Source organism: Deltaproteobacteria bacterium, from assembly GCA_017302835.1.
Classification (GTDB): Bacteria; Bdellovibrionota; Bdellovibrionia; order Bdellovibrionales; family Bdellovibrionaceae; genus UBA2316.
Genome location: JAFLCC010000002.1, coordinates 1 through 57032, shown reverse-complemented (window position 1 = coordinate 57032; position 57032 = coordinate 1). Strand labels below are relative to the sequence as shown.

66 protein-coding genes, 1 tRNA gene and 2 pseudogenes (1 of these 69 running past the window's edge) are annotated in these 57032 nt (G+C 38.3%); 27 read left to right on the top strand and 42 right to left on the bottom strand.

Annotated elements, in window-relative coordinates; all coding sequences use genetic code 11:
* From J0M15_02220 to J0M15_02155, 14 genes are all read right to left on the bottom strand, one after another.
* On the bottom strand, window positions 1-711 hold the 5' portion of the coding sequence (locus J0M15_02220; GenBank protein MBN8535841.1) for a cell division protein FtsW. 387 nt of this gene lie to the left of the window's left edge; 711 of the gene's 1098 nt are visible here — the first part of the coding sequence; the start codon lies at window positions 709-711; its stop codon lies off the left edge, out of view.
* A gap of 4 nt (window positions 712-715) precedes the next feature.
* On the bottom strand, window positions 716-1108 hold the full coding sequence (locus tag J0M15_02215; GenBank protein ID MBN8535840.1) for a hypothetical protein: 393 nt from the start codon (window positions 1106-1108) through the stop codon (window positions 716-718).
* 175 nt (window positions 1109-1283) lie between these two features.
* Window positions 1284-2672 carry a UDP-N-acetylmuramoyl-L-alanine--D-glutamate ligase gene (gene murD / locus J0M15_02210; protein MBN8535839.1) on the bottom strand — a complete coding sequence of 463 codons (1389 nt, stop codon included), beginning with the start codon at window positions 2670-2672 and terminating at the stop codon, window positions 1284-1286.
* Window positions 2673-2802: 130 nt separating this feature from the next.
* Complete coding sequence (locus J0M15_02205; protein ID MBN8535838.1) at window positions 2803-3879, bottom strand: phospho-N-acetylmuramoyl-pentapeptide-transferase; 1077 nt, start codon at window positions 3877-3879, stop codon at window positions 2803-2805.
* Window positions 3880-3996: 117 nt separating this feature from the next.
* The gene (locus tag J0M15_02200; protein MBN8535837.1) at window positions 3997-4443 is read right to left on the bottom strand and encodes a YeeE/YedE family protein; all 447 of its coding nucleotides are present in this window, start codon (window positions 4441-4443) and stop codon (window positions 3997-3999) included.
* A complete protein-coding gene (locus tag J0M15_02195; protein ID MBN8535836.1) occupies window positions 4433-4867 on the bottom strand; it encodes a YeeE/YedE family protein in 435 nt (144 codons plus the stop codon). The genes J0M15_02200 and J0M15_02195 overlap by 11 nt, the downstream gene beginning before the upstream one ends.
* A gap of 17 nt (window positions 4868-4884) precedes the next feature.
* Window positions 4885-5190, bottom strand: a complete 306-nt coding sequence (locus J0M15_02190; protein MBN8535835.1) for a rhodanese-like domain-containing protein — start codon at window positions 5188-5190, stop codon at window positions 4885-4887.
* A gap of 164 nt (window positions 5191-5354) precedes the next feature.
* Complete coding sequence (locus J0M15_02185) at window positions 5355-5987, bottom strand: GNAT family N-acetyltransferase (protein MBN8535834.1); 633 nt, start codon at window positions 5985-5987, stop codon at window positions 5355-5357.
* Between the two features lie 114 nt (window positions 5988-6101).
* Window positions 6102-6461 (bottom strand): linear amide C-N hydrolase, encoded by a 360-nt coding sequence (locus tag J0M15_02180; protein ID MBN8535833.1) that lies wholly within the window; start codon window positions 6459-6461, stop codon window positions 6102-6104.
* Window positions 6462-6594: 133 nt separating this feature from the next.
* On the bottom strand, window positions 6595-7023 hold the full coding sequence (locus tag J0M15_02175; GenBank protein MBN8535832.1) for a hypothetical protein: 429 nt from the start codon (window positions 7021-7023) through the stop codon (window positions 6595-6597).
* Between the two features lie 205 nt (window positions 7024-7228).
* Window positions 7229-7681, bottom strand: a complete 453-nt coding sequence (locus tag J0M15_02170; protein MBN8535831.1) for a hypothetical protein — start codon at window positions 7679-7681, stop codon at window positions 7229-7231.
* Between the two features lie 188 nt (window positions 7682-7869).
* Complete coding sequence (locus J0M15_02165) at window positions 7870-8163, bottom strand: hypothetical protein (protein ID MBN8535830.1); 294 nt, start codon at window positions 8161-8163, stop codon at window positions 7870-7872.
* A gap of 110 nt (window positions 8164-8273) precedes the next feature.
* Window positions 8274-8555, bottom strand: a complete 282-nt coding sequence (locus J0M15_02160; protein ID MBN8535829.1) for a hypothetical protein — start codon at window positions 8553-8555, stop codon at window positions 8274-8276.
* Window positions 8556-8722: 167 nt separating this feature from the next.
* Window positions 8723-9901 (bottom strand): ATP-binding protein, encoded by a 1179-nt coding sequence (locus J0M15_02155; protein MBN8535828.1) that lies wholly within the window; start codon window positions 9899-9901, stop codon window positions 8723-8725.
* 131 nt (window positions 9902-10032) lie between these two features.
* Here J0M15_02155 and J0M15_02150 point away from each other — a divergent pair, with 131 nt between their 5' ends.
* The gene (locus tag J0M15_02150) at window positions 10033-10512 is read left to right on the top strand and encodes a hypothetical protein (protein ID MBN8535827.1); all 480 of its coding nucleotides are present in this window, start codon (window positions 10033-10035) and stop codon (window positions 10510-10512) included.
* Window positions 10513-10898: 386 nt separating this feature from the next.
* On the opposite strand, the gene J0M15_02145 is transcribed toward J0M15_02150, so the two are convergent.
* The 3 genes from J0M15_02145 to J0M15_02135 all read right to left on the bottom strand — a co-directional run bounded on the left by J0M15_02145 (window position 10899) and on the right by J0M15_02135 (window position 13477).
* Entirely contained in the window at window positions 10899-11903 is a 1005-nt protein-coding gene (locus J0M15_02145) for an alginate lyase family protein (GenBank protein ID MBN8535826.1), read from the bottom strand.
* Between the two features lie 162 nt (window positions 11904-12065).
* Window positions 12066-13004 carry a hypothetical protein gene (locus J0M15_02140; GenBank protein ID MBN8535825.1) on the bottom strand — a complete coding sequence of 313 codons (939 nt, stop codon included), beginning with the start codon at window positions 13002-13004 and terminating at the stop codon, window positions 12066-12068.
* A 278-nt stretch (window positions 13005-13282) separates the two neighbouring features.
* A complete protein-coding gene (locus J0M15_02135) occupies window positions 13283-13477 on the bottom strand; it encodes a hypothetical protein (GenBank protein ID MBN8535824.1) in 195 nt (64 codons plus the stop codon).
* On the opposite strand from J0M15_02135, the gene lepB reads away from it, so the two are divergent.
* Window positions 13439-14044: a signal peptidase I gene (gene lepB, locus J0M15_02130; protein MBN8535823.1), complete on the top strand. Its 606-nt coding sequence runs from the start codon at window positions 13439-13441 to the stop codon at window positions 14042-14044. The two genes, J0M15_02135 and lepB, sit on opposite strands and share 39 nt — an antisense overlap.
* Before the next feature lie 66 nt (window positions 14045-14110).
* Here the strand turns inward: lepB and J0M15_02125 are convergent, their stop codons facing one another.
* Window positions 14111-14506 carry an acyltransferase gene (locus J0M15_02125; protein ID MBN8535822.1) on the bottom strand — a complete coding sequence of 132 codons (396 nt, stop codon included), beginning with the start codon at window positions 14504-14506 and terminating at the stop codon, window positions 14111-14113.
* Between the two features lie 100 nt (window positions 14507-14606).
* Between J0M15_02125 and J0M15_02120 the strand changes: the two genes are divergently transcribed.
* Window positions 14607-14975: a nucleotidyltransferase domain-containing protein gene (locus J0M15_02120; protein ID MBN8535821.1), complete on the top strand. Its 369-nt coding sequence runs from the start codon at window positions 14607-14609 to the stop codon at window positions 14973-14975.
* A 372-nt stretch (window positions 14976-15347) separates the two neighbouring features.
* On the opposite strand, the gene J0M15_02115 is transcribed toward J0M15_02120, so the two are convergent.
* The 3 genes from J0M15_02115 to J0M15_02105 all read right to left on the bottom strand — a co-directional run bounded on the left by J0M15_02115 (window position 15348) and on the right by J0M15_02105 (window position 19042).
* A complete protein-coding gene (locus tag J0M15_02115) occupies window positions 15348-16541 on the bottom strand; it encodes an MBOAT family protein (GenBank protein ID MBN8535820.1) in 1194 nt (397 codons plus the stop codon).
* Between the two features lie 146 nt (window positions 16542-16687).
* Window positions 16688-17797 carry a hypothetical protein gene (locus tag J0M15_02110; protein ID MBN8535819.1) on the bottom strand — a complete coding sequence of 370 codons (1110 nt, stop codon included), beginning with the start codon at window positions 17795-17797 and terminating at the stop codon, window positions 16688-16690.
* A gap of 6 nt (window positions 17798-17803) precedes the next feature.
* Entirely contained in the window at window positions 17804-19042 is a 1239-nt protein-coding gene (locus J0M15_02105; GenBank protein ID MBN8535818.1) for a hypothetical protein, read from the bottom strand.
* 30 nt (window positions 19043-19072) lie between these two features.
* Between J0M15_02105 and J0M15_02100 the strand changes: the two genes are divergently transcribed.
* The 6 genes from J0M15_02100 to J0M15_02075 are packed head-to-tail and all read left to right on the top strand — an operon-like array spanning window position 19073 to window position 25604.
* Entirely contained in the window at window positions 19073-19978 is a 906-nt protein-coding gene (locus tag J0M15_02100) for a M23 family metallopeptidase (GenBank protein MBN8535817.1), read from the top strand.
* Complete coding sequence (locus tag J0M15_02095; protein ID MBN8535816.1) at window positions 19972-21768, top strand: hypothetical protein; 1797 nt, start codon at window positions 19972-19974, stop codon at window positions 21766-21768. Before J0M15_02100 ends, J0M15_02095 begins: the two co-directional genes overlap by 7 nt.
* Entirely contained in the window at window positions 21689-23008 is a 1320-nt protein-coding gene (locus J0M15_02090) for a DUF4116 domain-containing protein (protein MBN8535815.1), read from the top strand. The genes J0M15_02095 and J0M15_02090 overlap by 80 nt, the downstream gene beginning before the upstream one ends.
* Window positions 23009-23010: 2 nt before the next feature.
* On the top strand, window positions 23011-23871 hold the full coding sequence (locus J0M15_02085; GenBank protein ID MBN8535814.1) for a leucine-rich repeat domain-containing protein: 861 nt from the start codon (window positions 23011-23013) through the stop codon (window positions 23869-23871).
* Window positions 23872-23880: 9 nt separating this feature from the next.
* Window positions 23881-24609: a VanW family protein gene (locus J0M15_02080; GenBank protein MBN8535813.1), complete on the top strand. Its 729-nt coding sequence runs from the start codon at window positions 23881-23883 to the stop codon at window positions 24607-24609.
* Window positions 24606-25604: a CapA family protein gene (locus J0M15_02075; GenBank protein MBN8535812.1), complete on the top strand. Its 999-nt coding sequence runs from the start codon at window positions 24606-24608 to the stop codon at window positions 25602-25604. The genes J0M15_02080 and J0M15_02075 overlap by 4 nt, the downstream gene beginning before the upstream one ends.
* Window positions 25605-25647: 43 nt before the next feature.
* Here J0M15_02075 and J0M15_02070 read toward each other — a convergent pair whose 3' ends face one another.
* Complete coding sequence (locus J0M15_02070; GenBank protein MBN8535811.1) at window positions 25648-26514, bottom strand: LysR family transcriptional regulator; 867 nt, start codon at window positions 26512-26514, stop codon at window positions 25648-25650.
* A 90-nt stretch (window positions 26515-26604) separates the two neighbouring features.
* Here J0M15_02070 and J0M15_02065 point away from each other — a divergent pair, with 90 nt between their 5' ends.
* From J0M15_02065 to J0M15_02055, 3 genes are all read left to right on the top strand, one after another.
* Window positions 26605-27093, top strand: a complete 489-nt coding sequence (locus J0M15_02065) for a hypothetical protein (protein ID MBN8535810.1) — start codon at window positions 26605-26607, stop codon at window positions 27091-27093.
* Window positions 27094-27180: 87 nt separating this feature from the next.
* Window positions 27181-27462, top strand: a complete 282-nt coding sequence (locus J0M15_02060; protein ID MBN8535809.1) for a tautomerase family protein — start codon at window positions 27181-27183, stop codon at window positions 27460-27462.
* Between the two features lie 370 nt (window positions 27463-27832).
* A tRNA-Asn gene (locus tag J0M15_02055) sits at window positions 27833-27908 on the top strand.
* Between the two features lie 733 nt (window positions 27909-28641).
* On the opposite strand, the pseudogene J0M15_02050 reads toward J0M15_02055, so the two are convergent.
* Window positions 28642-29049 (bottom strand): annotated as a pseudogene (locus J0M15_02050) (recombinase family protein).
* 15 nt (window positions 29050-29064) lie between these two features.
* A pseudogene (locus J0M15_02045) lies at window positions 29065-29637 on the bottom strand (recombinase family protein).
* A gap of 585 nt (window positions 29638-30222) precedes the next feature.
* Between J0M15_02045 and J0M15_02040 the strand changes: the two are divergent.
* From J0M15_02040 to J0M15_02030, 3 genes are all read left to right on the top strand, one after another.
* Window positions 30223-30828, top strand: coding sequence for a hypothetical protein (locus tag J0M15_02040; protein ID MBN8535808.1), 606 nt, complete (start codon window positions 30223-30225; stop codon window positions 30826-30828).
* A gap of 24 nt (window positions 30829-30852) precedes the next feature.
* Window positions 30853-32229, top strand: coding sequence for a hypothetical protein (locus J0M15_02035; protein MBN8535807.1), 1377 nt, complete (start codon window positions 30853-30855; stop codon window positions 32227-32229).
* Window positions 32230-32446: 217 nt separating this feature from the next.
* Window positions 32447-32665, top strand: a complete 219-nt coding sequence (locus J0M15_02030) for a hypothetical protein (GenBank protein ID MBN8535806.1) — start codon at window positions 32447-32449, stop codon at window positions 32663-32665.
* Between the two features lie 212 nt (window positions 32666-32877).
* On the opposite strand, the gene J0M15_02025 is transcribed toward J0M15_02030, so the two are convergent.
* The 4 genes from J0M15_02025 to J0M15_02010 all read right to left on the bottom strand — a co-directional run bounded on the left by J0M15_02025 (window position 32878) and on the right by J0M15_02010 (window position 34952).
* A complete protein-coding gene (locus tag J0M15_02025; GenBank protein ID MBN8535805.1) occupies window positions 32878-33129 on the bottom strand; it encodes a hypothetical protein in 252 nt (83 codons plus the stop codon).
* Between the two features lie 42 nt (window positions 33130-33171).
* On the bottom strand, window positions 33172-33768 hold the full coding sequence (locus J0M15_02020; protein ID MBN8535804.1) for a recombinase family protein: 597 nt from the start codon (window positions 33766-33768) through the stop codon (window positions 33172-33174).
* A 137-nt stretch (window positions 33769-33905) separates the two neighbouring features.
* Entirely contained in the window at window positions 33906-34688 is a 783-nt protein-coding gene (locus tag J0M15_02015) for an AAA family ATPase (GenBank protein MBN8535803.1), read from the bottom strand.
* A gap of 48 nt (window positions 34689-34736) precedes the next feature.
* Window positions 34737-34952 carry a hypothetical protein gene (locus J0M15_02010; protein MBN8535802.1) on the bottom strand — a complete coding sequence of 72 codons (216 nt, stop codon included), beginning with the start codon at window positions 34950-34952 and terminating at the stop codon, window positions 34737-34739.
* Window positions 34953-35229: 277 nt separating this feature from the next.
* Here J0M15_02010 and J0M15_02005 point away from each other — a divergent pair, with 277 nt between their 5' ends.
* From J0M15_02005 to J0M15_01980, 6 genes are all read left to right on the top strand, one after another.
* The gene (locus J0M15_02005) at window positions 35230-35547 is read left to right on the top strand and encodes a helix-turn-helix transcriptional regulator (GenBank protein ID MBN8535801.1); all 318 of its coding nucleotides are present in this window, start codon (window positions 35230-35232) and stop codon (window positions 35545-35547) included.
* Entirely contained in the window at window positions 35544-36179 is a 636-nt protein-coding gene (locus tag J0M15_02000; GenBank protein MBN8535800.1) for a hypothetical protein, read from the top strand. The genes J0M15_02005 and J0M15_02000 overlap by 4 nt, the downstream gene beginning before the upstream one ends.
* 14 nt (window positions 36180-36193) lie before the next feature.
* A complete protein-coding gene (locus J0M15_01995; GenBank protein ID MBN8535799.1) occupies window positions 36194-36874 on the top strand; it encodes a hypothetical protein in 681 nt (226 codons plus the stop codon).
* 16 nt (window positions 36875-36890) lie between these two features.
* The gene (locus J0M15_01990) at window positions 36891-37205 is read left to right on the top strand and encodes a hypothetical protein (GenBank protein MBN8535798.1); all 315 of its coding nucleotides are present in this window, start codon (window positions 36891-36893) and stop codon (window positions 37203-37205) included.
* A 279-nt stretch (window positions 37206-37484) separates the two neighbouring features.
* Window positions 37485-38624 carry a hypothetical protein gene (locus J0M15_01985; protein MBN8535797.1) on the top strand — a complete coding sequence of 380 codons (1140 nt, stop codon included), beginning with the start codon at window positions 37485-37487 and terminating at the stop codon, window positions 38622-38624.
* 72 nt (window positions 38625-38696) lie between these two features.
* Window positions 38697-38924 carry a hypothetical protein gene (locus tag J0M15_01980; protein MBN8535796.1) on the top strand — a complete coding sequence of 76 codons (228 nt, stop codon included), beginning with the start codon at window positions 38697-38699 and terminating at the stop codon, window positions 38922-38924.
* On the opposite strand, the gene J0M15_01975 is transcribed toward J0M15_01980, so the two are convergent.
* Window positions 38921-40849, bottom strand: coding sequence for a hypothetical protein (locus J0M15_01975; protein MBN8535795.1), 1929 nt, complete (start codon window positions 40847-40849; stop codon window positions 38921-38923). The two genes, J0M15_01980 and J0M15_01975, sit on opposite strands and share 4 nt — an antisense overlap.
* Window positions 40839-41393, bottom strand: a complete 555-nt coding sequence (locus J0M15_01970) for a DUF4065 domain-containing protein (protein ID MBN8535794.1) — start codon at window positions 41391-41393, stop codon at window positions 40839-40841. Before J0M15_01970 ends, J0M15_01975 begins: the two co-directional genes overlap by 11 nt.
* A 75-nt stretch (window positions 41394-41468) precedes the next feature.
* On the opposite strand from J0M15_01970, the gene J0M15_01965 reads away from it, so the two are divergent.
* Window positions 41469-41891, top strand: coding sequence for a helix-turn-helix domain-containing protein (locus tag J0M15_01965; protein ID MBN8535793.1), 423 nt, complete (start codon window positions 41469-41471; stop codon window positions 41889-41891).
* An 11-nt stretch (window positions 41892-41902) separates the two neighbouring features.
* On the opposite strand, the gene J0M15_01960 is transcribed toward J0M15_01965, so the two are convergent.
* From J0M15_01960 to J0M15_01930, 7 genes are all read right to left on the bottom strand, one after another.
* Window positions 41903-42244, bottom strand: a complete 342-nt coding sequence (locus tag J0M15_01960; protein MBN8535792.1) for a recombinase family protein — start codon at window positions 42242-42244, stop codon at window positions 41903-41905.
* An 897-nt stretch (window positions 42245-43141) separates the two neighbouring features.
* Window positions 43142-44047: a hypothetical protein gene (locus tag J0M15_01955; protein MBN8535791.1), complete on the bottom strand. Its 906-nt coding sequence runs from the start codon at window positions 44045-44047 to the stop codon at window positions 43142-43144.
* A gap of 59 nt (window positions 44048-44106) precedes the next feature.
* Complete coding sequence (locus tag J0M15_01950) at window positions 44107-45312, bottom strand: S41 family peptidase (protein MBN8535790.1); 1206 nt, start codon at window positions 45310-45312, stop codon at window positions 44107-44109.
* A 15-nt stretch (window positions 45313-45327) separates the two neighbouring features.
* On the bottom strand, window positions 45328-45711 hold the full coding sequence (locus tag J0M15_01945) for a hypothetical protein (protein ID MBN8535789.1): 384 nt from the start codon (window positions 45709-45711) through the stop codon (window positions 45328-45330).
* Window positions 45708-46235: a sigma-70 family RNA polymerase sigma factor gene (locus J0M15_01940; protein MBN8535788.1), complete on the bottom strand. Its 528-nt coding sequence runs from the start codon at window positions 46233-46235 to the stop codon at window positions 45708-45710. Before J0M15_01940 ends, J0M15_01945 begins: the two co-directional genes overlap by 4 nt.
* A gap of 78 nt (window positions 46236-46313) precedes the next feature.
* Complete coding sequence (locus J0M15_01935) at window positions 46314-46721, bottom strand: hypothetical protein (protein MBN8535787.1); 408 nt, start codon at window positions 46719-46721, stop codon at window positions 46314-46316.
* 139 nt (window positions 46722-46860) lie between these two features.
* The gene (locus tag J0M15_01930) at window positions 46861-47661 is read right to left on the bottom strand and encodes a hypothetical protein (GenBank protein ID MBN8535786.1); all 801 of its coding nucleotides are present in this window, start codon (window positions 47659-47661) and stop codon (window positions 46861-46863) included.
* Between the two features lie 105 nt (window positions 47662-47766).
* Between J0M15_01930 and J0M15_01925 the strand changes: the two genes are divergently transcribed.
* Complete coding sequence (locus J0M15_01925; GenBank protein MBN8535785.1) at window positions 47767-48534, top strand: helix-turn-helix transcriptional regulator; 768 nt, start codon at window positions 47767-47769, stop codon at window positions 48532-48534.
* Window positions 48535-48825: 291 nt separating this feature from the next.
* On the opposite strand, the gene J0M15_01920 is transcribed toward J0M15_01925, so the two are convergent.
* From J0M15_01920 to J0M15_01910, 3 genes are all read right to left on the bottom strand, one after another.
* The gene (locus J0M15_01920) at window positions 48826-49194 is read right to left on the bottom strand and encodes a DUF4267 domain-containing protein (GenBank protein MBN8535784.1); all 369 of its coding nucleotides are present in this window, start codon (window positions 49192-49194) and stop codon (window positions 48826-48828) included.
* A gap of 148 nt (window positions 49195-49342) precedes the next feature.
* Window positions 49343-49522, bottom strand: coding sequence for a hypothetical protein (locus J0M15_01915; GenBank protein ID MBN8535783.1), 180 nt, complete (start codon window positions 49520-49522; stop codon window positions 49343-49345).
* A gap of 33 nt (window positions 49523-49555) precedes the next feature.
* Window positions 49556-50311, bottom strand: coding sequence for a cytochrome b/b6 domain-containing protein (locus tag J0M15_01910; protein MBN8535782.1), 756 nt, complete (start codon window positions 50309-50311; stop codon window positions 49556-49558).
* Window positions 50312-50864: 553 nt separating this feature from the next.
* Here J0M15_01910 and J0M15_01905 point away from each other — a divergent pair.
* From J0M15_01905 to J0M15_01895, 3 genes are read left to right on the top strand one after another with little or no spacing between them, the layout of a single operon-like run.
* On the top strand, window positions 50865-51335 hold the full coding sequence (locus J0M15_01905) for a hypothetical protein (protein ID MBN8535781.1): 471 nt from the start codon (window positions 50865-50867) through the stop codon (window positions 51333-51335).
* Window positions 51336-51359: 24 nt separating this feature from the next.
* The gene (locus J0M15_01900) at window positions 51360-53051 is read left to right on the top strand and encodes a S8 family serine peptidase (protein ID MBN8535780.1); all 1692 of its coding nucleotides are present in this window, start codon (window positions 51360-51362) and stop codon (window positions 53049-53051) included.
* 28 nt (window positions 53052-53079) lie between these two features.
* A complete protein-coding gene (locus tag J0M15_01895; GenBank protein MBN8535779.1) occupies window positions 53080-53997 on the top strand; it encodes an alpha/beta hydrolase in 918 nt (305 codons plus the stop codon).
* Between the two features lie 41 nt (window positions 53998-54038).
* On the opposite strand, the gene J0M15_01890 is transcribed toward J0M15_01895, so the two are convergent.
* Together J0M15_01890 and J0M15_01885 are read right to left on the bottom strand one after the other, a co-directional pair.
* Window positions 54039-55124 (bottom strand): hypothetical protein, encoded by a 1086-nt coding sequence (locus tag J0M15_01890; GenBank protein MBN8535778.1) that lies wholly within the window; start codon window positions 55122-55124, stop codon window positions 54039-54041.
* Complete coding sequence (locus J0M15_01885) at window positions 55112-56035, bottom strand: hypothetical protein (GenBank protein ID MBN8535777.1); 924 nt, start codon at window positions 56033-56035, stop codon at window positions 55112-55114. Before J0M15_01885 ends, J0M15_01890 begins: the two co-directional genes overlap by 13 nt.
* Window positions 56036-56350: 315 nt before the next feature.
* Between J0M15_01885 and J0M15_01880 the strand changes: the two genes are divergently transcribed.
* Window positions 56351-57032, top strand: a 682-nt coding sequence (locus tag J0M15_01880; protein ID MBN8535776.1) for a hypothetical protein, incomplete at its 3' end; no start/stop codon positions are given.

The window sequence follows — 57032 nt, the reverse complement described above, 5'->3', positions numbered from 1 at the left end:
ACCACCGGAATGAAAACTGAGCATTGATTGAATCACTTGAAATCCTTTATGCTCTGGATCTGCCCAGGGATTTAAAAAGGTCATCACTCTCGCTCTACGATAATCCACTTGCATCACTAAAAAATAAAATAAAGGAATAATCGCTACGAAACCACCTAAAATATATTTCCAAGAAAGTCCAAAGGCAAAAAGCAAACTGATTGCCGTAAGACAAATAATAGCAAAGCTGCCAAAATCAGGTTGTCTTAATAGTAAAAAAAGAGGAATTAATAAAACGGCTACTAGAAAGATCATGGGTATTTTATTAAAAAGCGTTTTTCGAAAATAAAGCAGGGATGAAAAGTAAAAAATAAAAGCAATTTTTAATAATTCTCCAGGTTCAAATCGCAAACCAAAAGGCAATTGAAGCCACCGGTAGGCACCACCGACTTTGACTCCCACCCCAGGTATCAAAGTCAGGCCAACACCTAAAAAACCAACAATCCACAACAACCAACTAAATTTTTGTATCCAGGCTAGAGGAATTGAAAAAGCAATAAAAAAAACGATAAGACTGGCGAACCCAAAAAGTAATTGTTTCTTAAAAAAGAAAAGCCCATCGCCATAAGTTTCAAAAGCAAAAATGTAACTCGAGGTGTACACTTGAACAATCCCCATCCCCAACAAAGCTAAAAGCGCTAAAAATAAATTGGAAGATAGGGGTTTTGTCATGAAATTAATTTAAATCATCGCCACCTTGAGCGGAAGGAGATGCTGCTCCTGGTGCAGATCCGGGACCTTTAGACGTTGAGGCTGGGGATGCCGTTGAACTCGAAGTAGAAGAGTTCGAGCTTTTCTGATAGTGGCAACAAAATATAACGCCAAATAAATCAGATGCATTTTTATAATTAGTTAAAGTGAACTGTTTATTGACGTCACATTTTTTGGACATGCGAAGATTCACTTCCACATCAACATCATTATTGGCATCACCATTTACAAACTCACAATACAAACCAGAGCTCTGTGCTACTTTATTTCTTTCCTCTTGTCTTTTTTGCATGGAGGTACACCCTGACAAGAAAAAAAATCCAACAAGGACAGAGGCTACAATCTTTATACCGGACATATGAATCTCCTTCTCATATTTAAGATCTCACGAATATTCTATTTAATTAATTCCGCAATTCAAGTTTTATTCTTCAATTGAGACTTCGATTTGTAGACCTTAGGGCCAGTGAAAAAGAGTGATCACTTATCTATTGACTGGCCCTAAGTTTTAATTATGTTCTTTTCTATAAAAATTATTGAAACTTTCGAATGATCTCTTTGAAATAGTCACCACGTTCGGCATAACTATCAAACATATCATGACTAGAACACCCCGGAGACAACAGGACAATATCACCAATTCTTGTTTTATGAAATGAAATCAAGACTGCCTCTTCAAAGGTGCCAATCAAAAATGTTTCCGCAAAATCACCCAACTCTCTATTGATTCGCTCCTTGGCCTCACCAACTAATATCAAGGTTTTTACTTTTCGCTTGATCATGTTTCTTAAAGGCTCGTAATTTAAATTAGTATCCTTACCACCCATGATCAATATGACATTCTCATCAAACGTGTCCAAAGACCTTAGAACAGCGTGAACATTTGTTGCTTTGGAATCATTGTAAAAAATGGCTCCACGAACTTTTCTAACGTACTCAATGCGATGAGGTAATCCACTAAAGGTCTCGATGACTTTCTGAATCGCTTCTTTCTTAGCTCCATATTCTCTCGCTGTAAGAATGGCCGCCATTAAATTTTCAATATTATGTTTGCCTCTAATTTTAACATTTTTAAGACTATAATACTCGACCTCTGGGCCTGTACGTACACGGATTTCATCGCCAATATTCACAGCCCCGCCGATATTCATTATTTGTGGCTCCAGAGCTTGTTTTCTTGAAAAATAAAATATTTTTCCTCTTTGAACTGCTGGATCTCTGGCAAGTTCCACCACTGCATTATCATCGGCATTTAAAATAGACGTGGTCATTTGATTTGTGTTTCTAAACACTCTTCTTTTTGCATTTATGTATTCTTCCATAGAACGATATCGATCTAAATGGTTTTCGGCCAAATTTGTAAATACAATATTATTTGGATTAAAGTTTTCAGCGTGTTCTAACATAAAACTTGAGACTTCGATAATGACTACCTGGGCCTTTTCATTATAGCGCAAATAATCCGTCAAGGGTTTTTCATTCGAACCACCTACCCAGCAAGAAATGCCACTTTCTTTGAGCATGGATTCCATCATTCTTGCAACCGCTGTTTTACCATTAGTTCCCGTAATACCTACGATGGGTTCTTTAATAAATCCTTGAGCAAATTCAAACTCGCCCGTAATTTTAATTCCCTGATTGCGGGCATATTCAAAAATCTTTAGTATTGGAGAAACTCCAGGACTTAAAACAACAAGATCTTGCTGTAGAAAGGTTTTTGGAGAATGTGAACCTAATTCAAATTTAATTGGCAAACCATCTAAAAGTTCCAATTGTGTTGATAACTCAGGTTTTGACTTATGATCCGTCACCGTCACCTGAGCCCCGTGCTGACTCAGAAAATGACAGAGCGAAACGCCTGTCTTTCCTAAACCTACAACTAGTATTCGTTTATCCTTTAACTCAGAGACTTCTTTGAACATAATTTACCCCATTTTTAATGATTTCTAACCTAATAAATTCTTAACTAATGATTTCTAATGCCAATATTTTCTAACCTAAAATTTCTAAAGCTATTTCCTTCAAATAATACCTTTTAAATTTAATCCTTATTTATCTTAATTTTAAAGTTGCAAGACTCAGGATTGCCAAAAGGAGGGACACGATCCAAAAACGCACAATAATTTTATTTTCAGTCATTCCACCCAATTCAAAATGATGGTGAATAGGGGCCATTTTAAAAATTCTTTTTCCCGTGAGCTTAAAGGAAATCACTTGCGAAATCACACTCAATGCCTCGACAACGAATACGCCCCCTAAAAGCATCATCAAAATCTCATTTTTTGTTAAGACCGCCATGGTTCCTAAAAAGCCACCAAGGCTGAGGCTTCCTACATCCCCCATAAAAACTTGTGCTGGGTAAGCGTTAAACCAAAGGAAACCCAATCCTGATGCCACAATCGTGGCGGCGACAGGGGTTAATTCACTCGCTCCTAAAACATGGGGAATTTGTAAATAACCAGCAATCCCAGCATGACCCGCAAAATAAGCAAACAGCCCCAAAGTGCAAGCACTGATAATTACCGGAACAATCGCTAAACCATCTAATCCATCAGTCAGATTAACTGCATTTGCAGTCCCAACGATTACGAGAGAAGAAAATAAAATATAAAAGTATCCTAAATCAAAATGGAACATTTTTAAAAAGGGAATGGTGACCAAGGTTGATAAATGAAAGTACTGCACCATCACAAATAAGGTCACACCAGAAATTAAAAACTCGCAAAACAATCTTAGCTTTCCAGAAAGTCCTTTGGTGTTTTTCTTGCTTACTTTTAAATAATCATCAATATAGCCTATGACTCCAAAGCCCCAGGTTATGATTAAAACTGACCAAACATAAGGGCTATGGATGTCCACCCATAACAAACAAGGAATCAATGTAGACAATAATATTAATCCACCACCCATAGTTGGAGTGCCCGTTTTCTTCTTGTGAGTTTGTGGCCCATCGTCTCTGATGGCTTGTCCATAATGACTTTTAATAAGTCTACGAATAAAAACAGGACCCCAGATAAGACAAAGAAAAAAAGCGGTAAAAAAAGCGATAAAGGTTCGAACAGTGATATAACGAAAAATATTAAAAGCGGAAATTTCATTAGCAAATGAGTAAAGCCATTGGTATAACATTCCACATCCCAGACTGTATGAAGATTATTTTTTGATTGAATCGAGTGAATTATCTTTAACACAATTGAAATCAAAAAGGCAAGATAAAACTCTTATGTTACTGAAAACAAACGAGTTTTATCTTTTAAAATGAAACTTCTTATTCAGCCTACCAAATAGCCACATGCCAAAGGTCATCGAAATCAGAAATAGAATAACATTTAAAGCTCCTGATCCCAGAGACGCCATTGCTGGCCCCGGGCAATAACCGCCAAGACCCCAACCTATTCCAAAAAGCAGACTTCCAAAAATCAAAGGCTTGGTGATTTCTTTATTAGTCGGATAATGCCATTTCACATCCAACAAAGGAGATGGTTTATTCACAATCAATTTAAAAGTTAGAAAATGAACTGGGATAGCCGCCAACATCACAAACATCAAAGAGGGATCCCAATTTCCTAAGATATCTAAAAATGAAATCACTTTTTGAGGTTGAGTCATCCCTGAAAAAATTAACCCGAGCCCAAAAAGAAACCCGACAATCAAGGCCGATAAAATTTGAAATCCATATTTTTTATAATCCATAATAACCCATCAGCGAGGCTGCAAAAAAACCTGCCATCATAAAAGTCAATGTGGCTAAAAAGGACCTTACAGATCCTCTGGAAATTCCACAAATTCCATGACCACTCGTGCAGCCACTTCCCAAGATGGTTCCAAATCCAACGAGCAATCCAGAAATAATAATCACGGGTGTTGAACGTTTGGATTCATTCACAAACAATTCGGGAGCTATTTGAAAAAAAAGGACTCCCGCAAAGACTAACCCGGCTACAAATGCGACCCTCCATGCTGTGTCCTTTTTAGTTAATCCTAAGATGCCATTGTAAATTCCTGCGATTCCAGCAACCCTGCCATTCAATATTAACATCAGTGCAGATGCCACTCCGATTAAAACCCCACCAATAATAGCATTGGTTATCGATAATATGAATCCCGACGAATACATAAAACTCCTATGACAATCTAGCTTTGTCTATCTTCTGCAGGGAATCCCAACTCGGTCCAACGGATCATTCCACCTGCGAGATTAACGACGCTTTTAAATCCCAAGTTTTGCGCATATCCCGTAGCACTACCCGAACGGCCACCGCTTCGGCAGATAAATACCATTTCAGTACTTTTATCTTCCTGCTTTAAATAATTCTCGAGCTCAAAACCCAAAGGCATTAATTTAGATCCCTTGATATGACCGTATTCACCATTGTATTCCTCTGGCCGTCGAACATCGATTAATTTTATTTTTGTTAAAATTCCATAATCATGAGTCAAAGATCTATTTAATTCTTCGCATGATACTTCAGGGATACCGTCATTCACTTCAATCCCGTCGAACACCAAACACCTCCATGGACAACCTCATTGTGATGCTGTTAATTTTGAAATGCAAATAATGATTATTTAGTTACAAACGGTGTTAAAGTTGAACCACGCCCTTACTTCCTGAATACTTTTGAAAAAACATATTCATCACTTGTGATACCCTTAAAAAAATCCGCACTTTTAATCAGTTCCACCTGGACCATGCCTAGCTTTTTTGCAACCTTGTGTGACGCTTTATTGCGAGTGTCTGACCATGCTCTAATTTCCTTAACCTGAAGAACTTTATCCAAATATAAAAAGACGGCCTCGAGGCATTCCGTAGCCACTCCCTTTTTCTGAAATTTTTGTCCAACAATATATCCAATGGAGGCAATCCTATCCCTCGTCAGCCCTCCTTGAATATGAGCGACAATCTCTCTATTCTGATTATCTCGAGCCGCCCAATTTAGCCATAATTCCTCACCATCAGGAGATCGACGAGTAATCCACCGAGAACAACGTTTTTCTAGTTGTTCTAAAGTAGGAGGATCCAAGGGGACAAAGTGATAAAGTTCTAAATCATTAAAAAATTGATATAATTCTACTTTATGAGACTCCGTAATGGGTTCTAGAATAAATCGAGAAGAAAAAAGCTCAGGCTGTTCAAAGTTTTCAAATAATTCATCTAGTAAAAGATTTTGCAAATCATTTGGCTTTACAAACCTTTCATTACTGTATCTGATTTTTGGTTCTTTATTTTCAAACATAATCTTCCCTTACGCTGCTTGAATTAAATCATTTACAGTAAATTTCTTCAAGATGATTGTCCTATTTGAATTAATTGTAATAATTTTGCTCTGCGAGAACAGATTCGGGCCCATCTAGAGATTATTTGTTACAGCTTGTGGAGATAATTTAATCTGAGTTCGATTAATAACTAGATTTTTGTTTAAATACTCGAAGCTAGCACACTCTGCCTGATCACAAACAAAATAATGAACTTTCTTATATAAAGGGAGAATATCAATTTTTGAAGATTGAGAAATAGCCTCTTTAACAGAAGCAGACGTATCCAGGATATACTGAACCCACTGCAACTCATTCAAGAGAGCTGGACCATCAGGGTTTAAATCAACATGCATCGAAGCGTTCAGACATAAAGTCTCTACAACTAAACTTTTTTCGTTAACCCACTGACTGGAAATTCCTTTCCAAACTGCGAATAAGTTAAACTTCCATATTTAGATATCCAAGAAAACTCCTAAATAAAAATAAAGATTATTAACACAACATATTCTTTTTTGAATTTTTGCTCTTTATTCTTAAATAATTTTCCCTCAATTTTTTACCCAGAAAACTACCAATATCAGCCTTTCAAAAGCTGAAATTGGTTGTTTTGCAACCGAAGAACAGCAAATCTTGAAAATCTTCTGTAACACCAGGGCCAGAGCAAGAAAAAGTTAACTGCTCAGCACTGAGAACTGCTTCTCCTTCGACTCCATTATTACAATTGAAGACGTAACCGACGTCGCTCTGATAATATCTAACTTCGCCTTGGCAATTGTTCGTGAAGTTGAGATTGACCCCACAAACATTATCACTATCTATATATTTACTTTCAGTAGGGTTTTGAGGATCAATTGCCATTTTAGATCTGAAGAGTGGGGCGCTTGAATCAAATAATGCAGTGACTTGAAAACCTTCGAACGTTTCGTTGCACGAAATTTTTAGTGGCATTGCTGCTTGAGCAACTAAACTTAAAAAAATAAACGAACAAAACAATGAAAAGATAAATTTCTTCACAAGGTACCCCCATTTCGAATGAATCCAGTACAGCATTAAGAATACAATCTGTCCACAAAACTCAAATACATTGACTGCTGGCATGAGCAGCAGAGTCAGAACCTTTTGAGTACTAATTAATTTTTGTAAAAATAAAGGCTCCGTTTTTTTGCATGAGCCTTGCTGAAAAGTGATGTGAATTTAACGACGGAGTTTTGAAAACAGATTAATTTTTCTGATAGTAATTGACGAACTGATCAACAATGCGTCCGTTTGTATCATGGGCTATAAATCGCACTATTAATAGAGCCCCGGAAGATTCTAATGTTATTTCGCTTCGAGTGAAAATCTTAAAGTGTCCCGTCTTTTTATCAAAAGAACTCGAATTAAAAGTGAGCTTCTGATCGACAAATTGAATTTGTTGAGCGTAAACCATATCCGGATAATTGGAATCGACTATCTCTCTTGGAATCCCATCGGTTATCCATTCAGTTTGGTACTTCGGAGTGGATGATTGATCATCATATCTGATGAGTTTAATGGATTTACAGGCAGTTTGAACAAATTCATATCTGCTATGGTTTGTAGTGTTTAGGTCATAGTATTTCCCACTTACATCAACGCAAGCAAGAGCATTAATTCCAACGAGCATACCAATAGCAAAAATCAGCCTTTCCATAATTTACCTCCATGAAATCTGAGTTTAATTACTGAGACTATTGTAAGTCCAGAACCAAATGATTTTCAACTGATCGCAATATTTTTGTTCTGAGGTTTTTGAAACCGCTTTTACAAATTTATTGATAGAAGCGGTCTTTGAAAAAAAGGTTAATAATTCAAAGCGCGCTCTTCATAGATTGCCTGGCGCTACTTTTCATTCAGTAAGTAAGTGGACATTTCTTCCAGTTGTTTAATGTAGTTCCATTGTTTTTCTTCAAAACAAATACTTAAGAACAAACCTTCGTAATTAAATAGAGCCTTGTCTTTTTTGCAAACTTGCGGATTCTTGATAATACTCCTTTTTATACTATTGAGTTGTTTTTTTATTTCAATAAAATCAGTAGTCAAAATACTAATCGTTTTTTTAGGAAAATTTTGGAGCTTAACTTCAAGTGAAATTAAATTCTTATTTTGACTGCAGTAAGAAATCGAATTTGACATTGTCGTGTTTCCTCTCCTCCCTCTGACTAAAAAAATAGTTCTACATGCGCTGTTTTTTTCTGCGTATGCATTTACCAAAATAAAACTTAAGATAAAAAATAGTTTTAAATTCACTGGCACCTTAAAACATATCCTTTTTCTGTTTTGTAATTAGACTTACATCCAGATAGTTTTTCTATCAAAGGATGGGAAAAAAACATTTTTAAACGATTTTGTCCACTGGGATGGTCATCGAAGTCTCTTCTATCCAAGTAGGGCTTGGATCGACGAATCAGAATATCTTCGCACATTAGTAAGGTCGCCTCAGTCAATGAGTCTAAGGATGGTTTGGTTCCTGCCAAAGCAAAATATGCCTCCCGAGCAAAATTATCTGCAAATGCTTCAAACATCATAGAGTTTTTGCAGGGACGCTCATCTTGATCTTGATAATTTCCTACATATGGCAAGTAAATTGAGTTTTCAATCGTCTTTAATGGACTACCTTTAACAACTGCACATGAACACTAGATGCTGGGATTGAACAATTCGGGCTTTGAAGTTCCTATTCGCTTTTGTAGTTCTAATCAAAATTATTTAAGAAGTTTTCTTTAGCCCATATGATTTTCTTAGGCACGACTAAATTTTTATATGCATTTGATAGGTTTGAGGGAATATCTGACCATTTAATTTCAACCGCCCATTTTTTATAGGCAAAAAAATCTACTTCCCCGTTTTTAGCCGAAGTTAATAATCCAAACCTATCATATTTTCGACTCAGGTGTTCATGTGCTACTTGCTCTGCGAGCTGTGGGCTTTCGATATCATTGGTATCTAGCCCCAGCCATCTTAGGCCAAGTTTTGTGTAAATGGGATCTGTTAGATAAAATTTCTTTTCTTTTTTAAACCTAAAAGCGCCAGTATCTGGATCGATGCTATTCAAAGTTTTAATTATAAACATATCCTCAAGCACTTGAAGGTAGTCTGCAATGGTATGATGAGAGCCAACTTGCGTTCGTTGAGCTAGTTTATGGGAACTCATAGTTGAAGTCATCGTTTGCACAACTTGGGAAATAATTTCCTTGGTGTAATTTTCATTTTTTCCGATTTTAGCAATATCGCCAAGAATCCATTTTTCAATAAGCTTTTCTGTCTTACTAGTTTTAGTGGATTCTTCACCGGCCTCCGCAATGGCAAGCGGAAAACCACCGATGCGAAAATATTTCTCTAGGGCTTCGGTCTTTGCTAAGGTTTTCCAGTTCGCATCTTTTCGTGCTTTTAAATACTCTTGAAAATTCATAGGCAGCAAGAAAAGATCTTCACCAAAGCCCTCTCTACCAGGCATCCGGTCAACACCCTTTCGCAGATCATAAGTATTAGATCCTGTAACAATGATGGTTCCATTATAGCCAGAGTCTATCAAATGCTTTATTGGGCGAGCCCAATCTTTTACAAAAGTAATTTCATCTAAAAAAATGTAACGACGATTCTTAAAAAGCGTTAACGTTTCCGCTAAATCTTTGAAGTCAGTTAAATTCTCACAACTTAAGAAAAAGCATTCACTAGGCGAAGAAAAATTGCAGGCTTGTTTAAGAAGTTTCTTAAGCCAAGAACTTTTCCCAATTTGCCTTGGCCCCCTGATAGAGTATAAACCTGTACGTAAATCAATAGCAGGAAAAACCCTTTCAAAAGGCATATTTTTTAGCCCCAAAAAGTGCCTATCTTCTTTCTCCCAATTTTGATTTTCCCAAAATAATTTCATGGTTATATACTACAATGAAGTGTTGGCAGTGATGAAGTCAAGTGTTGGCAGTCGAAAAGTAGACTTTGGGCAGTGGTTAAAAGTATAAACCTTCAAGCGAATTTGCTAGGGCATTGCTTGATTTTCAGTTTATGGAGCACAACACGTTTCAAAGGGTATTTCCAGAAAGAGTTTCCATCCCAGTAGTTGATACACGCGTTGGAATAGCTTCAATAAATTCAATGTCTGGATCAGACACTGGAATTAAAGGATTGATCGGTGAAAAATCAATAATAGACGCAATTGAAATGTACCCTGATCACTTTTTTCGACACGAAGAAGTACATATCGTAAATGAAGTTTGTCTTAATTCGCGATTTGATATCACTAAAGAGAAACGATCCAAACTTCGAAAAAATTATTTTGAATATCGAAATACTTTGCCCGTTTTGAATGATCGGAGAAGCGCCTTCGAGTCTGCCTATTTTATCGTAACGCATGAACTTAACAATATACATAGTTTTACGAATGAGGGCGGTAATAGCAAAAGGTTGGTTGATGACGAAGTGCTGCAGTTGATTAGGGATCCTGGCGCGTTCGTCATAGATTTCCTTTATAGGGTGACCTCTTGAAGCTACAAAAAAAACCCACTGTCTGTGAAGGCTCAGGAGGTTGCAATTTTGTTACTAGAAAATGATGTGATTTTGTTCGGGCACATTTTTTATTTTTTGGATCTTTAATCAGTTTGTTCAAGTACTCAAAATTGCATCTGCAAGCAAAAACGAAATGAGGAAAGGTTACTATTATACTGCTAAGTAAAAACAATAATGATTTCATACCTGAAAGATAATGCGATATTGTGGCAATGTAAAGAAAAGTAGGAGTTCCGATTGTCAGCACGGGCGGTTAAGTCTGAATCTTTCAGTATCTTTTAAATGCTAATTAATTTTCGTAAAAATAAAGGCTCCGCTTTTTAGACTGCGCCTTGCTGAACTGCGTTTTGATTTTAATGAAGTGTTTATTTACAGTAGCCGGCAGGACACTCAAGAGGATTTACTAGAGTTAAATTTCCACCAAGTTTATTATATGACAATGGACGCTTAGGTTTTAGAAACTTTTCGATCTTTATGTCAGGATTACGTCGTAAATAGATTTCAAGCCATGCCATATCACGATCTTTTTCAGTTTCTTGAGAAACGCCAGACATTTTGGAGATTCCGGAGGGATCTGTAAGAGCTTGAAAAGTAAAATCAACCAAGAGTTTCAACTTTGGGGAATTGCTGTTGAGTATTGAAGATAAAAAAACCAAAGGTGCCGCCGAGAATAAATGATAATGAAGCGCCCTTTGTCCACGGTTCATTTCCTTAGGGAGAGAGCCATCTGTTTGAATTTCATTCATTCCAAAAGCAAATACCTTCGAAGCCCAATTAATATACTTGTCTTGATTAGTGATTTTACCAACAGCTCCAGCCGCCAATCCTTCCCAATAATAGTGATTATTTCGCGGCGATTTTTGAAGTTCCGAATGCTGAATCGTAAGATCGACTAATTTTGAAAGCCAGTTTTCTATTTTGTACTTTTCATCTGTCGTTGATATTTCTCGTACTTTTGCATAAACGAGAGCAATTCCAGTAAGCATCCATTTGCGTTCGTAAAACGCTTGCTCTGTTTTCATTTCACCAGTTAAGGCCGAGGAACTTGCCCAATCAAAAATCCATTTTAGAGCACATGATCCCGCTTGTTTTTTAGATTTAGGAGCCTGCATATATTCATCACTCTGCTTAGAGATAAACTGTATGTAAATTTCAATTGGTTTAACGGCTGCATCATGTTTTTCTTTACGGGTCTGATCGATAATAGAGAATTTTTTATCAGTATAGTAATTATTAACGTCTAAATTAATGATTGCAGGAGGGGAAGGTTTACAGGCAAGAACTCTAAAAGAAATAAAAGAAGTAATTATACTTATCAAGGCAATTAGATAATAATCTTTCATGCTTACATTATAACGAGCAATATTCATTGTGTCCACATACCTGGCCGGATCAAGGAGGTCTACCTTTCAAGGGTGTTCGCACCTGCGAACGGAACAAGAGCGCTTAAGGCTTCAAAAAACTTAAATGCTTTGGATTTTAGAACCCCAAGATGAAGTGTTAGCTGATCAAATGCTTTATGGACATGAATTCTACCGAACGCCCGGTTTATCTTTTTTGTTGGTAGGGAGGGCCGTCGGGCATCTTTGTATCGGAAATTCCCCAACAAGATCAGACTCTATAGCCCCCATTCCTTTGATGAAATTTCTGGCCTGGTCGATCACTGCGCATTGGACGGGAGATGGTAATTTACGAAGTTTCGAAGCTATAAGACCTATAAACATTCCTGAATTGGCCCGTATTTCTTTCATTCGCTTTTTATAGATGTCATTAAAGCTAGCTAACTCAACATGATGTCCAGAGGAATCTTTGATGACTGTCAACATGTTCACCCGCCCTTGCTTCTTCATTGTCTCCAACGTCTCATACTGTTCTTGATAAGCACCAAGCTCAGTCAAAGCCCGTCTGATTATACCAAGTTGAGCCTCGCTCAAGGTTTCTTTGTGCGAATTTAAAAAAATAGAAAATGCATGTGATGTGGATTTATGTTTAATGTGGGCCATTTCGTGAATAAGAACATCTTCCGTCGCTGTTGGGGAGACCGACAATAATAGATTCGCTTTTGAACTTGGAAAAGCCGCTAACCGAAGGGACCTGCCAAGTTCGTCGTCTCCGAAAACTTGCGCATCAACGTCATGGTCGATTGATTCGAGGAAAAGCGGCACTCCTCCTTTCTGTGCATTCTTCAACCCCTGAAGAACTTTTGGATCTCTCGTAAAAAGAGAGACTCCTTTGATATTAAAGGATGAAGGAAGCTTATCCACGGCAAAATAATATCCAGCGACGTCCTTGTCGTCTGTCTTGACCAAAAAGGTTCGGCCTTCACCACCTGACTTCAAAAAATCGGCAACCATAAAACGATAGGCCATAGAGACTTCGGCGCTGTTGAGATCAGATACTGTTTCAACATGAACAGGTGGTTTTTCTTGAGAAAAAAGACAAAGAGGAAGCACAAAAACAATCGTCAGCATGAAAGCTTTAATCGTCCTTTTATTTTAAACAAAAATCAGGACTCCGTATACATGACGAAGGTCTATTTGGACTGCTTATTGATGGGAAAACTTAATGCAATCAAACTAGAAATTTTTTCGTTTTAATTTCAATTCTGCAGTCGCTTGATTCGTATGCTGAGATTGTTGGATACATAAATATTTACAGCCATTACCAACCCAGACAACTGCGTCCTTCGTGAAACTCAATATATAGTGGCCCCAAAATCTGGATGAATCTTTTGAAACGCACAAGAATTCTATTTTAGAGAGGCTTTGAGTACCATGTTAATTGCATTTACAGGCACTCCTATAGAATTGGTTCCTGCCTCCGCAGTGAAGCTTCCTGTAATGATCTCATGCAGAGGTTTGAAAGTGATTCCATCTAAGCTCATTTTCGCTTCATTCTTTTGAAGGTGAATCCAGAAACTTCTTTTTACTTTCACATAGCTCAAACAGGAGCTCATCTGGTAAAATTCTATACCGTTCCTTCGCAGAGTATGAGTCCAAATGTGATTAAGGGGGATTATATTTTTGTTTCAAAAGCTATTAATTGTCCTGGCTGCCAACGGGCAGTTAAACGAGGTGATATTGCCACCTTTATCTATCCTAACGATCGAACGACAACCTATATTAAGCGCATTATTGGATTACCAGGTGATACTGTCGAAATTAAGTCGACGGATGTTCTTGTCAATGGAAAATCAATCTCTAAAGGTGAAACAACTGATTTGGGAAGTCGTCAGCTTAACGACTTGTTAAAAGATCACAAAGCGAATCTTGAAATGGCTGATTCAGGTGAAATCTATCCTGCGTTATGGAAAAAAGATGAGTTATTAAAAGATGAGATTTTTAAAGTCCCCTTTGGTCAAGTATTTGTTCTTGGCGATAACAGAAGTCATGCATCAGACTCTAGACATTTTGGTTCTCTTCCCTTAACTGATTTAGTAGGTGTTGCAAAGCAAATATTCTTCTCAACAAGTGATTTGAAAAGAAGTCTTAAAGTTATTGATCTGAACTAAATCGTAGTTATCGTCCTAAACAAAATATATTCACAAAAAAGGCCCTTCTTAATCTGAAGGGCATTTTTAATTCTTATTTTTTTTAAAAAGCGGGAGGTAAATTTCCTTATATTTTGAGGCTGCAACTAAATGGAGTGCAACTATTGCCACAGGCACTATTAGGTTTTCCAAACCGGGAGTTAAGAATAAATGAACGAGGATGATATTTAAAGTTATCGGTGCGAGTATGATAAGGATAAGCGCCGGAGCGACCCCAAGTAGTAACAAAAGTCCACTCAGCGTTTCTGTGCCCTTTAATAGCGGGAAAAAATAACCAGTGGCCATCAGTCCATTCATAAAGGTCATTAGTTTTTCTGGCATATTTGGTGGCGGAGGAATGAGATTAAAGAGCCCGGCACCTCCAAAAACCAAAAAGATAAGGCCAAGTAAATAGCGTGATATTGTCGGTAATTTTTGTTTCATTTTAATAACCCCCAGTATAGTTTTTACCACGATAACCTCTAAAGAGTGAAGAATTAATTTAAAATTGCACAAATAAGGCAAATTCATTAAGCTATCCGGAATGGGAATACTTGCTTCTAAATTAACAAAATCAAATCTGACTAAAGAAGACGTCAATGAAATCTCTCAGGAGGTGATTAAAAGAATCACCTCGAACTCTAATCCTGTATTAATTTATTTATTTGGTAGTGCTGCAGATATGTCAATGACAATGGCTTCAGATTTTGATTTTGCCATCATTTTTTTTGATGATATCGATTCGAAAAAGGAAAAAAAACATATTTTAAATATGAAATTATTTCCTGATATTCATTTGGATTTATTATTCTTTAAGATGAGTGATTTTCAACGAAAAGCTGATATTGGCGGAGTTTGTTGGGAAATAAAAAATAGAGGGAAAATTGTTTATGATCAAAGAGCAAAAGTTTAAAAAAGAATATGCTTACGAGCTTTTAAAAATTGCTAAAGGAGATTATGAAACAGCTGAAGTTTTAGCTACTTCCAATAAAGGAAGAAGCTTTCTCTAGTCTTCCTGGTTTAAATGAACTAACCGAGTATGCCACGGTTCGAAGATATGAAGAAGGTACTTTTGAGCTTGATAGTGATGATCTTAAATCAGCACTTGAATTAGCAAAAAAAGTATTAGAAGCTGCTACTAGTATCATAAAATAAGGAATTCTTTACTATCTAGCAGAAAGTGACTACCTTTGCAAAGGAACACGATACTACACAGGCAAGGAGAAAGTGGTTTTTTGAATTGTGAGAAAGCCAATTATTATTCGACGTTTCAACATTATATGGATCAGAATCTAAAGTAGATAAATTCATTTTGGTCTTCAGAAAATAAAATAACTAAGATTCCTATCATGATAAGACAAAGTAAGTAAAGCGACCGAAGAGACTTTCTTTGGTTTTCGAACTGAGTGTGAACCCAGTCAAAAATAGCTATTGAGTTGGGGGCACTGGTAACAGCCAAAAATAAAACCGCCAATATGAAGCTTTTATTTGTAATGACTGGGTTTTGTGCGGATTGAAGTAATCGTAAGACCGAGCTCGAATTGATATTGTTAAATAAAAGCCACAATAGATTTACGGACACGTAGGTTAATAGAAAAGAAATAAATTTCGGCATTCTACAGTTTAGGTGATTAAAAAAATGATTTGCTGCCAACAAGATACCGTGAGCGAGACCCCAGAATAAGAACATCCATCCAATACCATGCCAGAGGCCAACAATGACCATAACAAAGAAAATGATAATGAATTTGGAGTAGAGGCTTTCAAAACGCTCACGAAGAGGATTGTAAAAGTATTCACGAATAAATGAAGAAAGCGAAATATGCCAACGTCGCCAGAATACGATGATATTTTGGCTTTTGTAGGGTGAGTTAAAGTTTATAGGGAGTTCTATCCCAATAATGAGAGCAAGAGCCATGGCTATGTCTGAGTATCCCGAGAAATCGAAATATATTTCAAACCCATAGCCAAAGGTGCTCAATAAAAAATGCTCCAGATTGAGCTGCGAATGTAAATTTGAAGCTAAAGAATAAGCTTGAGACACAAGGGGCGAGATTTGATCTGCGATTAAAACTTTTTTTGCGAGCCCAATAATTAAAAGACTCAGATTTGGCAATGTCAAAGAGAGAGGCTGAGTCTTCCATTTTTCCGAACGAATCTGGGCCAAATGATTTTTGTATGCGACAATGGGCCCTGCCGCCAAATGGGGGAAAAAAGAAATAATAAATAAATACTCAGAAAAAAGAGTGTGTTTGATTTTTTTACTGAAAAGATCGTATTGAAACCCAATTTGTTGAAAGGTGTAGAACGAAATACCCAATGGAATCACACCAGCCAGCCAATCGTCATATTTAATTTTACATATTAAAAGGAGAGAAACATTAAAAACCAGGCTGAGGTAAAAACATCTCTTTTTGGTTTCTGCATCGGAACTTAAGACCACTCTTGAAAAAAAATAATTGATGAGGATTGAAAACATTAAAAGAAATAAATCTTGTTTCCCGTTGATCGCAACGAGCGAAAGCGAAAAAAGTATAACAATTTGTAAACGAAATTTGGGGAGGAAATGAAAGAGAAGGCACAATAAGGGGTAAGTAATTAACAAAAAAATACGTCCGTGAAAGATCATTTTAAACCTATCGTGGTGAGCAGCTTTTCATTTTTTTTCGCCCAGCTTTGTAGCAAATCTTGTGATTTTTCATTGAGCCTTAAGTAATTTTCGGGACTCGAAATAAACGTGCCCACCGAGTGCGTTTGACTATAGAAGTCGGCTATGATTATCGCTCCATACTCTTTGGTAATATGGTTGGTATCCCAAAACCAGCGCATTTTTTGATAATTAAGGGGCACGGGTTCATCATTAGGGAACGTGACTTCAGCCGAGATGTAGATAGGTTTTAAATATTGAATCAAGTTTAAAATCCATTTTTGGTAAGTGGCATCTAATTGCATTTTGTGCCTAATTTGAAAATGGGCAGCATGAACAGGCAACACTAAAAAATGAATTTTAATATTTTTGCTGAGTAGTCGGTCTTTAATTTTTGAGACTTCTGAAATCACTTCCTTATCGAGTCGGTAATCAAGATACATATTTTGATCTAACGTGTATTGTTTGACGTCATTTTGAAATCGAGTCAGTGCGAGCGCCTTTAACGGAGGTATCGCTAAGAAACCATAACTGTCGTAGCCTGATTTTATATCTTGTAAAAATCGAGACACCACTTTGATACTTTCTTTGGTTTCGCTCCATGATAATAGCGAGGTGATTTCATTTTTTTTTAAAACATGCTTGTGATTTTTTGCGAAAGACTGAAAGTCGAGAGCCCAGATCACTTCTCTTACATCTGTTTTTTCAAGCGCTAGTTCAATCATTTTCACCTGATCGCCTATGGAACTGCCAGAAAGACCGAGATTGCAAGTCACCATATCATACCAATGAGGGTCAAATGGGTTAAGTGCAAATTCCACACGTGAAGTTCCTATCAAAATTCGCTGGCAAGAGACTTTCTTCAATAGAGAAATTTTCCCTAGTGGCGCCATTACGGGATAGTTTTTATAGGCATCAATTCCTTCGGATCTGGTAAGTTCAATTCCTGTGGAATTAGTTAGATCAATTCCTTCGGAATTAGTTATGAGATAAGCATTATATGGATTAATAAAAAAATTAAACAAGGCCACGATCAAGCATATAGAAAGAATGGTGATGTAGGCTTTAGTTGCCAGTCGATTTTTCACAAAGATTTATTTTGTTTTTGTAAGCAGTTTGCTTGAATCGTCTTTGAAATTCCAAATGATAGCCCCACTAGGCTGGGTCTCAAGAACTTTTTGATCCTCCATCTCAATTAAATTTGTTCCCTTGTTAAAATTTAATGGGGACTCTTTGTAGTCAATTTGTTTAGTGGTTGGATTCCAAATCAACATTTTTTCGGAACCACTTTTTTCACCTGCAACGGTTGCTATAAATTTACCATTTGAAAGCATCAGCCCACGGCTAACCTCTTTCTTAAGATCAAAAGCAGATGTCCATGATTTGGTAGCAAATGACCAGATAAAACCTACTCCACTAATAACATTGACAACGAGAACCTCTTTCTCATTCAGATTATAGGCTTTAGCAGAAGTGATTTCGCTCGGGAGTGGCGGAGTTTCATACCAAATGTTTTTCTCTGGAGAATAGAATTCTGCTGTTTTTGCAGTGACTAAGTCTCTGTAATCTCCGTTTTCTCCCCCTGAATAAGAGAGTTCATTCCCACCGACAATAAAGATTCTGCCGTCGGCAAAGGTACTGGTATCAAAATTGACTCGCGCTCTAACAAGGTGCCCGAGGGAGTTACTTTCCTCGATACGTCCATCAGCCAGCACAACACGTCCTGTAACGTTTATTTGTATGCCAGGAATTTTTATGCTTTTTCCAAGAGTATCTACCCCTTCGCCTTTGAAAAAGACAATTTCATCAGTGCCTTTTCGGTGACGGATGATTGGCAGTGCCGCTTGCGATTTGCTGTCAAACTCAATAGCTTCGGCTGCCCAGCTATTTTTCGTTGCATTCCAAAATACAATCCTATTTGTCACGCTACCGTACACGTTTCCATAAGGCGTTTGAGAAAGATTGGTGAATCCTAGGATTTGGTCGTTAATCTTGAAACCAACGACACCCTCGAAATTAGGTTCTAAGGTGGTTGGATAGGGAATGGGGCGTGAAGTTGTTTCAGCAACAGGGTCAAAAAAAAGGGCCGTCAGCGGGGCGCTGGCCGTCGTCCCTGTGGAAACAATCAATAATTTTTTATTTGGGAGTTTTCTAACGCTGTGAAATTGCAACTTTAGAGTTTCATAATCTTTGCCCCAAGAGATAGGAGCGGCGACCTCTTTTGGCGTGGCCATCGAGTTTTGAATCTTTTTAAGCTCTGCACCTAAGCCCAATACCTTGCAAAGAAAAACAACGCCAAATAATACCCATCGGGATTTTGATAAAGTTGACAAGGTTATGTCTCTCCTATTTTATTGATGGCAATGAATAAAAATATTCTATGCTCCACGCATTTTTTGTCTATAATTATTTGTAGCATCACTTTTTTTTTCACGTGCGCGGAGGCTCAATCCAAAAACCTATTCCCTTGCAATCACCTACAGCAGAAATATTTTTTATTATCAGAGATCCGTTCGAGTTTTATTAAGAGAAAGATTTTTCTGCAAGCAGATTGCAAGAATGATAAGCTCTTCTTTAAGCTCGACCAAAGTCATGTGCTCATTTTAGATAAATTCAAAGACGGCTCTGTCTCTGTTGAAGGAATCATCAGTTACTCCCATCGTCCTATCGTATGTCCTCTGCAAAATGATCAAGGGGCTTTTAAAATTAAAATAGCCGACCGTACCTTGTTTTTAGAACCGAGTGAAAAAAGCGGCCTTGTCAGCACTGCGGATGTTTTTTTGGTGCCAGTAAAAAGCTTAAGAGGGAAAGTTTATTTAGAAAAAAACATCCCTGTCAGTGGACAATTCGGAAGACAAAGAAAAGGTGAGAGGTTTCATACGGCCATAGATATCCCTACGCCCTATGAGGAAAGTATTCTATCTCCTGCTGACGGCCAGGTCGTTATGATCTCAAATTTAAAGACGCAGTCGACTTTATTCATCAGACACCTTAAAAAAGACAAAACCATTTTTTATAGTGCTTATTCACACGTAAAAGATCTCGCTGTTTCTGTAGGCGATCTTGTCAATTCTCAAACCATGTTGGCCCGCACCTTTACTCGAGAAGAATTCAAAAAAACACATCATGTGTACAATCATGTGCATTTCGAAGTGAGAAAAGGCTTAGATGATCTTGGGAATGGTTCTATACACGCTAATTTACATGAAAAATTATCCAAAATATTTGTGAATCCATCCTTGCCATTAGAAGGCCTTTGGGAATGGTAGCATTTTTAGCCCTAAATATATTCTTGATTTCGATGGTGGTTCTGCCAGCTCTTCATCAAGTTTATTTCACGGCCAAAGCCATTATCCTTGTGGCAGGGGCATGCATTTGCTCAATTCTTCTAATTAAGAACCAAAAATTAAAAATAGTGGTGCCCCTTTTCTCAGGGCTGAATTCTATTTTAATAATGTCTTACTTTTTGATAGTCGTTTTATTCAGTACTCTCGGTGGGAGTGCTTCGCTGACCTGGACATTTTTAATGTCAGGCCTTGTGCTTTTTGTAACCACAATGTGCTTAGATCCAGTGTCTGCATATAAATTGCGAAGCTGGTTTTTTTCCATGGCAGTCTTGCAGGCAGTTGTTGTTGCGGCTCAACTGATTTGGCCTGAGTTTTGGCAAAACATGAATATTGGTTTTGAGGTCAAGCGTAGCTCTGGACTCGTTGGCAATAGAGAGTTCCTAGCCACTTTCTTAAGTGTAGGTTTGCTGTTGCAATTCCCTTACGCTCAAAAATTAAAAGAAGAAAAAAATCTCTTCTTTATAACTGGCGCGATTTTGATTCTTGCGGGGTTATGGATCATTCAAAGTAAAGGAACATTATTTTTGCTCTGCTTGATTTGGGGAAGGCCACTCCTTTCACGATTTCCAAAGACCTACTGGTCCTCGGCGACTTTTGCTATTCTCACCATAAGCTTACTGAGCCAATCTGTTCGCGGGCGCTTGCTGATTTGGTTTGTTGGCCTGAAAATGGGTTTGGATCATTTACCCTGGGGGGTAGGAACAGGAAACTTTGGAAAATATTATTTAACCTCCTTGGTTGAAATTTTTGCGCGTTTTCCAATTTTAAGAACCAATTTGGGAGACACTGCTGGAGCTATTGATGAAGCCCACAATTTAATTATAAACTCCTTTGCTGAAATGGGGTTACCCGGCTTAGTCTCTTCGCTGTTCGTTTTCATCGGACTATTTCGCATTTATAAGCGATTCAGAGCGAGAGAGGTTGAAGCAGATCAAGTAGATAGTGGCCTTATTTTATTGCTGATGGGTAAATTAACTTACACCGTAGTCTTACTGTCACCGGTTAGTGTCGCTTCTTTTGCCATTGGCTTAGGCCTCACTTTAAAAAAAGAGTTTTTAACGGAGGACTCAAAATTTTTCAATGATCGACCCGTGAAATTAAGATTGAGCCGTCCTCTAGTGAACGGCGGTTTGATGATTCTCATGGCTGCAGCTTGTATAAGCCTGTTTCACTTTTGTGTGGCAGAAAATCTTTACTCAAACGGCTATAAATCTCTGAGATCAGGAGACTTGAAACTCGCCAAAAGCCAATTTGAAAAATTAACTGAACGGTACCCTAATCACTCGGATGCCTGGCTGGGGTTGGCATTTGTTGCGGTCAATAGTTTGCCCACTCAAGACCCAGGACCTTATGTCAAAGTGGCAATGGAGTTAAATCCTGACTTTAATACTCTTAAAATTTCAGCCAAATCATTTTTATTGGCTGGTGACTGCTATCATGCTCAAGAAATTTATAGAAATATTCACATGGCATTTCCGCAGCATCTCAGCTCTATTTCTGGTTTGGCCCAATGTGCGCTCACTTTAGGTGACAAAAAAAGTGCTGCCTATTACGCTCAATTATTGATAAAAACTGAGCCGAGAGTGCCGACAAAAACTTATGGACTTAACTTACTATCAGCGGAGGGAATTCTTGAAAAAATTCGACAACAAGACTCAAGCGAAAATACAAGAGAAGAGACAAAAAGAGAGAAAAAATACCACACGAAGTAAGATTCTTATAATCATTAGTCTCTTGACGATCACGAGCGTGGTTTCAGTCTCTTGGGCCGACGACAGAAAAATGGCGCCTGCAGCGAAAAATGCGTCGACGGCAGTCTCAAATCAGGTACCAGCAAAACCTATTGTTCAAAAAGATGGTTTGGGTTTGGCCACTCATGATGATATTCCGATTTATCCAAGCGCTGAGAGCCAATCTGCCAGCGAGAAAAGGCTCTATAAATACACCATTGTGAAAGTGGGAAAGCCATCAAAAGATGGGAGCCGATTTTCAATCGAGTCTGAATTTGGTTCGGGGTGGGTCTCCATTGCTGATATTGATTTAGCATTCGACAGAAAAAGTGCTAAAGATAAAATGGATAGTGATCTCGGTATGGCTTGGTTTTTTGAAAGATTCAACCAAGGCACAAACTTTGAAACCATGAGCTTTGAAGCTGAGTCGTTTTCAACAGAAGAAGTGCGCGCCTTACTGAGTCAAGTGACTGGCAAGGGGGAATCAAACCCTGATTCTGCCAATGCGGCTCAGTCTGCTTTGGCCAGTACAATTTTGAAGAACCTAAGTAAAGATAAATCAAAGTGGGGGCCGCAAGAAAAATATTTTGCATCTGTCATTGACGATAAAAAATTCTGGCTAAATGCGAATTCGACTTTGCGAGGGTTTTGGGAGGCCATGCCGATTAAATACAAATCCGATTCTGATCTCGTTGCAAAGACTGTTTCCCATGGATCTTATCTGATTTATGAACTGTTTTCAAGCACAGTAAAAAACGACCCTGAAATCGCTAAAGAAGTATTTAAAATACTGCCTGAACAAATTAAATATGCTTCTGAAAAACTAAAAGACGACGAGGCGGTTGTCTTAACTGCCGCGATTCAAAACCCACTGTTAATGGAACATGCTTCTAAAAGACTTAGGGATAACCCAGAAATTTTTAAGAAAATTGCGCCCGTGAACGCCATGTCAGTACAATACTCTTCGGACAGACTAAAAAAAGATCCAAAATTTATTATTGATGTTTGCAGTTTCAGACCTTGGTCAGTTCAATATGCAGCTCCTGAAATTTTAGACAACGAAGCCGTTTTTACGGCCCTGGTAAAAAAGGACCCGGTAGTTATGACTTTAGCCAGTGAAAAAGTGGCTTTAAAAGTTTATCCGAAATTATCTACTGATCAAAAACAGCAGTTCTATCACGCAGCCCCCGCCTCCCTTAGATCGCGCTTGGGGCCTCCATAATTGTGAGCCTATTTGTTTTGATTCTTCTTCTTTCGCTCTCGGCATTTTCAAACTTAGAAAAAAAAATGCCATTTGAGCACTTTTGCAAAACACACTTGCAAAATAGTTTTATTAAAGCACTTCAAATCGCCACACAGAATCATTCATGTGAAGGCTTAGAGATTAAAGTAAATCAAGACAGACACCTCAATTTGGGAGTGATGGAGATTGATGATTTGGAGGGGCTATCGTATTTTCCCCATCTCGAAGAACTTGATTTTCATCATAATAGTATAAAGAGCATTGAAGAGCTCATGGGTCTCACGCGTCTCAAAAAACTCAATTTGTATAGAAATCAAATTGAAAATTTAAGACCAATTGAATTACTCATTGGTCTTGAGGAGCTTTATTTGGGTACAAATAAAATAACAAATCTAGAGTCGCTTCGTTCGTTGACCCATTTGAAAGTATTAGGAATTAAGAAAAACCCAATTCATTCGCTCGAGCCCATTTCAAATCTCGTAAATATAGAAAGACTTTTTATTTTTAATAGTGACGTTCAAGATCTAACAGCGCTGTCCGGACTTAAACAGTTAAAATCGCTCAATCTAACAAACAACAAAATCAAAGACGTAAGCCAATTGAAAGATTTAAATAAAATCATGCGCTTATTTTTAGGTCAAAATGGTATTCAAGATATCTGCCCCTTACAGTCTTTGGCATCTTTAGAGTATCTGAAGCTCGAAAAAAATAAAATTAAAACCATAGGCTGTCTAACAAAATTGAGCGCTCTTAAGTCCATCGATCTTCGTGGAAATCCAATAACTCCATCGGAAATTAAAAATTTTAAAAAGGATCGACCCCATGTCCTTATTCAGTTCTAAGGAAAAGTCGTGAAGGCACTCGTGATGCCGTTATTGCGGTTTGTAAAGTGTGAGCTGTTTTGGTTTTTTAGAAAGAACATTTATCCAGATTTGGATCGCGCCGTCAGTAAGATACAACAGTCATCGCTTTTCACTGTGGCAGAAGCCTTTCACGAATGGCCAGCCGATTCTGGATCTGAAAAGATAATTAATATCAAACTCGCCATGGAGCGCCTCAATGGCATTATATTATTACCGAATCAGGTCTTTTCGTTTTGGAAAATCATAGGCCGACCGGTCCCAAGCAATGGATTTGTAAAAAGTCGCGCCATTGTAAATGGCAAAACGATGCAAGATTACGGAGGTGGGCTTTGTCAGGTGTCTGGGATGTTATTTCACCTAGCCCTATTGGCCGGAATGAAGACAAAAGCAAGAAGTTCCCATTCTGTAGATATTTATCGCGAAGAAGAGCGCCATACGCCATTAGGTCTTGATGCAACCGTTTCATTTTGCATAAAAGATTTAGTTTTTCAAAATACGACAGGTTCTGCCATTCAATTGGAATTCAATCTCTTGAGAATTGAGAATAAATATATTTTTTCTGGCAAGATTCTTTCTAGCAAACCCATCGAAACTCGACTAATTAAAGTGGACCGTTTTGATGTCGATGGACTGCGCTACGCCATGACGAAGGTATATGCTGGTGACCGCCTAGAGAAGGAGTTTCCTTCACGATATGTCATTGGCGTCTCCCCATGAGATCTTTGCTAATTTCTCTAATTCTAAATTCTTATGCATTTCAATCCTTAGCTTCCGCTGAAGGTATCAAAGTCCCTGTAATTACATTTGCACTAGTAGGAGATGTTTTTCTTGGTAGCGCAGCAGACTTGAGTTTGTCTTTAGAGCTAAATGCGGTTCTACAGAAATCACAATTCAAATTCGGAAATTTGGAAGGACCCATTTGTGATACCGAATCTGCAAAAAGAGAGTGCCGCGGCAATCAAGCTACTTGTTATTTCAATAAAATGCCCTCAAGCGTAAGCGAAATTTTCAAAAACTGGGGTATCGACGCCTTTTCTTTGGCCAATAATCATGTATTTGATTATGGACAAAAGTGTTTTGAGGAAACAAAGGTACATCTATCTAAAGTCAAAATTCAGTACTCGGGTGAAAAGGGTACCGTTGCAAAATTTAAATACCAAGGACTAAACATTGTTTTCATAGCTTTTCATTCTTCGCCCTGGGCAAACGACATCTATGATTTTAAATCTTCATTTGAGTTAATTCGTTTATCTAAAAATAAAAATGATATTGTCATTGTGTCTATTCATGCGGGGGCAGAGGGGGCAAAAGCAAAGGTTCTGCCGCCAGACGAGGAGTTTGATTTCGGGGAACGAAGAGGCAATATAAATCTATTTGCAAAAAAAGCGATTGAGGCAGGCGCTGATATTGTGTTTGGCCATGGCCCTCATGTTCTAAGAAAGATCGAAATTTATAAGAAAAAGATCATAGCCTACTCTCTCGGGAACTTCGCCACAACCCCCGGATTTAATTTAATGGACGAGCAAAAATATGGTCTCATCTTGCTGGTCAAAATCAACTACGGTGGAAATTTAGTGGGGGCTCAAATCATACCTACGGTTCAAAACTTAAAAACTAAATTCGTCGAATTGGATTCGTCGCAATTTGCAATCCAATCAATTCGAAAATTAAGCCAGAAGAAATTAGTGGGTCATGACGGCAAAATTCTCTAGCCATCTGCTGAAGTGGATTAAAGTCTCAAAATCTCGTTACTTCCTAAAATAATGAATTTAACCATCCAAAGTTTGATTTTCTATCGGCAATTAAAAACACTTCAGTTTCACATTTATACGGACATCCAGAAGTAATAAGTGGCAAAAAATCACGTCCTTTTTCTAGAGCTGTAGGCAAATAACTAAGATACCTTCCAGCTTCTACTAATTTCAAAACAGCCTCTACACTTTCACTTTTTAATGCTATTTTTCTTTTAAACTTATCATCTCGCCATCCGTCGGCAGACGGGGCTGAGCTCTCTTGGTTAAAAACTGATTCAAAAAATGAAGCAAATTCAAACTTAAGCACCTCATGAACATCAACTGACAGTTCTTTTTTTGCGTATTTGTATAATGGATGCCCTTCACCCACATAAGTCTTTGAGAAATATTCCCCCAGTTTGATTTTTTTAAAACTAGAAGAAGGGGCCTTCGTAATTAAACCCAAATGAGCTTCACCATCTAAAACAGCTCGTTCAATATCTTTTGAGGTTTGACCCATTTTTAAATCCAGTGATAATTGGAGTCGTTTAGAATCTAATTTTTTAATAATATCTGGTACAAATGAAGACAGACTAAATTCAGTTCCTATTATTGATATCCCTAAGTGATAGTCTGTAGGTTTAAATTGAGTTTTAAGATCATCAATATCTCCAATTATACGGCTTACTTCTTTTTGCAATTGTTTCCCATACTGCGACAAAGAAATATTTCTTCCGATTCTTTCAAAAAGCTTCACACCTAATTCATCTTCTAGTCGTTTTATAGCCCTGCTTATGGCAGGTGGAGAAATGACAAGCCGATCAGCCGCTTTATTAACGCTTTGAAGTTCCGCTGCAACCAAAAAATATCTCAATTCAAATGTTTCCATAAACGCATCATATGTTACGTTATTATTACTTTTAAATCAATATATATTTGTCTATATAAACATTCATCTCTATCAGAAAAAGGAGCGAATATGAAAAATCATTTCTTAGTAAAATTACAATTCATTTTGTATATTTTTTTAATTTTTATAGGTTCAGCAGGTGCAAAAGAACTTCAATGTTCCTTATATTTAGCAAGCAATAACTATTTTATAAATGTAACTCCATTATCAGATCAAACGTATCGTGCCGTTATAGTTGAATCTAATAACTTAACCAGAACGTTCAACTTAATTGGTCAATATCAGGTATTAGAAAGTGGTCAAAGTTTAAATGGAAATAAATCTTTAGTTTACAAAGATCGGCAGCGGCAATTCGCTCTTTACATTCAGACAGGAGCTTCATTTGTTACTGCCACTTTAAATAACAGCTCGCTTTTTGGTGAAAAATTAAGTGGCCCATTAAATTGCCAAATAATTAATAAGGAGGAGTTCTTTAGCCATTGTTGTAGCCTTTGTAATCCAAACTGCCAGGGTTCTGGTTTGCCAGCTTGTCCCATTCGCCCCGGCAGCTGCCATTAATGTGGACACTATATGCCTTTAATTAATATCACTTCTTTACAGCCAAGCAATTTAGAGTCAGTTTCAAAAATGATTTCTGATATTCGAATGAAAAGCGCAAGTGCTCTGCAATGCTCAATTGACAATATTTGGGTCATCTATCAACCTCTGGAAAGTCATCATTATGCGCAAAGACAAGATGATTTAAAAAACTCACCCATTGTCACCATAAAAGCCAAATCAGGCCGGAGCCACGAGCAGAAAACTGCATTAGCAAAAGCCGTTGCTGATGCCATTAGTGATGCGTTAGAAATGCCTCCAGAAAATATATGGATACACTACGAAGAAATGAATCCACAAGATGTTTGGTTTAATTATCAATGGAGCTAACAAGGAGAAACCGATGATTCTATGTGTGAGGGTAGGTTTCTTTTTAAAATCAAACTGATGTTACATTTGAAATGTTAAACTTGGTTCTACATTTTTTCAATGTCGCACAAACTGCCTCTATTTGTGCAATGTGATACTCCTTGGGTCAAATAGTAAAAGAAATCATCAAAGGCATTACCATACTAACTCCAATGGAATTGGCAAAATCTAATACTTTGAAATAACGCAATGTAAAGAGTGGTTACGTTTTTCGATCAAAAAATTAAGCCACAAAGATATCAAATAATATTTTCCGACGGGAATTAGGGAAAAATAAGTTGAATTCTTGACTTCAAATTCCAAATCACCTAAATTAGGGCCTCGACTAAGTTCAGGAGTAGCTCAGTTGGTAGAGCAAGCGGCTGTTAACCGCTTGGTCGGGGGTTCGAGTCCCTCCTCCTGAGCCATTTTTATTCCAACGCTACTATGAGCCGCCCGATTAACAGAATCGAATAGGTCGTCTCCTCGTAGCACGAATTGAAGTGGCCGATTCCCGTTATCATCCAATTCGCCAACAATGATTTCCTTGAATAATTTTTGATATGCTGTTCTCAATGAGACAGGATCATTTTCCGCTATCAGTCTTTGAATTTTCTCTGCGCTCTCAGTAACATGTTCCCAATCAAAACCATCTTTTTCGCCTTGCTCAATAGACTCTCCTATATTTTTTAGATTTTGCTCCAGAGCCTGAATCTCATGGTTCTTTTCGGCAATGTTTCTCATAAACTCATCACGAATTTCTTTGATTTCTTTCTCCGTTGCGCCCTTCGTAATTTGAATCAATGATTTTTTAAGAGAACTTTTCTCATCGTTTAGAAATGAAATCTTATCTTTGATTTTCTGTGATTCGCTTTTTAGAAGGTCATTGCGACTGTTCAAGTCTGAAATCCTTCTTTTTATGGCATCTTTAAGGCGAGTATTTTTGCTGATGATGTCTTTAACAATCTTGAAGGCTTCGTCTTCCAAAACCTTCGCACCAATGTTTCTAACTCCTGGGCCGCCATAGTAATGATACCGTTCTTTATTGTGCTGACCGACACCACTTCTACCGGAAAGGGGCTCCCCATCCTTGTTCTTCAAGAGTCCTGAAAGCAGGTAGATTTTTGTAACCTTGGTGTTTTTGATTTTATCGCTAGAAACTTTTTCAATTGTTTGTTGAACTTCGTCCCAAAGCTTCCTCTCAACGACACACCCATGAGGCAGCTCAACCTCTTCGTATTTTTCGTACGGCATAAGCTTCTTTTGGTTTTTATCTTTGTTGTCCACGTTGACCTGCCAGAGTCCAACATATTTCTTATTCGTTAGCAATGTGTGGAGACTGTGCTTTTTGAACTTCTCGCCATGCTTGTTCAAAATTCCCTTTGCGTTGCACTCCTCAAGAGTTTTTTGAAACGATCCGAGTTTGATGAAAGTTCTCATAATCCATTCGACGGTTTTTAACTCCTCTCTGTTAGGTGTATAAAAGCCAACCTTCCTTTCGCTTCCGACTTTGCGTTGATCTAGCCCTAAAACAGGATGAGTGGAGTTGAATTTTCCAGAGTTAATCATCGCTGAAAAATTGCTCTCTTTGACACGTTTTGATGTTTGTTCTGATTCATATTGTGCAAAAGCCGATAAAATTCTGAGTTGAAAAAGTTGGGATGGGTCGTTCGGGTTGAATGGAAAACTTCGGATGACAATTTCACATTCATTATTCGTACAGAGGCGAAAAAAGGATTCCCAAATAGTTGCGTCTCTCGCTATCCGAGATATTTCTTTGATGACAACAAATCGAAACATTTTCTTTTTGATTTCATAACTCATCCGCTTGAACTCAGGTCGGTCGTCGTTTCGACCTGTTAACCCTGGCTCAATGAAAAACTCCGTGATTTTATAGTTTACTTGCTCTGCTTGACTACGAATTTCGGCTTCGCTTATAGCGATATTTACTTGCTGCTCTAGGGAGCCTTTTTCAATTGTTACTTGGTCCTCTGTGGACAGGCGTAGGTAAGCACATCCTTCGATTGTCTGCCATTCTTTATTCTGGGGCCTCCAGTTGGCCTGATAGTTGGCAATGACAATACGACAGTCTTCTACGATTTTCTCGATGAGAAGTCTCTTTTGTGTAGCCTTTGAAAGTTCAGATTTTTTTGTCATAATGTAAGTCCCTTATTATTTCTGAATATGATTCCACAAAACTTTTTTCAGTATCTTCACCAAGTTCACCAACGACAGCCGATGTGAATGAGATGGTACTTAGCCTTTTCCTTTTCGCTTTCTGGCGTATTTTCTTTTTCTGTTTACGAACGCAGACCTTGCACGCTGATTCGACACCAAGAGCTTTTGAGCGGTTTTTGTGGAAGCTTCTAAGTGACTTAGCCTTCCCACAGCAGGTGCATGTCTTTACCGATTCGGATTTTTCCGATTCAGCTTTGACTAGGATTTCCTGAGCGGAGCCACTCAACAGCTCCATTAGAGATCCACCAAACGCCTAATGCCTATGAGATAACAACGAGGGCAATGGTCCAACCCCAAGCATAGGTCGAGTTCGGCACCTTCTAGCCGACCAGTCAAATTTGTATTTTTGACAACCAGTTGTTTACTCATATAACTATTTTATTGTGCATAAGGTCGAAAAGCAAATTTACGGTAGACATTTCTCAAAACAATACACGTCAAAGCCATATTATTGATTTTAAAGTAAATAACGAGTAAACTTTCAGTAGCTGGAAAGAGGAGTTTATGGCGAAAGGGAATATGGTTTTCATCGGCACTGAAAAGTTAAGGCAATTGTTCGATGCCACAGGGCTGAAAGGTATGGAGCTAGAGCGACTGTTTAATGTCTCTCACGCTGGATTCTATAAGTGGCAATCAAAGGGAATTATACCTTCAGATAAACTCGGACATTTATTGGTCCTCAATAAATTTGGCGGATATGAGATTGAAGCCAACCCGACGATTAGAGGCGAAAGCAACAAGACTCTCGATTTCAGGGTGAAGGATTTCTTCAATAGAGGTGAGCACCTCTACGTTGAATCAAAGCCCTCTGACGAAAACCTGGAGGCGGTGAGAGTGCAAATGAACACCTTTAAAGTTCCGGTGACCCTTTTGTACTTATCCAAGGGCGAAATCAAAATGGAAGAGAACGCCAGCATGAGGCAGCGGCTATCAACAGATAAGGGCGTTGCAGAACAACACTTATCTTCTAAAGATGAGTTAGGTTCTGCAAGCTTAGATGATCTAATTCAAGAAATTGAAAAGCGAGGGTGGTTGATTAAGCTTGAACGGAAAAGTTCATTATCGACTGACAGAGGCGCAAGGTCGCTTAAAAAATTAAGAAATAGATGACTAAATTTATCAAGAGAATGATTTATGGAATCAAAATCACAAAAAGGGAGTAGAAAACTAAAGCGTTCAGATATGATTACTTTGCGTCTCGACTCACACGTCGAAGGCAATCTTTTTGTTGATATTCAAATGATGGTCAATGAAGCCAATCGAACAAAGCTTAAAGCCAAAGCTCGAACAGGCGTTAAGCCCAGGAATCGGAATAAAAAGTACATTACAGCTCTAAACTGTTTGCTTGCTAATCTCACTGAGTCTGTTCTCCAAGAACTGCCTATAGCAATAGGCCACCGAGAGGACTTTTATAAGAAAAGGACAAGACCAAACCCGAAACAAATAACTGCTTATATTATGAAGGCGGTTTTGAAAGAGTTTTGTGATAAAAACATAGGGTTCGTCAAACTCTTGCGTCGGGGATTCCATAACAAGAAAAATAAAAAAAACTCATCGCTGTCCCTTTATTTACCCACTTCAGACTTTGACCTCTTTAAGCGAATGGCAACCAAAAGTGGAAACGAACTCTTCATTAGGCGATCAAAGCCAGCAGGGCAATCAGCAATTAGAGCTATCGTCTATGAGACTGATAAAAACGACTCTAGGATTTATTATGATTTAGAGGCTGACAGACCTGACGTTGTAAGAACAATTCAAGTTCTAGATAAATTGGACAGCGTTCTGCAAAGGTCAAAATTCAATATAAGAACTGTTTCAATTGAAGCACCTAGGTTCTATCGGAGTTTTAGTCCTGATTACTCCAAGCATGGGCGGATTTACTCTGAAGGAGGATCTATTCAGAACTGGAAGAAGAAGTTTGTCCGAGATTTGCTAATAGATGATCGGCCAACAGTGGAGCTTGATTACTCTTCAACACATACTGCTATTGCTTACGCAATCAAAGGTACTCCAATGCCAAGCAAGGACGTGTATATCCTCAACACCTTGAGATCAATTCAAGATCCAGATTTAAAGCGAAAACTAGGCAAGGCATTCACGAATATAATACTCAATGCAGATTCACGCAAAGCCGCCGCTCAAGCTATTGGAAAAGAGTTTGCTGATCAGGGCATCAAATACAAAACTGATCTTGGAATTTCAATTCCAGATGTGATTGCAGAGATAACAAGACGACATGAGCCAATAGCTGAATACTTCTTCAGTGGCGCAGGCCTTCGTCTTATGAAAGTTGAATCTGATATTTGTCTTGAGGTAGTTGACAGATTCGCTCAACTAAATAAACCGATAATCCCGAAGCATGATTCTTTTATAGTTAAGGAAGAGGATGAAAACTTACTACAGCAAACAATGATAGATGCATGGATCACGGTTCTTTCTAAGATTCAGGAGCAGAAGAGAAAAGTACAAGTTCCCAATATCTCAAAGAAAAAAGATGATTCCTTATTTTGAACAGTATAGGAGAAGGCGGCTGAACGAAGAGAAGTAAAGACACGACTCTGGAGTGTCGATAGCCTTCCTCCTTTCTGCATACTTAACAATGAGTTTTCCACGTCTCAGCGGATAGCTAGACATTTCTTTTTTTTAGAAAAAAATAATCTTTCAATAATGGTATTCTAAAGCCATATAAGATTGCTCTTTAGATTATGGCAATCAAGGTAAATTCAATATGGCAAAGAAGATAAAGTTTACGACCACCCTAGACCTACAATCCAAAGAATATTTGGACAGAATGTCCAATGCTCTTGGTAAGCCAGCCAATCAATTGCTCGATTTTATTATTGAAAACTTCTATCTGCGCAGTTGGCCGAGAAAGCATAAACAGTATCTGGAAAGGCGCAAGAAAGAGCTTGAGCATATTTTGAAACTTCAGCAGGAAAACGTGTAGTTTTGATTTTGTCTGAATTCAAAGTGATAGCCTCGCAATTATACGGCAAGGCAGTTTTGATCACCAGACATCTGCACGCTTAGCAGGGTTCAGCCATTCCTGCGAATTCGCTACAACTAATCCTTGAACGTACACGGGCATCTGGTTTGCGAAGAAAATTATGCAACCGGAAAGAATCACCCCAAGTAGCGGAAGGTTTGACGCAACTGAACCTAAGATGCTTTCGGTTTTTTGTGCTCAAGACGATCAATTAGCCACTCTAAATTTTCACCCTCAACAGCAGAATGGTAGATGACGACAAGAGAGTCTGGTGAGATTTCGTAATCTAAAATCGTGAGTAATAGGTATGCTAGTGATTCCAGTTCTAAGGCAGACGCTTGTGCTGGAGATAGCCTTATGATGTCAACTATAGCCAGCCATAAAGCCTCAGTCTTTTCGGATTTCACAATTTGCCCACCTTTCATTTTTGTCCATTATACGTTCGTCACCTGGAATTCCAATAACTGCTATTTTTGCCATTGTTGGACTCGTCTTTGAAGAATACGCCCCACTGTCGATTTTGAGCATTTCATTAGTCTGGCAATTTCAACATAGGACTTCCCTTGTTCACCAAGTTGCAGAATTAGTTCTTTGTTGAATTTCTCAGGAGCACCAAGGCGCTTACCTTTTACGTTTCGAGCATATTCAAGTCCCTGGATCGTGCGCTCTTTCAGTAGGGCATTGTAGAATTCAGAGAGGCTTCCAAGAATTTGAAGCATCAGGCGACCACTTGCGCTGCTGTAGTCAATGTTGTCATCCACCGCCACGAATATTATTCCTAGCTGATTCAGTTCTTCGAGCGTCGAGAGAAGCATTTTTAGACTTCTAAAGAGTCGATCAAACTTAGTGATGACGATTGCGTCGATTTGTTTGGATCGAGCCAGTTCCATCAGTTTATGAAAGCCAGGTCTATTATCATTTGAGCCTGTGAATCCGTGATCTACAATTTCTTCTGTAATCTTCCAGCCCTTGTGACTAACGAACGATTTAATCCTGGAGACCTGCAAATCAGGATTTTGATCTTTTGTTGAAGTTGAGCATCTTGCGTAAATTGCACATTTCAAAAAATCCTCCTTTAAAGGATGGGGGGCTAAAATCTAATGAGGTCGATTGGAGTCACAAATGGGTACTAACTGGATAGATCCATAATTTTTTTTGTAGAGTTTAAAAATAAAAGGGACTGATTCAGTCAAGTATTTCATTAAGCTCCTTCCTCAATTCCAATTCCTATCGGACCGTAGCCACCATTGTGGTTTTGAAGCTTGATGAAGGACTCAGGTGAGGTCGGAAATCCCTTCCATGACGACTCTATACGAACAATGCCGTTGAATGATTTTTCCATAAGAAGGCAGCCATCCCAAAAACTAGCGATTAATGATGAGCCTCTAGTGCGAGCGTTGATGCTGCCCTTACCATCTTTGCGAACGTGGTGCGTGATTAGGATGGTGCAATCAAGTTCTGTTTGAAGATTGCGAACTTTTCTCAATACATCTGCCATCTGTCGTGCATTGGACTCTTGGGTTTTGCAGAGTATCTGAGCTAAGGGATCTAAAATAACTAGCTTCGGGCCGATTTCTAATAGTGCTGAACGCAATCGAGCAAAGGACTCTTCTTCATCGAGAAAAATCCCATTCGATCGGTCAATAATATGGAGGTTCTCCAAATCGAAATTGGAACAACCTTTTGATCTAGCGATTCCTTCAAGTCGTTCAGCAATAATCCATGGCGCATCTTCGGCGCTAAAAATAGCCACTGGACCTATTTGCATTACTTGGTTTTGTTGAAAGCATTTGTTACCAGAAACAACTGATAGAGCCATTTCAAGTGCAGCGAATGATTTCCCAACTTTCGGCTCAGCGAGGAGAAATACACAACTTGATGCTGGCAAAAGAGAGTGAATCAACCATCTGCTTTTCGAGGATTCTGATTTAATCTCTGAACCTCGGAATATCTTTATTTTACTTAAGGCGTTTGAATCTTCCATAGATACAATCATGCCTCAAAATGTATTGAAAATCAATACAACTGAAAACTATGTCTCACCTTTGTACCCAAGTGCCTGAGCATATCCAATAAGTACATTGGCAGCGAGACTGCTAAGAGATAAGTCTGCAGATTTAGCTTCTTTTTCAAGGAATGCTTTTACAGAAGTGGGTATACGAGTAGACAAGGGATCGGTATCACCTTTAGGCATAGCTGATGGATGAGGTAGCTTTACTGTTAGTTCCCATATCTTTGATTTCTTCATTTAATTGACTCCAGTCTTGTATTGATATTGCATACGATTTTGTATTGATTTTCAATACTGCATTGCGTAAGATGAGATAATCAGAGGAGGTCTTCGTAGATATTTAATTCTATGATCGTAGATTGGCTCAACACGATGCAGTTTTGAGATGGCGTAAGTTCTACTCTTTATAAGGACTTAACAGCTTGGCCTTTATTTCAATCTTAGATCGTAAACATATATCACACGATCATAAATACATGAACCATTCCATGCATTTATGACCGATAAAGGGAGTATGAGCAAGTTGAAGATACATGAAATTCTAAAACGTCTGGCTGACGAGCGAGGCTTAAATATAAAGGATCTATCCAAAGCCGTTGGAATTCCTCATTCAACACTTTCAACATACTTTGCGGGCAAAAAGGCAACTTATCAGTTGGATCACGTTTTAAAGCTTGGTGAGTTCTTTCAGGTGAGCACAGACTATTTATTAACAGGAAAGCCGTCCGGTACGAAATCTCTCAACGGACTTAAAACAGAACAGCTTTTCAGTGGTTGGATGAAGGTTAAAATAGAAAGAGCAATTCCTGATGGTGAGGGTGAAGAAAAATGAAATACATTTTTTTAACTTTGACTATTTTGCTGCTTTCTTCAAGTTCCTATGCGGAAGACTTTCATTTTAACATTGATGAAAGTGGAATTGTCTTCAAGGGTCAATTTGATCGAGAAGCTGTAAGACGATCATTGAATGTCATTAAAAATCAGTTTGAAAAATGTAAGTCCGACCAGTCTCTTCGCTATAGTATTGAATTTCAAATCACAACAAAAGGCAAAGCAAGGGCAATAATGTTCAATGGCTTTCCCCTGCCAAACGATAAGGCCAACGATTGCGTCGCAGCCATCTTGGAAAATGCAAAGTTTCCATCGAGTCAAAAAGACTCAACAGATTCTGTGATGATCCCAATTGTTGTTGGCAATCCGCCCCCTGTCGCTGACTTGAAATGTGATGCAGCTAACCTAAAAAAGAATTTTGAACACTCGTGTATGAATCTAAACGGTCTACATCTTAGATCGTTAGGAATACCTCACATGCTAAACAGTTTTAGGGTCGTTTGTAAATGTGTAGAGGACAACTTTGATTTAAAGAAACTTATCCCAGGTGACTCTTGCAAATTTAAAACTGAGGACGCATTTCAACTTTTGAAGTCCCGACCTGTATATGTCATGTGCGTGCAGGGAAGATAGGGCAGGAGGAAAGAATGTATTCAAAATGGTTGATCGTTTTACTTTCGCTCTGCATGTGCTCGTGTAACGAGAATGGTTCAGAAAGCTCAACCTCCAATTCAATCACAAGTCCCACGGGCTTCAATAGTTCAATGAATGCAGTATCAAAATCGTCTGCTTCTTATAGGCTTGTTCGCTTGGATGGGGTCACGCCGATTGACGGCACTGAAGACGCTATCCTTGTTTGCACTCCAAAAATGGAATACTGCACGCAAACCTGTATATCAGTCTACCGTCCCGACCAAGAACGATGGAGTGTCTTCAAAACAGACTATCTATCGGGTGGTGGCAAATGCGTAGGTTTCGCCATGACATATTCAAACGGAACAGACATTCCAAAATACAAGTATTGGGTTGGCAACTATGTCCAAAGTGGTGGAGGTGTTGTTGGTCGATGTTCTGTCTCAGTGAACTCGCCGACCTCTGAGGGCAGAGCATACTTCGATTTTGTTCGGCCAAACAATGCTTCGACATATTATGTGCATAACTTCTATGACTTGGCTGGCAATTCAATAAGTTCATTGCGGCTACTTAACTTCTTGCCGCCAGCGATGTGGACATATCACGACAGTGCAATTTCCAATGCTGATATTACCCCACAACTTACAAACTGGTCGTGTATCAAAGATAGTGCAATTGGTGATGCATTCCAATAAAGAAATGAGATGTAAAATGCTGAAAATTAACATTCTACTTATACTTACATTTCTTCTTTGTGAGACAAATGCTTTCGCAAAGTGTTCGACATCAGAGATTCAATCTAGCTTTTTTCAGAATTGCAAAATGGCTGGAATGCAATACTACGATTCATTTGGTGGCAAAACGAACAATGAAAAAATTGAATCTGTCTGCCGTTGCATAGTAGAAAAGCTTACAGTCGAAACAGCTAACGTGGTAAATAAAAAAACATGCGAATTTCCATTTTCCGAAGTGAAAAAGACCGTCAGATTTAAAGATGTGCGGTCAATGTGTGGAGAGTTTCAATAGTCTAAACGCATAAGCCACTTCAATATTTGGAATATGTCATGGCACACGAGGTGGTTCACCTGATCAACTGAAGTTGAAGAACAATATTGCAGTTTATGTTGGACGCACACCTTCCAAATTGCCTGAAACCGATTCGGTTTTAATCACCTTTCAGTATAATCTTGGGTGCAAGATCAAATACCAAAGGAGCTTAGTTAACGTGACAAGTTTCATTTTGATCAATGAACTATAAGTCAAAAGTCCTGTTAACTTCTCATACAGAAATCCGATGAATAGTTGATGAGCAATGATCTACACCTTGTTATTAAATATCAATTCTTTGCCTGGAATCGTGAAGATAATTCCATTGAAACCATGCAAGAACATCTAAAAGTAATAGAGCAAAAAAGTTCAGTATGGTGGGGCCGTGTAAACAGCATCGGGCCTGAAAAAGCCGAGACATTGAAAAGGCAACTTGCTGCCGGAATTAAAACATATGTTTTTCTTTACGCAACAGCAGTTCCCAAGTCTATTTGTGAAGATGGTAATCTTTGGCATTTCGCTACTTTAAAAGACATCTACATAGGCAACCCAAGGAATCGTGAACTTATTCCTTCATATTATCGTGACACCGAACTAGCTGTGGCCTTTCTATTAGAAGACATTAGACCGCTAACTTTCAAGGCAGGAGCAACTCCAAAGGTCCCTGGACAGTCAGCTTTGAGGTATGTGATTTTGAAAGGTTCGCCAGATCCAGCGAATTTATTTGTATTGGGATCTAACAAAAAGATTTGTGACTCTAAAGACAAAGAATCACAATCTAATGGTGCCGACTTCAAGTGCTCAGAATCCACAATTAAAACTAGTTTGGAAAAAGACGATATTTGTTCCAGTCAGCACAATAGCCAACTGATGGATCGTGTAATCTCGCTTCAAGAGACAGTAATTGACCTTCAGCAAGAGGTCATAAATTTGAAAGAGTATAAGGAGCAGTACCAAAAGATACTCAATGCCGACTATCTTTTTTCGTCAGAAAAGTTTCTCGAGATGTGGCTTGAAGAAAATATCCATAAAGTTGCTGATAATCTTCAAATTATTGATCGACAACCTAATGCAATTTGGAGTGATGGCAAGTTTGGTAGACTCGATTTGCTTGCAATGAACAAGGAGACCAAAGATCTTGTCATTATTGAAGTAAAGACAAGAAAACGAGATAAGAAATCTGGATACGATCAGTTTCTTCGTTATACGACTTGGGCTAGAAAAAACCTTTCAGATTTGGAAATTAAGTATTCATCTTTTGGATTGAGGCCAACTAAAAATCTATCATTTATGATCGTAACTGATTATGTGGATGAGGAGATGGCGGAGATTTGTCGAGAGCACGGAATTACTTTGTTGAAGGTCTTCGGCGGCTTGGGATTTGAAAAAGTCTCATAGAACTTCAGGACTCCAAGTTCAACTTAAAGGATCTGGATAATTAGATCATAAACTGAACTTGAGAGGTAATTCATGTCAAAAGTCGAAGCAAATCCTGTTTTCACTCAAGAAGTTGAAGTTTTAATTGAAAAACCAAGCGAGTGGTCAAAAGAACAGCTTGAGTCGCATTTCATTGAGCGATTTAAAGTGCTGTTTCCAATGTATGATGCTCCGAAATATCAGATCAGTGTCGTTGGAGTTTTGCAAAATAATACCCTTAGAGCGTCAGTGGGAGCCTTTTTGAAAAAGCAAGAAGGCTAACAAAGAACACTCCAAGCCTCGTCTATATAAGAATCAAATGATTTTTCTGGACAAAGCTCAAGGCGGTCATTCGAATAATGCAGTATTTCAGTTTTCAAATGTGGAAGTGATTTCGATCGAATATCGTTGAAACAATCTACCGTTTTGAAAGTAGCCAGACATTTTTGCCAATTCAATTTATCATCAACCAAAGATTGATCTTCTAGGTATCTTCGATAAACGACAATCAACAATAGTGTCTTTGAAACAGAGTACATATATTTGTCATAACGAACATAGGTGTTATCAGGAGCTCTTCCTTCGCCACTAAATGCTGAATTCATCACTTTTGCAGATTGAGCAAATACTTGTTCAATAAACTGAATTGGCTCATTGAAACAAATGTATTGGAGAATAATTTTTGCGGAATCATGCTTTTTGGAAAGCAAAGCAAATAGGAATAAATCGAAGTAGCTTCTTGCGAATGATTCCTCAATAATAATACCGACTAAATTTCCAGAGTCCTTCTGTTTTAAGGAATTTCGCAGACGATCAATTATAAAAAGCCATTTTTGTAAAGGATGGCCCCCTTGTGTACGAATAACCAGTTCACCCACTTGTTTTAAAAATTTAGTCACCTGACGAACCTGTCGTTCACGAGGAATTTCTTCAGCCGATTCGGGGAAGCAAATAGAAAGAATTTTTTCGATGCGCCCATGAAAGAAGTCTAAAAGTTCGCTTTGAGATTCAATACTGTCAGTAAGGCAGCTTCTGTAGGTGACAAGCAGATCTGAGCAAACCATTTGCAGTATAAGTGGATACTCAACCTGTGTATTTGCACCCCTATTTTTCATCAGGTCAGACCAGCTTTCATAGAAAAGTCGAATCTTTTGATTTGATTCGCCCCCTGTTTGAACAGATGCCTCCAACATTGAAGCAACACTTCTGAGAATATTGTTCTCAATCCAGTATAGCCACTTGCTATCCTGATTTTCAGATTCTCCCAGAGCTGATGTTAGGTCGTAATTAAAGACAAACCTTTCAGCCAAAGTCGTATCCCAAAGCGTTCTGAAACTACGTTCTACAGAAGAGCCTCCTCTATAATCAGAGATAGTCAAAAAATAGAACTCCAAAATATCTCGAAACGCACCGAGAACTCGCTCTACGATTTCATCATCTTGATCTTTCGTTGCACTTACTCCAATAAATCTTAGACTTTGTAAACATTCATGTAGAACGACCATTTCCCATCGAAGACGGCTCTTATTTTTTTTACTGGAATATGTGGGAAGAGTTTTGATTTGCTCTTTAGCTAGTAATGCCGACCACTTAATGAGTCCTCGAGGTCTTAGCTGCAGTATTGTTATTGAGAGAAGCGGTGGCAGAGCTAGAATGCTGAGAGCACCAAACAGCAATGAGGCCGCCATAATATTTGCGGAAAAGATCGTGTGATCGTTTACATTTTGTATCGTAAGAAGTGAGTATCCACTCGAAATTAAGGCAATAATTTGAATCCTTAAAATTGAATGAATAGTTCCATGTGATTGAAAACGGTGGACTGTTACTGAAGAATATTTTTCTGACGAAAGCTGCGTAACCAATAAAAGCCCAGAAACTGTGATTGCTAAAATTCCAGCAATCGACTGGAAAAGCGTACTAACAAGGTCTTTGTCTATTGTGGTAAGAAATGAACATGGAATTTGATGTCCGCTATAAATAAGAAAAAGGCCGAATAAGACCAAAACAGAATCGACTAGAACTCTAACTCCGAAATATCTCCATGACTCAGGCTCTGGAATCGCATCATCACCGTTGGAGCGATACACGAAGCTAAACTTTTTCTCTATCCAACCAGAGCAGAAAATTGATACGGCAATAAGAGCGAGTCCTGCCAACACCTTTATTGCAAGTGTGATTGTTTGGATTTCTTCGGGACTAATCGACATCTGGGAGATTCACCTTATCTCCCATTTCGTATGATTTGACGTTTGATTTGTCATAGACAAATTTAAGTACATCATCTCGTCTCATCTGATTTACTTTATTTGCCCACTTGGAAACTATTGTTCCAAACGTCGTATCTACTTCTGCCTTTACTTTCTTGAACTGCTTCTGGCCAGCTTCAGTAAGAGCATAAGTCTTTTCAAGATAGGGAGTATATTCTTGATTGATTTGCAAAAGACCTTTTGATCGAAGCGATTCCAAGTCTTTGTAAATCGCTGAATCGAAGGGGCCATAATCCCAACGATAAAAATTGTACGAAAAATTTCCAGTAAGACCTTTATGTTTTGCCTCTGACTGCGCAAGAAAAATTGCCTTCACGAGCTTAACTGCTCCTGAAAAACTACCCTTCTCAAGGCTTCCTAAAAGTAAGACCAAATTATTCTCGTTCATCTCTATATCTTTTCGACAGAATTCGACTTCTTCTTTACAATTTTTATCGTCCTTAGGCCAGCCGAATGCGTCTCGAATTGATCGTGTCAATTCCATATTTCTTCTCCCAAGCCAAATGATACCCCATTGGGGTCTAGATTTCCAATAAAAGAGGACCATTGGGGTATTGTGATGCAATCCGCCGCCGATAAGCGACTTATGAAATTGGAAGACCTTCAAAAAGTAGAAGTAGCGCAGTCTGGACCCCATTACTTGGTCCCAGAGGCGCTAATGAAGCAGTTAGTTTCCGAAGCTGGGGCTGGCAGTGGAGGCCCATCAGACAAAATAAATGGTCTCGATTGGGTATTTAATATTTTAGAAATACCCCAGCGGGGTAGCTTGTCTGTTTCATTTTTGCTTAAGCACCATCGAATAGCACACGACATGAAGGTTAGGCAGCTTGCAAGACTCGTGGACAGGGATCACAAACATATATTGAAGCTAGAAGCTGGTAAGATCCGAGAACCGGAAATTTCTGTCCTTCAAGATTTGGTAAAACAACTAGGGCCAAAATTTAAGCTCGGCCTTCAGTTGCTAGGATACGAGCTAGAATGATTATTAGCTGACTAAAATGCTCCAGTTCTCTTAAGAATTTTCATTACTGTAGCCGCCTTCCATTTTGCCTTGCGTGATTTGGTTGGAACCTTCATGGAGTTGAGGATTTCAGCAATTTTCCAGTAGCTATAACCTTGGCTTCGCAAAGCCTTCATTTTTTCGACCACCGCAAGCTCTCGTTTATTCTGTTCAATATGAGCTTTAATTCTCCTCTCACCAAACCCTACTTGTCCCTTATTAAGGCGCTGCTTGTTGTCAGAGGGTCTTAGCTTAATATCCCAAAGCAATAGGTGGCGCTTGACGGTCTCCTTGGCGGAAGAAATCTCCCTTGAAATTTGGCTTATTGAGTTCATTTCGAGCACATATTTTTGCCAGAGGAAGCCTTTTGACAATGACTGCGGTATGCAGTTAACTATTGAAAGTACTAAGGTTTCCGGTAGCGGAACAATAGTAGTTTTGGCTCTTAAGTGCTGAGCCAATTTTAAAAGATAGTTAAACCACCGCCAGGTGGTTTTTTAGTTTCAAGAGATCGTAAACAAAATCAATAACATATGTTAAGTTTTTCTGAGAATTAGTCACTTCATTTCATCATTCAAAATCATCGAAAATAACCCAATTTGCAGACTTTTGTAGTTACTGTACGTAGTTACCTGGGTGAGTAACTACAGAGTTACGACCTACGATGTTTACGACAATTCTTCGACAAGCACATCTAACCATTTATAGTATTTCACACTTGTAAAGGCGCTATCTCAAATACAATTAGCCACGTGGTCACCGCGATTCATTCAATTTAAAAACAACTTCCGTGCATTTTATAACTTCCTTAACCAAGGTATGGTTCAGAGTTCCGTCACTAATTGTAACACTCAGGCTCAGAACTTCTCTGATCTTATGAAGTAGCCAGTGTTTCAACTCCACTACCCCATTCTTAACGTCTGAGCATGGTGATATCATCCATGCAAGTTTCTTTGGGTTGTTTAGAATATTATTGAACCAATGGGTGTAAGTACAAATCCCGCCATACACGTGAGTTCATCATTTTTTCTCTGAAGCCTTGCGCACTTCATCTCACGGCATTTTTAAATCTAGTCTAAATGGAATAGTCCGAAGCTCCTTACCTTAAGTATTTTTTGTTGGGATTAAATGATAATGGGATTTTCTAATTAATTCGTCTGACCAAATTAGCTTTTGAACAAAGTAAGCAATTCTTCAAAAAAGCGACTTTCACGACCTTCTAACTCACTCATTTACTTCAACTTGACAGGATGGCAGGTTAGATTTATTCCACAAATTTGAAGCCCAAATTTTGCGATTTGATGAATTAGCCAATCCATTGGTTCTGTTGCAAATAAATTAGTTCCACCGAAAAGATTTGTCGATAGAAATATTTTCTTGCCATAAATTGTATAGGGCCCAGCATTTTGAATCGATGCCGAGTGGATACCAACAATGTTAATGGAACCATCTTGAAGAGTGCGATAATAGATTCCGCCTGAACCACCTCCACATTTCGAAAGATTGGACTGAGCTGAACCCACATTAAAATTTTCTAAAACTACTTGTGAGTTATTGAGTTCAAAAACTTTGAACTGCGACCGATTAAAAAATCCTTGATCACCACCGCACTTAGAAATCTCAGCAAGTCTACTTATGACTTCCATATTCTGTGGGGCGATTCCGCCCAGGCTTAACATCGGACTTTGAATATCTTGATCGGCTACCAGTAAGGCTATGTCGGCTGCTCCACCTTTAAACCAGCATTTGGCCAGATATTGATCTGTGAGTGTTACACCATCTGGTAAGCTTTGAATAAGCGTCCTACAATCGTCACCAGAAAAGAAGTCGTCGTCTGTAATGAGCGACATAGTGACAGCTTTGACGCGAATAATCTTATTGAAACCAGGTCCATAAACTTTCACTAGTCCGTTAGAAGCAATAAGTGGCGTACAATGTGCAGCAGTTAAAAATACACGAGGACCAATGAGAACTGCTGGTGAACACATTTCCTCGCTGTTCTCTATCCGCGCAACTGAAACGTGATCCTGTATACTCTTCGTTCTAATGAATCCTCCAACATTTGGAATAAGGCTTTGGGCGAACAAATTTGAACCGATTAATAAAAACAGAAAACAGTATACTAATGAAATTCTCATGTTGATGGGCCTCTTGATTTTTAAGTTTTTGAAACACTAACGAAGTATCGATGCATAAATTAAATCGACTGCACTAACTCGACGGCTGCTTTTAGTTGAGAATCAGAGTTTAAGCGATCCTTCATTCCATATTTTAATCTCAGCACGTGCGACTCAACGCCTTGCGGAAGGGAAACTTCAATGTCAGGCTTAATTCCTTTTCCCTGAAATGAATTACCTTGCGGTGATAAGAACTCCTTAACTGTATATTTAATGGCGTACTTGTTTGGTAAGTTTTCAACCGATTGAGCATTCCATTTACCAAATGTCGTTTCGCCGATAATTTTAACTTTTAAATTTTCTTTTAATGCAGCGGTAAATAATTCCGCACCACAAAAAGTATCTTTATTTGTTAGAATTGCAATTTGTACGTTTGGGTCTAAAAGACTTCTAGTTGATTTGAATTGTTCAACTTTGCCGTCTCGATTTTTGGTGCTTGCGACAACCAACCCTACTGGCAAAAATAGCTCAGTGACTTTAACAGCCTGATCAAATCCCCCGCCCGAGTTGTCTCGCAGATCAAGAATAAGCTTTTTATACTTGCCCGCATTGATCTCGTTAATTTTTTGTTCGACCAGTCTTGGCGTCTCTTCATTGAAAAATCGAATGCTTAATAGTGCCGTTGTACTATTAACCTTCTCAAGCTCAACAGGAGTCCAAGGAACGATTTCTCTTTTCACATTAAACGACATTATTTTATCTTCTCTTAGGACTTTAAGCACAACAGATTCACCAGCCTTGCCTCTCACCGCATAGACAAGATCACGAAATTTTTTATTCTTAAACTTTTTTCCGTCCACGCTAAGAATTTGATCATCTATTTTTAGTCCAGCCTTTTCTGAAACAGAGCCTGGGATAAGTCGCAGAATTTGGCCGTAGCCCGTCTCTTCGATAAATTTCATTTCAATGCCAATGCCTGTTACTTTCCCAGACATATCAATCTGCATTTCTTTCATATCCGAAGGGGAAAGAAGGGCATTCCAATCTTCTTCGCCTTGATTAAGTGAAGCGAGCATTCCAGCAACGGCTGCTCTATATAATTCGTCCTGTGTTAGCGACTTATCGACATACTTTTCCATAAGTTTTTGCATTGTTGCCTTAAAATTTGTCTCGGCGTCTGAAAACTTTTCAGCTGGTTTTTCTTTCCAGTCTTTTGAGTCTCGGTGGTTTGCTGCGAAGCCAGTTGAAGACAAGACCAAGGCAAAAATAATTAGTAATTTGTTCATATTAAATCCTCCTTCTTATAGAACACTTGAGTTGGCAGGAAGTTCAGTCCTAGTATCAAATAAAATTTCTTCGGTGCTTTGATTTTGCGTTTTAATCTCTTGCGAAGGCTGATGAAAAAAAATGAATGCAGCTACGACACTGGCGGCGACTGCGGCTCCAAATGAAATAGGAATGATGATTTTCTTCTTAGCTTGTACTTGCATTTGCAATTTTAGCCAAACCGACCGAGATGGGGCTTGAGGTATTGATTCGGCTGACTCAAGATTTCTTTTCAGATCTAGATAGTCCACAAGTACTTCTGAATCCGTCAGGAGTTCTCGCTCGACAAGAGTTCTATCTTTGTCTTCAATGGCCCCGAAATGAAATGACAAAAGAAGTGATTTGATTTTTTGGTTCATAAATGAAACTCCTTTTTTAGATGATTTACTAAACGGCTGAACCTGGATTTTACAGTTCCCACTGGAATCGAAAGAGCCAGAGCAATTTGTTGATAGTCCAAGCCCTGTTTTTTTAAGTTCCAAGTCTTCCAAAGATCTGAAGGTAAATTGTTTTCTATAAGAGACAAGTTTTTCAGAAGACTGTGATTAATAAATGAGTTTTCTAGGTCGGAATCGGAAGAAGCTTTTGCAATTGCCAAATCGTCAGAAGTTTCAAAAGACGCTTTTTTTACATGATTTAAACTTTTATGTTTTGCGACAGTAAAAAGCCAACTTTTTAAATTACCATCATTATGATTGTATTTTTCGTTTAAAAGCTGAATAAAAATATCGTGAAGGATCTCTTCAGCGATTTGTTGATTCAAAGTGAATCTATAAATGAATCGAAAAAGTGAACTCGAGTAGCGATCATAAAGAATGCGAAACGCAGATTCTTTCTTGCTATCAATTTTAAGCTGAATGTAAAGATCGTTGTCGCCGAGCATTTTTTTTATGTCCCCTTATGGATTAAACAATTCAGCCAGCAAAAGGTTCACGAAATCTTTTATTGGCTGAAAGTCGGTCTACTTTAAATATGCCTTCAATGCTAAATTCAAGGTGTTTGCCAAGCCACCATTTTGACTGGCGCCAGTCCCAGCTTCAAAGCTTCCAGAAATAACATCTTTAATTTCTTTAAAGCTCAAGTTATCTAAACTCATTAGAATCTTGTTGTTCTGAAGTTTTATCCAGAAATTCTTTTTGATTCCAACATATCCGACACTAGACTGAGTGGTTTCAAAAAGATCACCTTCAGCAGAGAAGCTGACTGGCAACTCGTCACCTTGTCTAAATTCAATAATAACGTCGCTCAGTTTTCCTTTGGTAATTTCAGACCAGACCGAAGCACCAAGCGCTGAGGCTCTAATGGTCTTAGCCTGCACTGACAATCCCATTAAGAAAAGTCCTGCTATGATTAAATTTGTTGGTTTCATTTTTTGCTCCTTTGGTGTAGAAGTGTCATTACCAAGGGAAATTGACGGTTTAATTACCGAGCGACTTTGTCGGTATCGGTTTACAAAACTTCTACTTCAATTTCAACTTTATGCAACTTTTAAGTTGGCTTAGTTGGTCTTATTTGCTTTTCGAGTTAAACGATTGAAGCTCTTTTAAAAACGATTCTGTGCCTTCGACGTCGACAATTTCCCACGCACGTTGATAATCACCGCCAATGAATGCGTAAATCTTGCTCGTAGCATCCAAGAGTACTTTGTTATTAAGCTGTTGATACGAAGCTTTTTGAATAGCCATTAGATGCAAATGAACTAAAACATTGAAATGTTCTTTGTATGGCGCACTTCCATACTTTTCTAAAAGAGGAGAAGAAGCATTTGGATTGTCTTTGGCGATAGCATCAATGAAGTTCTGAACAAGACTATGCAAAAGTTCATGATGAGTCATGCTTACAAAGGCATCCATGCTGAATGGTAAATCGAAACCATTCATTTTTCGAGGCGCTCCTAGATAGGCTCCAGGCGTTACAATGAAAACTGGATCTCCCATCGGAATCCAAGAACAAAGCGCTAGCGCCACAGAATATTCTTTTCGGCTAAATTTAATGCCAGCAACTTTTTCAGACTCGGGAACAATAGAAATGGCTGCTTTATCCCATTCGCTCTGAAATGTTCCAAGCTTTTCATTCAACTCTTTCTGATACTTCTCTTGGATCTCAGGATCAATCTTGAAAGGTGTTTGTTGGCATAACATATCAAATACTGGTGATGCTTGCATAAACAGTCGTGGAGTTACTTCTAATTTCTGTGATGCAGGAATTCGATTATCCTCTGCCATTGCACGAGAAGTAGCACATGCTATTAAATGAAAGTTTCCTATTAACCCTAAGACCACAACGACACACTTTTGAATTCGAAACATATTTTTCTCCAATAAAGTGCTTACATAAATATCTTAATTCGATATTATTGGATATTAAAATATGGATAATATCATTTATTGATATCTAAAGACAGGATGAATATCATGATAAGTAACGAACAACGTATAAAATTCACAATAAAGGGTCTTCTAAAAAAACAAGGAGCCAACTATGAAAAGCTCGCTGACGAGCTTGGCGTTTCGCTCCCAACAGTTCGGCGATTACTCACTTCAGATTCTCTTTCAGTCGAGCGCCTCAGCAAGATATGCGACTTTTTAAAGATCACGTTTCCAGAGCTCATTCAACTTTCTTTTCGTGAACAAAAGGAAACAGAACCTCTTTCAGAAGAACTTGAAGTGTTTTTTGTTAAACATCCTGATATGTATACGCTTTTACGTTATCTAGGAAGAGGGATCGAAATTTCCGATATTTCTAAACAATTCAATCTGTCTCCAAAGAAGGTCCAAGATTACCTGCGAAAGCTGGAGTCTCTTAAATTAATTCAAGTCCAAAAAAATAGTTTTGTACGTATCTTGGTAAGATGGCCAGCTCCTTGGAGAAAAAATGGGCCTCTTTTCAGAAAGTTTGGACGCAATCTCTACTGGCGAGCAGTTGACTACTTTTATGAAAAAACCATTCAGAATGATGGTGTAAACAACAAAGGGTTCTATTTTTTCCTGGATTCGGTATTACTCTACCAGACTACTTATGAAGAATATGTTCGCGATGTACAGCAGTTAAAAGAAAAATACCATCATCTATCCCAAATAGAACAAAAATCTTTTCCACCCAATCAACTTAAAGTTGTTAATGCGCTACTCGGAGTTGATCAAGTAGATCTACTTGCAAGAGTTATGGATGCTCCTAAATAGAAGTAGCCTCTCAAATGGATCTTAATTGTACCACTTCGATATTATTTACCTATGTGTAAATACGCTGATACCCCGAAGTTGAATACGTTCGATCTAGCAATGGCGGTAGCCAGATGTGCTTGGTTGTCAAATAAATATAGAAGTCCTGATTTAATCTGGCTTATAGGTTTTTTACGTTGCGGAACTGACTGATTCAGTTTTGATATTTCATGCATTTCAAAAAAAACAGAGAAAACGCCAATTGAAGAAATTCGACTCGGCCAGAAGTGACTAAAGGTGATGTTGATTATTTTACGGATTACCTAATAACCAAACGCCATAAATGGTTACCATGATGGCTCCAAAAAGATGAGCAATTGAAGTTTTTTGATCTCCATTTTTTCGAACTACTATAAAATCAGATGCTGCAACAATTCCTATGCATAAATTGATTAGGCCAAGTGTTAACCATTCTTTCTTATAAAATAAAATCAGTACAGTTAGCCCAATAAAAATATCACGAACTCCTGTGCTAATAACGTATGGTAGAGCTGACCCATCGACAGAAATTCCGAATTTTTTTGACATTGGTTCAGGCCGCAAGACAGCTAAAATGCCAATAATTAGAGTTCCAACTCCGACAAAAAGCGCAAAATAATAAGTGCCTTCTTTTAAATCCAAATCTGATTTCCTATAGAATGTTTAGGGTCACTTTTCTTAAAGTAAACTGCACAGGGTCGCTGTTGTCTATAAAAAGAATGCGAGTCAAAAAATTTGCCGCCTCTCTCAATTTCTTGAGAAGACTTGCAAGAGTTTGGGACTTCATCGTTTAAATCCAGAAAGCATCTTTGGCGGTTTGATCAGCTGAAAACAAAAAGACTTCTTTGATTTTACCATTTTCAAATTTCATGACATCGACACCATCCATAGAACGACTTAAAATTCTCAGAATGGTCGCAGCATGCCAACATCCCTTTCCGTTCTTTGTTTTTATTCGCAGTTGACTCAAAATCCACCTCTTGAAATCGAAAAGAAATCAAAACTAGTCGTCACCATCTTTTTCCCCTGCTTCATGCTTCTCGTCCATTCCTTGTTTTTGAGTTCCCTTATCTCCATCACTCTCACTAAGCTGTAGTGTCGTTCCAAAAAATTGGAGGGATCGTGTTTGGCTGTTGTAATTTTTGAAAAGAAAAAGGGCAAACGCAACGACAAGGCCAATTAACAAAATGCCGAATGCTGATTTCGACGAAGATATCGTTTGATCGCCAGATACATTCGCTTTCTTACCATCAAACATGCTTAGGCCAATCATCTCTTGGTGGCGAATGGTGTGCAGCACAATTCCAGCAACATGTAGAACCACGATAATAATGAATCCGTTCGCAAATAATTCATGAATATCTTCGAAGGTTTCCTTATTTGGTCCAGAAGTCATGAGATAGCCAGTTACTGCGAGACAAAGTGCCAAGACCATCATAGTGATGCCAGCCCAGCTGGATGCCGGATTGTGTCCGGCCCATCGTTTTTTCTCACCCGTAAGAATACCCTTGAAATAGTTGACGAGATCCATCGGGTTCAGCGCAAAGCCAGTGAATCGGGCATGCTTTGTACCAAAAATACCCCATAGAATTCTAAGAAGTACTAAAAACCCCAAGGTTAATCCTGCAAGTGAATGAAAATTAAACCAGGGAGAATCATCATCGACGGTTTTAGAAATTATAAAACTGGTTAAAAAAAGTCCAGCAAAGAGCCAATGAAAAAATCGAGTCGGCAGGTCATATACAAGTTGCGGTCTCATAAAAACTCCAATTTGAAACGGATATTATATTCTTCTCAGCATTACTATCAATTTTGGGACCAATTCAGTCTATTGACCATATGGCCTAAATCAAGCAAAATTCAGCAATTAGAATCCTCTAGGCTTTCTGGTCAATTTACGAAAGTATAATCCATCATGATATTTTTGTTGAGAGTGGACATTGACCCATGATGTCTTTGTAAATGCTCTCCGCAGTGTTGATCTGGAGCTTTACGACTAGTCATCCCTTTATCGCTTGCTTGATTTTTCAAGTTTGAGCAAGACGAAAACTTCTTGAAAAATAAGGTTTATTGGGACTCACAATGTTCACAAATCTGAACTTGACTAATTAGTCTACATGTATCTATATCAGGGCAAAACTATAAAGAGCCTTTCCTCAAAAGGTCATCTACTTCGTTGGACCGTCAAAAAATTCGTTCCAACTTACATAAAGTAAGCCTCCACGAATTTTTTGACGGAATCACGCCTTGTATCTGACCTTTTGGGGAAAGGCTCATAAATTCATTTAATTTAAAAACGAAGGATGGTAATCATGAAAAAATCTATTTTTAGTCATCTGCTTTTACTTTTGACTGTAATGATAACAAGTGGGATTTCTTTCGCCAATGAACTAGATAACCCAGCCTTGGTTATGAATGTTCAATCGGTTGACGAGGGAACTACCGTTCTTCGCGTCGATACTCGTGACAATTCTGTTGCCATGGTTTACGTAAAAAAAATTATGGGAAATAAAGAAGAAGCAAAATCTCTGATATTAAGTGAGGCTTCTCATTTTGTAAATTTGCCTACAAACAAAATTTTAAATGAACTAGATACCCAAGGCGGGATTTCAAGCTGGTATTTTTACTGGGGTTCTTCTTATTATTATCCCAACTATCCTACCTACTATAACTATTTTCCAACTTATTGCTATTATGGAAACTACTATACTCCCTATTATAATTACGGGCAAGGCTACTACAACTACTACTATTACGGATACCCCGGTTTATATTGGCGATAAGCCAAGGCCTTGGAGGGCTTAAAAGTGCGGATACTTAATTTAATCATGGGACTGTTTCTGGCCGTCCCTGTTTTCTCTCTCGAAAAATCCCCTTTCCTTAATATTAAGGACATCATTCAACAATTGGGTTTTGAATCATTTTACTCTGTTCCGCCGATTCGTCAGCTTTCTGTGGCGGTTCTTGATCAAGGTTTCTATGACTATGAAAAAGAAATTGGTCGTACTCTGCCAGCAGGGACTCAATACCATAAAGGCTTAGTTTCGAGTCCTCCTGATTCAAAAAATGAACACGGAAAAGTGATGGCCCAAATTTTAACAGCTTTGATGTCGAATAATGGTGCCTACGAAAAAATGTTGCCTGAACTTCATTTGTATAATGTTTACGGCTACACTAATTTTAAGAATGCAATTTCTGATATTATTGCAAGGAAAATAGATATCGTTTTGTATTCAGAAGTTTGGGAGTACGGAAGCAATTGGGATGGCAAAGGTTTTTTTAATGAAGAAGTTTCTCGCGCTACAAATGAAGGGGTTATCTGGATCAATGCGGCAGGAAACTTTGCCAATAGAACTTATAATTCCTCTATAGAATCTGATGAGGAATCTTGGGTTAGGCTCCCTGATGAGAATAAGTCATTAGCAATTAAGTGTGATATTAAAGCTAAAGATGGCAAGTGTTCACTTCGAGTCGGACTGAGCTGGAGTGATTTTAGCGATGATGTCAGCACCGGAACAGAAAAAGATTTGGATCTTGTATTAACAGATGATTTGTTAAATATAGTTCAAACAGCCGGTTTAAAGCAGTCTATAGATCCCGCTGAAGAGCGACCAGGTTATTCTAAGTATCCTAGGGAAATTCTGACTGCCGAAGTTAAGAAAGGTCTTTATTATATAAGAGTAAAAGACCGCAGTCATAATTTTAAAAAATCTGATAGGCTTCGGATCACTGTTGATGGAGATCATGTAACGGTAAAATCCCATTCAGAAGAAGAGACCCTTCTAAACCCGGCTGATAATATGAGCGTTATAACTGTAGGAGCTTCTGATTCGGATAGGTCTTCTTCATCAGTGATATTGAAAAAACCAGAAATCATAGCTCCTTCATCCATACGAATTTCTAGTTCAGAAGAATATCGCGGTAGCTCGAACGCTGCGGCTGTGGTTGCGGCTGGAGTTTCAATTTTAAAATCTTTGAACCCATTGATGACAAAAGAAGATCTGCTTAAACGTGTCTCTAAAAACGATAGGGGGACGGAATTAGGAAATAAATCTATGACCGTGGGTTCAGGACGTGGACTCCCAGTTCAAATGCTTGGATTTGGTTTTACGGGGCCTGGCTGTTTTTATCAATTTCCATTACAGCCAAATGCAAGCTTATCTCCGAATATTCAAGAGCTCCTTGAAAAGGGGGGTGTCTTGGTTCAAACGGCAATGGGTGTAAGAGTGATGGTTGATTTTGACCCCCTCTTATTGGATCGAAACTTAAGTCGTCAATGGAGCAATGATATGGTTGTTAGTTCAGTTAATGGTTATCGGGTTTATCCAAGATTCGCTGCTATCCCCATGAATGTCGTTGAAGTCTTTCAAACTCCAATAAACTCTGGTCTTTGCTCTCCCGCAGGAGGGACAGCCGTGTCGGCAGAGGTTTTACCATCTTTATCCAAATCCTTGCCCAAGCCGGCCCAATTTTCAATGCCGGTTCTTAGATCGTTTTAGGCCTATGAAAATAATAAGCTCGACGTATATGAAAACCATAAAAATATTTGTCCTCATCGTTTTTATTAAAACTTCGGTATTTGCTTTTGATTTAAATAAATTCAAATCAGATGCAGCGGCTTTGGCCTTGGAAAATGAATTAAATGTTCATATTCCCTTATCTTTGATAAGTGATCAAATAGTCCCCCAACAAGATCGAGAGGTGCACAAGATTATTTTTACCCACCCTTATTCTGGTACCTGTCGTATTTTAATTAGCGGCCCTAAGGGTTTTTGGCAATCTACGCAAAAATACCCAGTTCTTTTTGTGATATCTGGATTCCAAACTGGAAGTCAAAGCTTAGCCTTGATAGGAAATCCAAAAAATATTGTTCTTGTTGGATATAACTACCCGGCAACCGCTGAGGAAATGTTGGCAGCGCCAGAAAAACTTACCCAATCTGTATTTCAAACCATTGGACAAAGTGTTGGGGTTTGGAAATGGCTAAATTCACAAACTTGGGTTGAAGTTAATAAAATATATAATTTAGGGGTTAGTCTTGGAAGTCTTTTTTTACCAATAAGTTTGCGAGTTGCTGAATCGCAAAAATTTGTTCCCACCAAAACTATTTTTGCCTTTGGTGGTGCCGAAGTGAACTCTGTATTTGAGAAAGAGTTTGGGGACCGTATTCCCGTGTTATTAAAAGAGCCTTTTCATCAAGCCATTGAGTTTTCAACCGAACTCATCGCACCGAAAATTCATCTTCCTTACTTGAAGGGAGAATTTATGGTTGTTCGAGGCCTTCAGGATACCGTGTTTCCTCCAGAATCAGGTAAAGCCTTAGAAAGATTATTGCCCGAGCCAAAAAGGATCGTTCATTTGGAGGCAAAGCATATCAATGTAGATACTCTGGACATTATCGCTTCCATGTTAACTGCTGTTCAAGAGTTTATTCAAAAACCTTGATATTAGATTATTTGATTTTAGATGATTTGATAGATATGAATTTATATTAAAATTCTGAATTCTAAAAAAGTAATATCTCTTGCAGATCCTTCGAGCAAAGTTTTTTGTTGTTGAAAGATAATGCCAGAGCTCCAGTTGCGCCATCTTGTCGATAGCCCCAGTGAAGGCGTGTCTTTTTCAAGATCAAGATATATCTGAATCCAAGATAGGGAAAGTGAAAAGGCCAGACTCAGGTTTTGCAATAGTTCTTTATCTGAGTTCGTTCTATAGTTAATTGCTGTTTCAAAATTTTTAGAGAATAAGGAGGGTGCGATGGACAATCCAAAATCAGCATAAGTTTTCATCGGTAAGGAATCAATTTTTTGATCGACGAAACCAATTTGGGAGAATTTAAGGCTCAACAAAGGATTCCATTCACTATTTTCACCACTTAAATCCCAAGAAAATCCCGGTTCGATCATGATGGCTTTTTGTTTTTTTACTTGAAAGTAATCATCTAAATTATTAAGAGCATCAAACAAATAAAAATGTTCAGAAATAATCTGTCGTTCTAATAAACTTACTTTTATTCCTAAAAGTGGATTCTTATTTAAAGATGAGCTTTTAAAGCTGGTGCCGTAGAGAAAAAATAAACTTTGCTGATAAATTCCTTCCATAAAAATATCTGGATAAGCCGAATTGATAACTTCAGAATAGGAATGTAATCGTAGAGGTTCTATTCCAATGACAAAGGGATTTTCCTTCCACCATAATTGAATGCTGCTATCAAGACCCACACTCCCTCGATGCGAAAAAAGTTCTTCAATGAGAGCTCGTTTATCAGATTCATTAAAAAGGTCTCGATTTTTATAAAAATATTTATAGGTATCTCCGAGCAGTAATTGGGCCGATAAAAGACCTTCACGTTCTTCAGGTACACCTTCAGAGTCCAGCCCCAGGAAAGCAGGGTTGCAAGGGGGATCGATGCGAATGTTTCTAATGGCGTTACAGGCAGCCCCTAAAGAACGATGGGATAGAAAATTATCCTGTTGCTGCCAGTTAGTTTGTACGGCTCCAATTGACGCCGCGACGGATGAAAGTTGCCAACATAAATGTAAAAAGAACAGTGCCCAGGCTAAAAGTTGCATTCAAAACCTTCGACTTTGGGGAGATTTTCTAAAAGCTCAGATAATGACTGCGTCTGAGGATCTATATTTTGCATCCACAAAAGAAACTGATCAGTTTTTTCAGAAAAAGTTTTACTTTGTTCTAGGGTCTTTTCACTAGATCTGGGCAGACCGACAGCGAAATCAGTAAATACATCTTGGATATATTTTTCTAAATACGTCATTTTTTCTTTCAAATTTAATAGGGTACTTCTACAAATCATTTTTTCTTTTACGGGTAAAAAATTTCCCTTTTCCCAAAGGTATTTGAAAAAATAAATTTTAAGGGCAGCTCGATAAAGGATCATGCCGTTGGTTACTATTTCGTCATGGTTTTCCATCTCATCGAGTCTACTTGTTTTGTTACTTGGCTTCATTGACAGTGATGAAAGAATAGATATCGCACTTTCTAAATCTTGTGCTTGGGTATCAGATAACTTAGGAAGTTTTTCTAGCTTGTCTTTCCAGGCATGAATTTGTAAGACAAGGCTATTAAATCGCTTAAGATATTCACCAAGGTCTTTCATTTCATTATCAGTACTATGAGAAAAAAGTTCTAGATAAGATTTTTCTAAATAGACATCCGTCTCAGAAGGTTTTGAGTTAATAACTTCTTCTAAGTTAAGATAATCTTCTATACGAATTCCAGCTCTATGAATATAAACCGATGCAAGAATAACTTTAGCCCGGGAATGACCTGGGTGGAGCATTAGGAAATCAATAAGTATGGATTCGGCTTCAGCGTACTTTTCGTTATGAATTTTTACCTTTGCTTGCTCTATGGCTGAAGGACCTTTAGATTTTAAATTGTCTTTTGAAGAACAGGATCCAGTAGGAAAAATAAAAGCAACATAAATCATTAATAAGAAAATAACTTTTACAAAGTTTCGCATCACCGCCATTTTAAACTAAAAAAAATATCATTCCATATGATTCATGGTGAATTGAAAAAATATCAAACCTGACTGGTTTTAGCTCTATATATTTTACTTGGTTTAATGGCCCCTGGTTAATACGTTTGACGTTCCAACTTCAAGGCAGCATGCTTATTTAAGAGCTCAGGGAATTATCTGAAAATTCCTAGATTGAGATAATTTTCTCAATGCAAAATCTCAATTTTGGAATGTGTTAATAATTTCGTCAAAATATGAGACAAATGTAATACTTAGCTAAAGCTTTGGCAAGTTCCACCGATCTATAACATTACTATGAAAAGTTTACGGTTATTTGTTTTTTTACTGTTTCAATTTTCATTGATGACCAGTTTTGCTAACAACCCTGGCGTGTCCTACCAAGGGCGCATCTTTAAACCTGATGGAAATCCACTTGAAGGATCATCAGTTCAGTTTCGGTTACAAGTTCGCTCTCCTGGTTCAGAAAACTGTTTGCTGTATGAGGAAGTTCAAACTTTAAATATGGCTGGCTCTTCTGGCGTTTTTGCACTCACTCTAAATGATGGCACTGGTACAAGATTAGATACGGCAACTTACCAAGTAGACCGCATTTTTGCTAATCGTGAAACGATGACCTTGGATACCACTCGCTGTGCCGCAGGCACCACTTACACACCTAACTCAGCCGATGGACGTAAACTGGTAGTGTATTTTAAAGATGAAACTATGGCTGCCTATGAGGCGATGCCACTTATGAATTTAAATTATGTACCGCAAGCTATGTACGCGCTTGAAGCACAAAAAGTAGATAAATTTGAAGTGAGTCATATTCTGCGCGCGGTGGATGGCAGTGGCAATCCGGCGACAGCTCCGGCGCTGAATCCAACTCAATTAACAAATCTAAATACTCTGCTTGCGACTCCGGCTGCGAATTATGTGCAGACAACCAGTAATGGCAGTGCTGCGCTTCCGATTGTTGCGGGAAATCCTTCCAGCG

Bases quoted from the DNA above. Each gene is read 5' to 3' on its own strand.
- J0M15_02215 (MBN8535840.1), bottom strand. From the start codon at position 1,108: ATGTCCGGTATAAAGATTGTAGCCTCTGTCCTTGTTGGATTTTTTTTC.
- murD (MBN8535839.1), bottom strand. From the start codon at position 2,672: ATGTTCAAAGAAGTCTCTGAGTTAAAGGATAAACGAATACTAGTTGTA.
- J0M15_02205 (MBN8535838.1), bottom strand. From the start codon at position 3,879: ATGTTATACCAATGGCTTTACTCATTTGCTAATGAAATTTCCGCTTTT.
- J0M15_02200 (MBN8535837.1), bottom strand. From the start codon at position 4,443: ATGGATTATAAAAAATATGGATTTCAAATTTTATCGGCCTTGATTGTC.
- J0M15_02195 (MBN8535836.1), bottom strand. From the start codon at position 4,867: ATGTATTCGTCGGGATTCATATTATCGATAACCAATGCTATTATTGGT.
- J0M15_02185 (MBN8535834.1), bottom strand. From the start codon at position 5,987: ATGTTTGAAAATAAAGAACCAAAAATCAGATACAGTAATGAAAGGTTT.
- J0M15_02170 (MBN8535831.1), bottom strand. From the start codon at position 7,681: ATGGAAAGGCTGATTTTTGCTATTGGTATGCTCGTTGGAATTAATGCT.
- J0M15_02165 (MBN8535830.1), bottom strand. From the start codon at position 8,163: ATGTCAAATTCGATTTCTTACTGCAGTCAAAATAAGAATTTAATTTCA.
- J0M15_02160 (MBN8535829.1), bottom strand. From the start codon at position 8,555: ATGATGTTTGAAGCATTTGCAGATAATTTTGCTCGGGAGGCATATTTT.
- J0M15_02155 (MBN8535828.1), bottom strand. From the start codon at position 9,901: ATGAAATTATTTTGGGAAAATCAAAATTGGGAGAAAGAAGATAGGCAC.
- J0M15_02150 (MBN8535827.1), top strand. From the start codon at position 10,033: ATGGAGCACAACACGTTTCAAAGGGTATTTCCAGAAAGAGTTTCCATC.
- J0M15_02145 (MBN8535826.1), bottom strand. From the start codon at position 11,903: ATGAATATTGCTCGTTATAATGTAAGCATGAAAGATTATTATCTAATT.
- J0M15_02140 (MBN8535825.1), bottom strand. From the start codon at position 13,004: ATGCTGACGATTGTTTTTGTGCTTCCTCTTTGTCTTTTTTCTCAAGAA.
- J0M15_02125 (MBN8535822.1), bottom strand. From the start codon at position 14,506: ATGAAACAAAAATTACCGACAATATCACGCTATTTACTTGGCCTTATC.
- J0M15_02120 (MBN8535821.1), top strand. From the start codon at position 14,607: ATGGGAATACTTGCTTCTAAATTAACAAAATCAAATCTGACTAAAGAA.
- J0M15_02115 (MBN8535820.1), bottom strand. From the start codon at position 16,541: ATGTTTTCAATCCTCATCAATTATTTTTTTTCAAGAGTGGTCTTAAGT.
- J0M15_02100 (MBN8535817.1), top strand. From the start codon at position 19,073: ATGAATAAAAATATTCTATGCTCCACGCATTTTTTGTCTATAATTATT.
- J0M15_02095 (MBN8535816.1), top strand. From the start codon at position 19,972: ATGGTAGCATTTTTAGCCCTAAATATATTCTTGATTTCGATGGTGGTT.
- J0M15_02075 (MBN8535812.1), top strand. From the start codon at position 24,606: ATGAGATCTTTGCTAATTTCTCTAATTCTAAATTCTTATGCATTTCAA.
- J0M15_02070 (MBN8535811.1), bottom strand. From the start codon at position 26,514: ATGGAAACATTTGAATTGAGATATTTTTTGGTTGCAGCGGAACTTCAA.
- J0M15_02065 (MBN8535810.1), top strand. From the start codon at position 26,605: ATGAAAAATCATTTCTTAGTAAAATTACAATTCATTTTGTATATTTTT.
- J0M15_02060 (MBN8535809.1), top strand. From the start codon at position 27,181: ATGAAAAGCGCAAGTGCTCTGCAATGCTCAATTGACAATATTTGGGTC.
- J0M15_02040 (MBN8535808.1), top strand. From the start codon at position 30,223: ATGGCGAAAGGGAATATGGTTTTCATCGGCACTGAAAAGTTAAGGCAA.
- J0M15_02035 (MBN8535807.1), top strand. From the start codon at position 30,853: ATGGAATCAAAATCACAAAAAGGGAGTAGAAAACTAAAGCGTTCAGAT.
- J0M15_02030 (MBN8535806.1), top strand. From the start codon at position 32,447: ATGGCAAAGAAGATAAAGTTTACGACCACCCTAGACCTACAATCCAAA.
- J0M15_02025 (MBN8535805.1), bottom strand. From the start codon at position 33,129: ATGAAAGGTGGGCAAATTGTGAAATCCGAAAAGACTGAGGCTTTATGG.
- J0M15_02015 (MBN8535803.1), bottom strand. From the start codon at position 34,688: ATGGAAGATTCAAACGCCTTAAGTAAAATAAAGATATTCCGAGGTTCA.
- J0M15_02010 (MBN8535802.1), bottom strand. From the start codon at position 34,952: ATGAAGAAATCAAAGATATGGGAACTAACAGTAAAGCTACCTCATCCA.
- J0M15_02005 (MBN8535801.1), top strand. From the start codon at position 35,230: ATGAGCAAGTTGAAGATACATGAAATTCTAAAACGTCTGGCTGACGAG.
- J0M15_02000 (MBN8535800.1), top strand. From the start codon at position 35,544: ATGAAATACATTTTTTTAACTTTGACTATTTTGCTGCTTTCTTCAAGT.
- J0M15_01995 (MBN8535799.1), top strand. From the start codon at position 36,194: ATGTATTCAAAATGGTTGATCGTTTTACTTTCGCTCTGCATGTGCTCG.
- J0M15_01990 (MBN8535798.1), top strand. From the start codon at position 36,891: ATGCTGAAAATTAACATTCTACTTATACTTACATTTCTTCTTTGTGAG.
- J0M15_01985 (MBN8535797.1), top strand. From the start codon at position 37,485: ATGAGCAATGATCTACACCTTGTTATTAAATATCAATTCTTTGCCTGG.
- J0M15_01980 (MBN8535796.1), top strand. From the start codon at position 38,697: ATGTCAAAAGTCGAAGCAAATCCTGTTTTCACTCAAGAAGTTGAAGTT.
- J0M15_01975 (MBN8535795.1), bottom strand. From the start codon at position 40,849: ATGTCGATTAGTCCCGAAGAAATCCAAACAATCACACTTGCAATAAAG.
- J0M15_01970 (MBN8535794.1), bottom strand. From the start codon at position 41,393: ATGGAATTGACACGATCAATTCGAGACGCATTCGGCTGGCCTAAGGAC.
- J0M15_01965 (MBN8535793.1), top strand. From the start codon at position 41,469: ATGCAATCCGCCGCCGATAAGCGACTTATGAAATTGGAAGACCTTCAA.
- J0M15_01960 (MBN8535792.1), bottom strand. From the start codon at position 42,244: ATGAACTCAATAAGCCAAATTTCAAGGGAGATTTCTTCCGCCAAGGAG.
- J0M15_01955 (MBN8535791.1), bottom strand. From the start codon at position 44,047: ATGAGAATTTCATTAGTATACTGTTTTCTGTTTTTATTAATCGGTTCA.
- J0M15_01950 (MBN8535790.1), bottom strand. From the start codon at position 45,312: ATGAACAAATTACTAATTATTTTTGCCTTGGTCTTGTCTTCAACTGGC.
- J0M15_01945 (MBN8535789.1), bottom strand. From the start codon at position 45,711: ATGAACCAAAAAATCAAATCACTTCTTTTGTCATTTCATTTCGGGGCC.
- J0M15_01940 (MBN8535788.1), bottom strand. From the start codon at position 46,235: ATGCTCGGCGACAACGATCTTTACATTCAGCTTAAAATTGATAGCAAG.
- J0M15_01935 (MBN8535787.1), bottom strand. From the start codon at position 46,721: ATGAAACCAACAAATTTAATCATAGCAGGACTTTTCTTAATGGGATTG.
- J0M15_01930 (MBN8535786.1), bottom strand. From the start codon at position 47,661: ATGTTTCGAATTCAAAAGTGTGTCGTTGTGGTCTTAGGGTTAATAGGA.
- J0M15_01925 (MBN8535785.1), top strand. From the start codon at position 47,767: ATGATAAGTAACGAACAACGTATAAAATTCACAATAAAGGGTCTTCTA.
- J0M15_01910 (MBN8535782.1), bottom strand. From the start codon at position 50,311: ATGAGACCGCAACTTGTATATGACCTGCCGACTCGATTTTTTCATTGG.
- J0M15_01905 (MBN8535781.1), top strand. From the start codon at position 50,865: ATGAAAAAATCTATTTTTAGTCATCTGCTTTTACTTTTGACTGTAATG.
- J0M15_01895 (MBN8535779.1), top strand. From the start codon at position 53,080: ATGAAAACCATAAAAATATTTGTCCTCATCGTTTTTATTAAAACTTCG.
- J0M15_01890 (MBN8535778.1), bottom strand. From the start codon at position 55,124: ATGCAACTTTTAGCCTGGGCACTGTTCTTTTTACATTTATGTTGGCAA.
- J0M15_01885 (MBN8535777.1), bottom strand. From the start codon at position 56,035: ATGCGAAACTTTGTAAAAGTTATTTTCTTATTAATGATTTATGTTGCT.